Below are 55316 nucleotides of genomic sequence, written 5' to 3' on the forward strand. Positions count from 1 at the left end.
ATGCGCGGGGACGCAAAACTGCAACTGGGCGGACGCCTCAACGACGGCAAGCGCACCCTCACTCTCAGGCTGGACGTCCCTTACCGGCTGGACGACCGGCACCTGCGCGCCAAGGCGCTGACACTCGATGCGCAACTCGCCAACCGGCGCCAGGATGCCGGCCTGCTCTCCGTGCATGGCGACCTCGACGTCGACCTCAGACAGGGCGTCGTCAGCGCCGACAGGGTACGTCTGGGCTACCGGCTCGACCAACCCCAACTGAAGGTGGACGCGAGCATCCCGCACGCGACGCTGAGCCTTGCCCGGATGGAGATGCCGACCCTTTCCGTCGAAGGATCGCTGCAACTGGCGCAGGCCGAACACCGCTTCAAGGGCCGTCTCGAAACGCTCAAGCTGACCGAAGCCGGCCTGTACGCCGACCATAGCCGGGTGGAACTCGTCACCCGCCGCGGCGAACACACCGTCACGGCGACACTCAGCGCACCCGTACAACTGGTCGCACTGGAACGACTGATGATGGCGCCGCTGACGCTGGAAACCCGGCTGACGACGCCGGTCCTGCCGCGCGGCCAGCTGGCCGCCCGCCTGGAAGGCGCGCTCGACGGCTCGGTCAGCGAGGGACGCTTCAACCTGCGCACGGCCGGCCGTCTGGACGGCACGCCGCTGACGCTGACGGTCGAGCAGACCGGCCTGTTCCCGCCGCAGCACAAGGCGACGCTGGCGCTCGACAAGCTCGACCTCAACCGCTACCTGCCGGAACCCAAGCCCGAGCAGGCAGTCGCCCTGCTGCAGGACAAGACGCCGCTCAAGCTCGACTGGATGGACTTCCTGCACTTGCGCAGCAAGGTCGACATCGGCGAGCTCAATATGGGCCGCTTCCGGGTGCGCGACGTGCACGCCGACGTCAGCGCCGACGGCAAGCGCTTCGCGGTCGACAACCTGTCTGCCAGGATCTATCAGGGCACGCTCAGCGGCAGCGCCGAACTGGTCCGCGACAAAGACGTGCGGCTGACGGTGCGCCAGAAGCTCGACGGCATGCATATCCGGCCGCTGTTGACCGATCTATTCAGCTTCAGCCGCATCGACGGTCAGGGCAGCGCCGAAGTCGACATCGTGGCACGCGGCAGTTCGCTGGCCGCCCTGCGCGAGTCGCTGACCGGGCACAGCCGCGTCCGCCTCTCTCAAGGCGCGCTGACCGGCATCGACCTGGTCGCCGCGCTGAAGAACCTGCCGGCCGAATTGAAGGACTGGGGACAGACCCCTCTTGCAGGCGACGGCCAGCAAAAGACGACCTTCCAGTCGCTGTCGGCCAGCTTCGACCTCGAAGAAGGCGTCGCGCGCAACCAGGACCTCAGGCTGCACTCGCAACTGGTGAACGTCGCCGGCAGCGGCAAAGTCGACCTCAAGGAGAGCATCATCGACTACGCGCTGAACGTGAAGGCGAACCCGCGCTCGTTCGAGCGCCTCTCCAAGGTCAACGTCCCGCTGAAGATCACCGGGCAAATCAACGCGCCGACCTACGCGCTGGACTTCAACGAGATGGTCAAGGGTAAGACGACGCAGGGCGAGAAGCAGCAGGCCCTCAAGCAGGAACTGACCCGGCAGATCACCACCATCCTGCCGTAAGCCAGGCTCAGTCGCCCTGCAGCAAGCGCTGTTCGGCCAGCGCCAGTTGCTCGTTCCGCCCCAGCAGCACGATCACGTCGTTCTCCTCGAGCACGAAGTGTTCGCTGAGGTCGTGCCGCTTGAACTGACGCCGGCGCACGGTCTTGACCTCGACCCCCAACTCGGCCAGCCCGGTTTCGCCGATGCGCTTGCCCACCGCGTACGCGTCCGCTGCCAGGCGCACGCTCTCCAGCCGCATGCCCTCCTCGCCGGCCGCCTCGTCGCCCAGGCCGCGGAAGAACCCGCGGAACAGGCTGTAGCGCGCCTCGCGCGCGGTGCGGATGCGGCGCAGCACGCGGCTCATCGGCAGGCCCATCACCATCAGCGCCTGCGAGGCCAGCATCAGGCTGCCCTCCATCACCTCGGACACCACCTCGTCAGCGCCCGCCTCGCGCAGGCGCTCGATATCGCTATCGTCCGAAGTGCGCACGATCACCGGCAGGTTGGGCTTGAGCTGCTGCACGGTCTCGATGATGCGCTCGGCGACATGGGTGTCGGCGAAGGTGATCACCACCACCCGCGCGCGCTGGATGCCCGCCGCGTTCAGCACTTCCTTCTTCGACGCGTCGCCGAACACCACCGGGTCGCCGGCCTCGCTCGCCTCGCGTACCCGCTCGGGGTCGAGGTCGAGCGCGAAGAACGGCACCTCCTCGGCGTCGAACAGGCGGGCCAGCGCCTGCCCGCTACGCCCGTAGCCGCACACCAGCACATGCTCGCTCTTGCTCATGCTCTGCACCAGGATCTGGTGCAAGTCGAGCGACGCCATCATCCAGTCGTTGCGGATCAGGCGGCGGGTGATCGCGTCGGCGTGCTGGATCAGGAAGGGCGCGAGCAGCATGGAGAGGATGATCGCCGCCAGCGCTGCCTGTACCGACGCGAGCGAAACCAGCGCGAGGTTGGCGGCCAGCGTCAGCAGAACGAAGCCGAATTCGCCGCCCTGCGCCAGCGCGAGCGCACCCTTCAGCGAATCGCCCGGGCGGTGGCCGAACGCGCGCGCGATGCCGAACACCACCGCAAGCTTCAGGGGCACCAAGAGGGCGAGCATCGCCAGCACGTCGCCCCAGCGCTCGGTGAGCACGCTGATCTCGAGCTTCATGCCGACGGTGACGAAGAAGAAGCCGAGCAGGATGTCGCGGAACGGGCGGATGTCCTCCTCGACCTGGAAGCGGTACTCGGTCTCGGAGATCAGCATGCCCGCGACAAACGCGCCCAGCGCCAGCGACAGGCCGGAGAGTTCGGTCAGCCACGCTATGCCCAGCGTCACCAGGAGCACGTTGATCATGAAGAGTTCGCTCGAGCGCTGCCGTGCGACCAGGTGGAACCACGGGCGCACCAGGCGCTGGCCGACGAAGAACAGCACCGTCATCACCACCACCACCTTGACCGCCGCGAGCGAGAGATCGGTCACCAGCGACGCCGAGTCGCCGGCGAACGCCGGCAGCAGGATCAGGAGCGGCACCACCGCCAGGTCCTGGAACAGCAGCACGCCGATCGCCAGCTGGCCGTGCGGCTTGGCCAGCTCCAGGCGCTCGGTCAGCAGCTTGCTGACGATCGCGGTCGACGAGAGCGCCAGCGCGCCGCCGATCGCGAAACCGGCCAGCGCGTTGCCGGACAACGCCCAGACGCCGGCCATGATGAGCAGCAGGGTCAGCGCGACCTGTGCGAAGCCGATGCCGAACACCAGGCTGCGCATCGCCCTCAGCTTGGGCAGGGAGAATTCGAGGCCGATCGAGAACATCATGAACACGATGCCGATCTCGCCGAGGAAATGCGTCTGCTCGCCTTCGGGCACCAGCGAGAGCACGCTGGGGCCGGCGATGAAGCCGACCACCAGGTAGCCCAGCATCGGCGGCACACGCAAGGTGCGGCACAGGGTGACGGAGAGGACGGCGCACAACAGGACGAGGACGATAGGAGCCAGCGAATGCACGGTTGTCGGAATTCCCACGTTGTAGGTCGATAAGGCGGCAGCCGGCGTCACGCATGCGACGGACAGCCGTCCTCCGCGTGCACCGTATGCTAGAGAGCAGGATTTTAACTGATATACTCGCCCACCATGGAACAACAGATCGCCCAACACCGGCTTGACCTCGCCCGCGAAGTGCTGAAGGTCGAAGCCGACGCCATCGGACGCCTAGCCTCCCGCCTGGGCACGGCCTTCGTCGCCGTCATCGATACCCTGCTTGCATGCCGCGGCCGCGTCGTGGTCACCGGCATCGGCAAGAGCGGCCATATCGCGCGCAAGATCGCCGCGACCATGGCCAGCACCGGCACGCCCGCCTTCTTCGTCCACCCCGCCGAAGCCGCCCACGGCGACCTCGGCATGATCGCCGAGAGCGACGTGCTGATCGCGCTATCGAATTCCGGCGAGAGCGACGAGGTGATCGCGCTGTTGCCCGCGCTCAAGCGCAAGGGCATCCGCCTGATCGCGATGACCGGCCGCGTGGACTCGACGCTCGCGCGCGAGGCCGACATCCACCTGGACGCCAGCGTCGAGCGAGAGGCCTGCCCGCTGGGTCTGGCCCCGACGGCGAGCACCACCACGGCGCTAGCGCTGGGCGACGCGCTGGCGGTCACCCTGCTCGACGCGCGCGGCTTCGGCAAGGAGGACTTCGCGCTGTCCCATCCCGGCGGCAGCCTGGGCCGCCGCCTCCTGGTGCACGTGCGGGACGTGATGCACACCGGCGAGGCGTTGCCGCAGGTCACCTGCGGCACCCCGCTCAAGGGCGCGCTGCTCGAGATCTCGCAAAAGGGGCTGGGCATGACCGCGGTGGTCGGGGCAGACGGCCGCCTGGCCGGCCTCTATACCGACGGGGATCTCAGGCGCACGCTGGACACGACCGACTCGCTCGCCGGCCTCGTCATCGACGACGTGATGACCCGCGCGCCGCGCACCATCACGGCCGACAAGCTGGCCGCCGAGGCCGTCCAGCTGATGCAAAGGCACAAGATCAACGGGCTGATCGTCGTGGATACGGACGGCCGAGCGCAAGGCGCGCTCAATATGCACGACCTGATGCGCGCAGGCGTGGTGTAAGGGAGGCGACGATGCAAACCATCCACGAACTGGCCCGCCAGGTCCGCATGCTGGTGATGGACGTCGACGGCGTGCTCACCGATGGCAAGCTCTACTACAACGCCCACGGCGAGGAAAGCAAGGCTTTCTACGTGCAGGACGGCCTCGGCCTCAAGCTGCTGCAGGGCACCGGCGTCAAGCTCGCGATCATCTCCGGCCGCGCCGACCGCTGCGTCGAGCACCGCGCGCGCGCGCTCGGCATCGATTACTACTTCGCCGGGATCAAGGACAAGGCCGAGGCGCTCGCCGCACTCACCGAACAAAGCGGCATCGCGGCCTCGGCGTGCGCCTTCGTCGGCGACGACCTGATCGACCTGCCCGCGCTCAGACGAGTCGGCCTGCCGATCGCGGTGCCGGCGGCAAGCCCGCTCGTCCAGCAGCATGTGCGCTACGTCACCGGGGCGCCCGGCGGCGCCGGCGCCTTGCGCGAAGTGTGCGAGCTGATCATGCAGGCGCAGGGTAGCTGGGATGGCGCTATCGGGAAGTACCTCGCATGAAGCGCTTTCCCCGCCTGTTCCCTTTGTTGCTAGTGCTACTGCTCTCGCTGCTGACCATCGTGCTCGACCGCGTCACCCGCGAAAAGAGCAGCGCATTCGAAGTCGACGCGAGCCAGCCCGAATACACGGTGGAGAACTTTACCGCGACCCGCTTCAACGAAGCAGGCCTGCTGCAGGACAGGCTGACCGCGAAGAAGATGTGGCAGTACCCGAAGTCGAAGGAGATCGACTTCGACGCGCCCAGGCTCACCAGCTACAAGAACGGGCAGGTCAACTACACCGTCGACGGCGAGGTCGGCCGCTACAACAGCGCCAGCCGCAAGGTCTGGTTCGACCGCCGCGTCGAAATGAACGACCCGGGCCGCGCAGGGGCGCAACCGGTCCGGCTGGAGACCCGTGCGATGACGGTCGACCTGGCTACCTCGGTCGCGCGCGGGCCGGCACCGGTCACCGTCTGGCAGGGCGACTCCGTGCTGCGCGCAACCGGCTTTGTGTACGAACAGCCCAAGGGCGTAGTCTCCCTGCTGTCGAACGTCAGGATCCACTATGTGCAACCTTAAATCCATCGCCGCCACCGCCTTGCTCGTCGCGCTCGCGGGCGCCGTCCACGCCGAGAAGGCGGACAGCAGCAAGCCGATCGAACTGTCGGCCGACCGCGGCACGCTCGACCAGAACAGCGGCGTCACCACCTGGGACGGCAACGTCGTCGTCAATCAGGGAACCTTGCAGCTGAAGGCCGACCATGTGGTCGTCACCCGCAACGCGGCCGGCGAGCAGACGCTGCTCGCCACCGGCAAGCCGGCGACCTTCCGCCAGAAGGTCGAGGGCAAGAACGAATACATCAAGGGCCGCGGCAACCGCATCGACTACGACAGCAAGACCGGCGTCGCCGTGCTCACCGGCAACGCCTTCGTCGAGCGCGGCCAAGACTCGGTCGCTGGCGCGGTGATCACCTACAACACCGAGACCGAGCTCTACCAGGTCTCCGGCGGCAACCCCAAGGTCACCGGCGGCGCCGGCGGCCGGGTGACGGTCATCCTGCAGCCCAAGACCGAGGACAAGAAATGAGCGACAGCCGCCTGACCGTCCGCAGCCTGAAGAAGACCTTCAAGAAGCGCACCGTCGTCAAGGACGTGTCGCTCGAGATCGCCAGCGGCGAGGTGATCGGCCTGCTCGGCCCCAACGGCGCGGGCAAGACGACCAGCTTCTACATGATCGTCGGCCTGATCGCCGCCGAGGCCGGCCGCATCGAACTGGACGGCACCGAAATCACCCACCTGCCCATCCACAAGCGCGCGCGCATGGGGCTGGGCTACCTGCCGCAGGAAGCGTCGATCTTCCGCAAGATGACGGTCGCCGAGAACATCCGTGCCGTGCTCGAGATCTCCGGCCTCAAGAGCGAGGAAATGGAGGGCGAACTCGCGCTCTTGATGGACGACCTCAATATCGCGCACCTGGCCGACACCAACGCGATGGCGCTCTCCGGCGGCGAACGGCGCCGCGCCGAGATCGCGCGCGCGCTGGCCAGCCGGCCGCGCTTCGTGCTGCTGGACGAGCCATTCGCCGGCGTCGATCCGATCGCGGTGATCGACATCCAGAAGATCATCGCCTTCCTCAAGGAACGCGGCATCGGCGTGCTGATCACCGACCACAACGTGCGCGAGACGCTGCGCATCTGCGACCGCGCCTACATCATCAGCGACGGCAAGGTGCTCGCGTCCGGCCTGCCGGACGAACTGGTCGGCAACGAACAGGTCCGCCGCGTCTACCTGGGCGAACACTTCCACCTCTAAAGAGCAGGGCCGCGATGAAACAGTCCCTGCAACTGAAGGTCAGCCAGCAGCTGACGCTGACCCCGCAACTGCAGCAGTCGATCAAGCTCTTGCAGATGTCTACGCTCGAGTTGGGCACCGAGATCGAGCGCTACCTCGCCGACAACCCCCTGCTCGAGCGCCAGGACGACGCCGAGCCCTTCGAGGCACCGCAGGAAAGTGCCGCGCGCGAAGAGGAAGGCGCTTCCCGCGCCGACGAGGGGGCGCACGCACAGGAGGCCGCCGAGAGCTGGGGCAGCGGCAGCGCGCGCGGCGACGGCGACGAATTCGACCCGCTGCTCAATATCGCCGAGAAGCCGTCGCTACGCGCCCACCTCGCCGCGCAACTGGGCGAGCTCTCGCTGAGCGCGCGCGAGCGCGCGCTGCTGATCGTGCTGATCGAGGAGACCGACGACGACGGCTACCTGGCGGACGACAACGAGGCGATCGCCGCCTCGCTGCCCGCCGAACTCGAGGTCGACGCCGACGAGATCGGCTACCTGCGCCGTCTGCTGCAACAACTGGAGCCGGCCGGCATCGGCTGCCGCTCGCTGGAGGACTTCCTGCAGCTGCAGCTCTCGGCGCTGCCCGTCTCCGCCGCCGCCACGCTCGCCGCGCGCATCGTCGACGGCCACCTCGCCCTCCTGGGCAACCGCGATTACGGCAAGCTCAAGCGGCTGCTTGCCGTCGACGAAGCGCAGATCCGCGACGCGCAGGCGCTGATTAGCCGGCTGCGTCCGCGCCCGGCCGGCGGCTTCGACGACGACGATACCCGCTATGTCGCGCCCGACGTGCTGGTGAGCAAGGTGCGCGGCCGCTGGCTCGCGCGGCTGAACGCGCAAGTGCAGCCTAAACTGCGCGTAAACAGCGTCTACGCGAATCTCCTGCAGCAACAAAGGGATAGCGCGGGCGCGCTCGGCGGCCAATTGCAGGAGGCACGCTGGCTGGTCAAAAACCTCCAGCAGAGGTTTGACACCATCCTGAAAGTGTCAGAAGCTATCGTCGACAGGCAACAAAAGTTCTTTGAACACGGTGAAGTAGCGATGCGGCCCCTGATCCTCAGGGATATCGCCGACGAGCTCGGACTGCACGAGTCGACCATCTCGCGGGTGACCACGCAGAAATACCTGCTGTGTAGCCGCGGGCTGTTCGAGCTGAAGTACTTCTTCGGCAGTTCGCTGGAAACCGGCGACGGCGGCGAATGCTCGGCCACCTCGATCAAGGCGCACATGAAACGCCTGATCGACGGTGAAGACCCGAAAAAACCGCTGTCCGACAGCGCGCTGGCCGAGGCGCTATCCGGACTCGGCATCCAGGTCGCCCGCCGCACCGTCGCCAAGTACCGCGAAGCGATGCAGGTCGCGCCGGCAAGCCAGCGCAAGACGCTGTAGCCGGATTGCCACACGAATTTTTACCGGTCGGGCCAGCGCCCGGTCAACCACAGAAGGAGTTGGGTTATGAACCTCAAGATCACCGGTCTCCACCTCGAAGTCACCCCTGCCCTGCGCGACTACGTCGAAGAGAAACTCGACCGCGTGGTACGCCATGTGGATAACGTGATTGACACTTCTGTCACCCTGTCCGTGGACAAGCTGGTCCAGAAAGCCGAAGTCAACGTCCACCTCGCCGGCAAGGACATCCATGTCGAAGCGACCGACTCCGACATGTACGCCGCGATCGACGCGCTGATCGACAAACTCGACCGCCAGGTGATCAAGCACAAGGAAAAGCTGTCCGAGCACCGCGTCGCCGCACCGCAGCCGGCTGCCGAAGAATAAGCGCTAGGCGCACCAGGACAACGGGAACCCGCGGGTTCCCGTTTTTCATGCACGCGAATGGACTATTGATAAAGCCGGTGCCAGCGTAGAATACGCGTGCACAACAACCAGCCCGAATACCTATGTCCCTGATCGGCAAGATTCTGACCCGTGAGCATGTACTGGTCGACCTCGACGTCGCCAGCAAGAAACGGATCTTCGAGCAGGTCGGCCTGATCGCCGAGAACACCTGCAACGTCGCCCGCAGCGAAGTTTTCGACAGCCTGTTCGCCCGCGAGAAACTGGGCTCGACCGGGCTCGGTCAGGGCGTCGCCATCCCGCACGGACGCGCGCGCGGCCTGAAGGAGGCGATGGGCGTCTTCATCCGCCTCAAGCAGGCCATCCCGTTCGACGCGCCCGACGGCAAGCCGGTGCGCCTCTTGTTCGCGCTGCTGGTGCCCGAACAGGCGACCGACCTGCACCTGCAGGTGCTCTCCGAGCTCGCGCAGCTGTTCTCCAGCCGCGCGCTGCGCGACGCGCTGGAGGGCGCCGCCGACGCCGACGCGATCTACCGGCTCTTGACCGAGCGGTGCGAGCATGCCTAGCGTCAGCGTCCGCAAGCTCTACCAGGACAACCAGCAGAAGCTCAGCCTGACTTGGATCGCCGGCCGCGGCGGCTCGGACAACCTGATCGGCAACGACGACCAGCGCCCGACGCTGTCGCTGGTCGGCCACCTGAACTTCATCCACCCCAACCGCGTGCAGGTGCTGGGCCTCGCCGAGGTCGACTACCTGAACCGGCTCGAGCGTTCGGCCGCGCGCACCGCGCTCGACCAGCTGTTTCACAAGACCATGTCGGTGGTCATTGTCGCCAACGACCAGGCGGTGCCCGCGCTGCTGCGCGACTACTGCCACACCCACAACGTCCCGCTGATGACCACGCCGCTGGAGAGCCCGTACCTGATGGACGTGCTGCGCATCTACCTGGCGCGCGCGCTCGCGGTGTCGACGGTGCTGCACGGCGTGTTCCTCGACGTGCTCGAGATCGGCGTGCTGATCATGGGCGACTCGGCGATGGGCAAGAGCGAACTCGCGCTCGAACTGATCTCGCGCGGACACGGCCTGGTCGCTGACGACGCGGTCGAACTCTACCGCATCGGCCCGGACACGCTGGAGGGGCGCTGCCCGCCGCTGTTGCGCGACTTCCTCGAGGTGCGCGGCCTAGGCATCCTCAACGTGCGCACGGTGTTCGGCGAGACCGCGGTGCGCCCGAAGAAGGTGCTCAAGCTGATCATTCATCTCATCAAGGCAAACGACCAGGCGATGCAGGCGCTAGACCGGCTGAACATCCAGTCCGAGACGCAGGACATCCTCGGCGTCACCGTGCGCAAGGTGATCCTGCCGGTGGCTGCCGGCCGCAACCTGGCGGTGCTGGTCGAGGCCGCGGTGCGCAACTACATCCTGCAGCTGCGCGGCATCGACAGCACGCGCGAGTTCGTCGAACGGCACACCAACTTCCTGCGGGAACAGGAAAATGCAGCTGATCTTGATTAGCGGGCTGTCCGGCTCGGGCAAGTCGGTCGCGCTCAGGAGTCTGGAAGACGCCGGCTTCTTCTGCGTCGACAACCTGCCGGCGACCATGCTCGCCGACGCGCTGACCATCTACCAGGCCGACGGCTACCAGAAGGTCGCCATCAGCGTCGACACCCGCAGCCGCGCGACGCTGGACCGGCTGCCCGCCGAGATCGGCCGCCTGCGCGAAGCCGGGCTCGACGTCAGGCTGTTCTTCTTCGAGGCCAAACAGGAGACGCTGGTCAAGCGCTTCTCGGAGACCCGCCGCGCACACCCACTGGCCGGACTGGGCCTGACGCTCGCCGAGTGCATCGAGCTCGAACGCGAACTGTTAGCCGCCGTCGGCGAACTGGGGCTGCGCGTCGACACTTCCGACATGGCCGCGAACAACCTCAGGCAATGGGTGCGCCAGCTTGCCGGCTGTGACGGCGGACGGCTCACGCTGATGTTCGAGTCGTTCGGCTTCAAGCACGGCGTGCCGCTGGACGCCGACTTCGTGTTCGACGTGCGCTGCCTGCCCAACCCGCACTACGTGGCGGAACTCAAGCCGCTGACCGGGCGCGACCAGCCGGTGATCGACTTCTTCGCTCATGAAGCGCAGGTCGCCGCGATGATCGCCGACATCCGCGCCTTTATCGAGAAGTGGCTGCCGGAATTCGTCCGCGAGAACCGCAGCTACCTGAGCGTCGCCATCGGCTGCACCGGCGGCCAGCACCGTTCGGTCTATATCGCCGAGCATCTGGCACGGGCATTCGGCAAGGAAGAGCAGGTGCTGCTGCGCCACCGCCAACTGCAAAGGGCGGCATGCGACTGATCCGGCCGGGGGATGTCGCCGTCTTCACGCTGGCCGCACTGACGTGCGGCCTTGTCGTGTGGGCGTGCTGGACGCAATCGCCGGCGCGCTCGCTGTCGATCCGCCAGGGCGGGACGCTGTGGCGCGAGGTCAGCCTGCTGCACAACGCCCGCTATACCGTCCCCGGCCCGCTGGGCGACACCGTGGTACGCGTCAAGGACGGCCGCGCCCGCATCGAGTCCGACCCCAGCCCGCGCCAGTACTGCGTGGGCCAGGGCTGGCTTACGCACGCCGGACAAAGCGCCATCTGCCTGCCCAACGCGACCAGCATCACGCTGGAGGGCGCGCGCGCGTATGACAGTCTCAGTTTCTGAGCGCCTGACGCTGGCGGCCCGTCCGCTGGACAGGCAGGTCGCATCGCTGTCTGCGCTGGCCATCGTGCTCGTGCTTATCGACGCCGCGCTACCCACCCCGCTGCCCGGTGTCAAACCCGGGCTCGCCAATATCGTCACCCTGCTCGCGCTGTACCGGCTGGGCTTTGCTGCCGCGGTCTGGGTCAGCCTGCTCAGGGTGCTCGGCGCCGCCTTGCTGATGGGCAGCATGCTGACGCCGGGCTTCTTCCTGAGCCTCGCCGGCGCGCTGGCGAGCCTCATGCTCCTCGCACCGGCGAGCCGCCTGCCGCGTCGGCTGTTCGGCCCCGTCAGCCTCAGCCTGATCGCCGCCTACGGCCATATCGGCGGCCAGTTGCTGCTGGCCCGGCTGTGGCTGATCCCGTCCGATGGCATACTCTACTTCGTGCCGGCGTTCGCGCTCGCCGCGCTCATCACCGGCACCGTCAACGGACTCCTGGCCGCCCGCCTGCTGTGGCGCTGGCCGTCCACCCCGCACTGAGGTCTTGCTATGCCCACCCCACACACCGTGACTGTCGCGCTGACCGGCGCCTCCGGCCTGCCGTATGGCCTCGCGCTGATCCGCGCGCTCGTCGCCGCACGGGTCCGCGTCTGGGTGCTCGCCTCGCAGGCCGCGCAGGTGGTTGCCCGCGAGGAGACGGACTTTGCGCTGCCCGCCGCGCCCGACGCGCTGACCCGCTTCCTTACCGAGATGAGCGGCGCCGAAGAAAGCCAGCTGCGCGCGTTCGGGCGCGAGGCCTGGCACGCGCCGGTCGCCTCCGGCTCCAACCCCGCCGACGCGATGGTGGTCTGCCCGTGCTCGATGGGGACGCTCGCCGCGATCGCGCAGGGCATGAGCGACAACCTGATCGAGCGCGCCGCCGACGTCGCGATCAAGGAACAGAAGAAGCTGGTGCTGGTGCCGCGCGAGACGCCGCTCTCGGCCATCCATCTTGAAAACATGCTCAAGCTCGCCCGCCTGGGCGTGGTGATCCTGCCGCCCGCACCCGGCTTTTACACGCGCCCGCAAAGCGTGGACGACATGGTCGACTTCGTCGTCGCGCGCATCCTCGACCAGATCGGCGTGCCGAACACGCTGGTGCCGCGCTGGGGCGAGACGCGATGAACCCGGCGATCCAGTCCCTTGCCGCGCAGCGCGCGCTGGAAGCGGCCGCAGCCGCACAAAACATGGGCCTGATGCGCCGCGCCGCCTGCGCGGCGGCCGACAAGGTGCGCACCCTGCTCCCTGAACCTGCCCCCGTCACCGTGCTTGCCGGCCCCGGCAACAACGGCGGCGACGCGCTGCACCTGGCGTGCGAGCTTGCCGAAGCGGGCTACCCGGTCACCGTGGTCAGCCCCGCGCCGCAAAAGGGCGACGAGGCCGTCGCCGCACGCGCGCGCTGGGACGCGGTCTCCGGCCACACCGTCCGCGAATTCCCTGCAGACGCAGGCGCGCTTATCGTCGACGGGCTGTTCGGCATCGGCCTCTCGCGCGCGCCCGCCGCGCCGTGGGATGCGCTGATCCGCGCGGTCAACGCCAGTGGCGTACCGGTGCTCGCGCTCGACACCCCGAGCGGGCTCGACGCGACGCGCGGCACCGCGCCGGGCGAGGCGATCCGCGCCAGACATACGCTCACCTTCCTGTGCCTCAAGGCGGGCCTTCTCACCGGCGACGGGCCGGGCCTCTGTGGCGCACTGGAGGTCGCACCGCTGGGCGTCCCCCCGGCGCTGTGGCCGCCGGCAGAGGGAGGACTCAACCGCCCGCTGCTCGCGCCGCTCGCGCGCAAGGCCAACAGCCACAAGGGCAGCTACGGCACCGTCTGCGTGGTCGGCGGATCGCCAGGCATGCTGGGCGCGGCGCTGCTCGCCGGACGTGCCGCGCTCGCGCTCGGCGCGGGCAAGGTGCATCTCTCGACGCTGGACGCCCGCCTCGCCGTCGACCCGGGCCACCCCGAGCTGATGATCGCGCCGCACGCGCCCAGGCTGCCCGCCCACCAGGTGTGCGCCATCGGGCCGGGGCTGGGCCAGAGCGGGGACGCGCGCGCCGCGCTCGCCGCTGCGCTCGCGCTCGACGCCTCGCTCGTCGTCGACGCCGACGCGCTGAACCTGGTCGCCGCCGACCCCGCGCTTGCCGAACGGCTGGCCACGCGGCAGGCGCCGGCGGTGCTGACCCCTCACCCGGCCGAGGCCGCCCGCCTGCTGGGCCGCCCCACGGCCGAGGTGCAGGCCGACCGCGTCGCAGCCGCGCGCACACTCGCCCGCCGCTTCGGGCAAACCGTGGTCCTCAAGGGAGCCGGTACGCTGATCGCGCGCGCCGACGGCTTTTACCGCGTCAATGCCAGCGGCAACGCCGCGCTCGCCGCCGCCGGCCAGGGCGACGTGCTGTCCGGCGCGATCGCCGCGCTCATCGCGCAGCACCTGCCGCCCTTTGACGCCGCCTGCCTCGCCGTCTACCTGCACGGGCTGACCGGCGACCTCTACCGCGCCCGCCAGGGCTATATGCTGGGGCTCGCCGCCTCGCAAAGCGCCGCGGACCTTGCCGACATCGCCAACGCCCTGCTCTTGATCCACGAAAGGAATACCATTTGACCCGCCAGAGCCGTGCCACCTTACTCGGGCTTTGCGCCGTCCTCGCCTGGTCGACCGTCGCCTCCGCCTTCAAGCTCAGCCTCGAACACCTGAGCCCGGCGCAACTCGTGCTGTACGCCAGCGCCGCCAGCCTTGCCTCGCTGATGGCCATCCTCGCCTGGCAAAAAAGGCTGACAGAATTCCTGCCGGCGCTGCGTCTGCAATGGCGGCGCTCGCTATTGCTGGGTGCAGTCAACCCCTTCGCCTACTACCTGATCCTGTTCCAGGCGTACGCGCTGTTGCCGGCGCAGGAAGCGCAGGCGATCAACTACACCTGGGCGCTGACGATGACGCTGCTGTCGGTGCCGCTATTGGGGCAGACGCTGAGACGACAGGACCTGGCCGCCGCGCTGACCTGCTACCTGGGCGTGCTGGTGATCGGTACCCGGGGCGAGTTGCTGTCGCTGTCGTTCTCCAACGCGGAGGGCGTGCTGTGGGCGCTGGCGTCGACGCTGTTGTGGGCGAGCTACTGGATTTTCAGCACGCGCGACGCGCGCGAGCCGGTGCTGGGGCTCGCGCTGAACTTCACGCTCGCGCTGCCGCTCGCGATTTTGTGGTGCGCGCTGCAAGGCGAGCTGACCCCGGTCGCCTGGCAGGGGCTCGCCGGCGCGGCCTACGTCGGCGCGGTCGAGATGGGCTTCACCTTCGTGCTGTGGCTCAGCGCGATGAAGCTGACCGCCAGCACCGCGCGCATCGCCAACCTGATCTTCCTGTCGCCCATCGTGTCGCTATGGCTGATCCACCTGATCGTCGGCGAGCCCATCCTCGCCTCGACGCTGGCCGGCCTCGGGCTGATCCTGGGCGGCCTTTTGCTGCAGAAACTCTTTCCCGGCCGCGCCTGAGCGGCTAGCTACGGCGGCGGCACGGGAACGATGGCCGCCCGTGGGGCGGCCATCGCCGTGCGCGATCAGAAGCTGGTCTTCTCCTGCTCGGCCGCGGCAAGTTCGGCGGCCATCTTCTCGCGAAGCGTGCGGAAGAAGTCGTGCAGGCGAGAGACCGCCGGCGAGAGCTGGCCGAGCAATTCTTCCCTTTGCGCGTCGCTGACGGTGGTACGCAGCGCCGGGTCGGCCTCGCGCTCCATCGCCAGTGTCATGATGGGCGCGAGCGCGGCACCCGCGTCCGCGTCATCGAAGGCCAGTTGCCAGTCGGCCGGCTGCAAGGCCATCCCTTGCTCGAAGCCCTCGGCCCAGTCGTTGCCGGACACGCGACCCGCGTCGTCCGCGTCCAGCCACGGGTAGTAATCGTCGCCGGCGAGCAGGGTCGCCGACACTTCGTGCCAGTGCCCATTGACCAGACGCATGAATTCGTCAAAGGCCTTGGGGCCGGGGAAGGCGGCGTCGTCGTCCCAGGCCCGCCCCAGGATCTGCGGCAGGCACTCCGCCGCGCGGATCACCTCGGGGCCGGCCACCAGCGCGGCAAAAAAGCCGTCCAGCATCTCCAGCTTCATCGCCCCCTGCCCCGCCAAGCCCGCCAGCGTCTGGCCCAGCTTCTGGTAATCGGCGTCGCTCATCGCGGTTTCGTTCATCGCACACTCCATCGGTCGGTATCCAGCGCATTATCCGGCAGCCGGGTCGGCACGCCCAGTGCCCCCACAAAAACCACTATCATTGACATGGGCATAACTATAAAATCCAAGCCATACACAATAGCTTTACATGACACAGCACCCGACATGAAACCCCGCCTTACGCCTACCGGCCAGGAAGTCAGCTTCCCTCCCGACGAACTGATCGTCAGCAAGACCGACCTCTCCGGCCGCATCACCTACGTCAACCGAGTGTTCATGAAGGTCTGCAATTACCCTGAAGAGGCCTTGCTCGGCGTGCAGCACAATATCGTCCGCCACCCTGACATGCCGCGCGGTGCGTTCCGCCTGATGTGGGACACCCTGAAAGGCGGCCACGAGTTCTTCGGCATCGTCAAGAACATGACCGCCGATGGCCACCACTACTGGGTGTTCGCCAACGTCACCATCGACCGCAGGCAGGGCCATCCGGTCGGCTATTTCTCGGTGCGCCGGCAGGCGCCGGCGCAGGCGATCGCGGTTGTCGAGCCGCTCTACCGGCAGATGATGGACATCGAGCGCGCCACATCCGCCGCCGACGCGCCCGCCGCGTCGCTGGCGTGGCTCGAAGGACAGCTCGCCGGGCTTGGTGTCAGCTATGAGCGCTTTGTGCTCGACCTCTACAACCGCCATAGCAGCCCGCAAGGAAGCCGCCCATGAGCCGCCCGCACACCGAACAACTGCTGCGTTCGACCAGCCGGGTAAGCCGGCGCACACCCTTTCTCGAGCATAAGTTCGCGGCGGCCTGCCTGGTCTTCGTGGCGATGGTGCTGGTGCTGGCCGTACACAGCATCATTCAGCGCGGCGTAGGCTTCCCCAACACCGTGGTGCCATTGCTGGCAATCGTCTTCGCCGTTTATGCCTGGCGTCAGCAGCAGCGCCCGCTCGCGGTGCTCGCCGAAATCGACCGCGTACTGAAACTCGCGGCACATGGCGAGACCCACGTCCGCATCACGAATACCAAGGGTCTTGGCGAAATAGGCAAGGTAGCATGGAGCCTGAACGAGCTGCTCGACGTGATCGAAGCGCACTCGAAGGAGATTGCCACCTGTTTCGAACGGGCAAGCCAGGGCGACTACAGCCGGCGCGCGCTCACCGACGGCATGCCCGGCGAATTCGCGCTGTCGATGCGCAACGTCAACGTCGCGATGAAGGCGATGCAGGAGGCGGCCGAATTCGACGCGAAGAACCGCCTGTCCAGCCAGTTGCACGCGCTCAATACCGGCAACCTGCTGCGCAACCTCAAGGGTAACCAGCAGGACCTGTTGCGTGCGGGCGCCGAGATGAACAGCGTGCTGTCGGTCGCCGAAGGCAACCGCGACGGTGCGCAGGCGAGCCGGCAGACCGTCGAGGAACTGGACGGCGAGTTCGAGGAGATCAACCGCCGGATGCAGCAGCTTTCGCAAAGCGCGCGCGAACTGGGTGAAGCCAGCGGCAGCATCGTCGGCGCGGTGCGCCTGATCACCGAAATCACCGAACAGACCAACCTGCTCGCGCTGAACGCCGCGATCGAGGCCGCGCGCGCCGGCGAAGTCGGCCGCGGCTTCGCGGTAGTGGCCGATGAGGTCCGCAAGCTGGCCGACCGCACGCACAGCGCGACCCGCGAAATCGGCGCCATCGTCGAACGCCTGAGCCAGCGCGTAGAGACGATGGTCGAACAGACGCAGGCTACAGTCAGCCAGAGCGCATCTGCCAGCCAGCGGGTCGCCGGTTTCAGGGCAGAATTCGACGAGGTGGCCTCAGCCGCGCAATCGACCATCGACAGTCTGTCGCGCGCGAAGGACACCGCATTCTCGTCGCTGGTCAAGCTCGACCATATCATCTACATGCAGAACAGTTATATCGGGCTCGAGCAGGGCGGCTCCGGAGCGCAGGCGGACGAGACCGACGTCCCGCACGACCAATGCAGGCTCGGACGCTGGTACCACGGCGGGGAAGGACGCGCCCTCTACGCGCAGCGGCCGGGCTTTGCCGAGTTGGAGAAACCGCATGCACGGGTGCACGACCATGTGCGCGCGGCGATGCGGGCGGTCAAGGGAGACTGGCTGCGCGACAGGGAGGTGCTGGACGAGGTGGTCGACCACATGCGCGAGGCGGAGCGTGCGAGCGCCGACGTGACCGCTGCGATCGGACTCGTCTTCGAGCCGGTGCCCGTGCCCGCCCAGCCCACCCGCGCGACCGCCTGACCGACTATTCGTGCGAGAGCACCTCGGCACCGACCCCGTGCCTGCGCAGTACCCGGCGCAGCAGGTCTAGGGATTCGAGCTGGATCTGTCTGACCCGCTCGCGGGTCAGGCCCAGTTCGCCGGCCAGGTCTTCCAGCGTGCGTACCTCGCGGTCGTTCAGGCCGTAGCGGTGCTCGATGATCAGCCGCTGCTTGGGCGATAACTCGGACAGCCAGCCCTCCAGATGGATCTCCATCCGCTTCAGGTGCAGCGCTGTTTCGGGCATCACCTGCCGCTCGTCGGCGATCGCGTCGCCGACCGTCAGCATCGGGTCTTCCGCCAGCGGCGCGTCGAGTGACGCCGCCCGCTCGTTCAGTTGCAAAAGTTCGCGCACCTCGGCCACCGGCGCCCCCGCCTCGGCGGCGATCTCGTCGGCCGTAGGCTCGCAGCCATGCTGGGCCTCAAGCCGGCGGCGGATCCGCAGGTAGACGTTCAATTGCTTGATCACATGCACCGGCAGGCGGATGGTGCGCGACTGGTTCATGATCGCACGCTCGATGTTCTGGCGGATCCACCAGGTCGCGTAGGTCGAGAAGCGGAAGCCGCGGGACGGGTCGAACTTGTCGAGCGCGTGCATCAGCCCCAGGTTGCCCTCCTCGATCAGGTCCAGCATCGGCAGGCCGCGGTTGACGTAGCGCTTGGCGATATTGACGACCAGCCTCAGGTTGCGCGACACCATTTCCTGACGGGCATCGAAGTCGCCGGCCACCGCACGCTCCGCCAGCGCCCGCTCCTCGGCCGGCTTGAGCAGGCTCTGCCGGCCGATATCGTTCAGATAGACCTGGGTGATGTCGGTCGACTCCTCCGGCGGCTCGGCCATTTCTGCCGCGGCAGCCTCGGCGCCCTCCTCCTCGCGCAGCGCCTCGGCCGCCTCGAGCTCGTAGCCGTCGTCAGACTGGGTGTCTGGTGTCAGGTCGGAAAGACTCATTCTTCCTCCTTGCGAAAGCGGCTGGCCTGCCTGGGCAAGCGGGTGGCATGTCCTCAATTGATAGGAGAAAACCTCCGGATATTCAAAAAAACTAATGACTAGAACATAAGAACTGACCGGCAAGCAGAAAAAAAAACCCGGCTCGAGAGCCGGGCGTGCACAAGGAAAGCGGGCCTTACGACACCGGGTCCAGCACCCGACTCCCCGAGCGCAGCAGCCGCGCGCAGTCCCCAGCCGGCACCGGTTTCGAGCAGAAATAGCCCTGCACCGTGTCGCAGCCTTCGGCGGCCAGCAGCGCCCATTGCGCGCGCGTCTCCACGCCCTCGGCGACGACCCGCATATTGAGGCTGGCCGCCATGCTGATGACGGTGCGGGTGATCGCCGCGTCGTCGGCGTCGTGCGGCAGGTCCTTGACGAAGGAGCGGTCGATCTTCAGGGTGCCGGCTTTCAGCCGCTTGAGGTAAGCGAGGCTGGAGTAACCGGTGCCGAAGTCGTCGATCGACAGGCTCACGCCCAGCGCGTGCATGGCCTCGAGCAGCGCCGTCGTCTGCGGCAAGTCTTCCATGACCAGGCTCTCGGTCACCTCGAGGTCCAGCCACTCGGCGTCCAGTCCGTAACGCTCCAGCACGTCGGCGATGTTGTCGACCAGGTCGGGCTGCCTGAACTGCAGCGCGGACAGGTTGACGCCGACCCGCACCGGCGGCAGGCCCTCATCGCGCCAGCGCGCCAGTTGCGCACACGCCTCCTCCAGCACCCAGCGGCCGATCCCGACGATCAGCCCGCTGTCCTCGGCGACGTCGATGAACTGCAGCGGGCCGAGCAGGCCGCGCTGCGGGTGCTGCCAGCGCAAGAGCGCCTCGACACCGACGATGCGGCCGCTCTTCATGTCGACCTGCGGCTGATAGTGCAGCACGAACTCGCCGGCCTCAAGCGCCTGCCGCAGCTGTGCCTCCACCTGCAGCCTCTCGCGCGCACGCGCGTTCAGGTCGGCAGTGTAGAAACGGACCTGGCCGCGGCCGCTGCCCTTGGCATGGTACATGGCCGCGTCGGCGTTGCGTACCAGCGTGTCGAAATCCTGCCCGTCCTGCGGAAACAGGCTGATGCCGATGCTGGCCGACGCCTGCACCGGATGGCCGTCGATCTCGACCGGAGACGCCAGTGCCTGCTGGATCCGGCTGGCGGCCCCCAGCGCCTCGTCGGCCGAGGCGAGCCTGGGCAGCAGCACGATGAATTCGTCGCCGCCCTGCCGTCCGACAATCTGGCCGGCGTCGAGCACGCCGGCCAGGCGGTCGGCGGCGACGCGCAGCAGCATGTCGCCCGCCTGATGCCCCAGCGACTCGTTGACCGTCTTGAAGCGGTCTAGGTCGAGCAGCAGCAGCGCGGCGCAGGCCTCGTCGCCCTGCTGGAAGACGACGGCGGAACGCTCCTGCAACTGGGTCCGGTTGGGTAGGCCGGTCAGCGCGTCGAAATGCGCGAGGTAATCGATGCGCTCGTCGGCGGCGCGCCGCTCGCTCTCGTCGCTGCACACCGCGACAAAGTGGCTGAGCTCGCCGCCCGCGTCGTGCACGGCGTTGATCACCAGCCATTGCGGGTAGAGCTCGCCGCTGCGCCGGCGGTTGGTCAGCTCGCCCTGCCACTGCCCCTCGCTCAGCAACTGCTGCCACATCTGCTGGTAGAAGGCAGCGTCCTGCTGGCCGGAGGCGAACATCGCCGGCGTGCGGCCGACCATTTCCTGCTCGCTGTAGCCGCTGATGCGGGTGAGCGCCCGGTTGGCACTGCGGATCACCCCGGATGCGTCGGTAATCAGGATGCCTTCGGCGGTATTGTCGAACACCTTGCCCGCCAGCTGCAGGCGGGCCTTCGCCTCGCGCTGGCTGGTAATGTCGCGCACCATCCGCCATACGCCGGCCGCACCGCTGCTGTCGTCCCGTGTCGCGACCGCCTTCACGCTGACCGGGAAGTGCCGCCCCAGGCGGTCGACATACTCGGTCTCGTATTCGTCGCAGAAGCCGCGCACCCACACTTCTTCGTGCAGCCGCCGCGCTTCGCCTTGCTCGGCACACTCGGCCAGCAGCGGCCAGAACCCGAGCCGGCGCAGCTGCTCGGCCGAATAGCCGGTCATTGCGAGGAACGCCGGGTTGGCGTCGATGACCTGCCCCTCCGCGTCGCAGATCAGGATGCCGTCGAGGCTGGAATGGAACAGCTCGCGGTATTTGCCCTCGGAGCGGCGCAAGGCCTCCTCGACCTCGCGCCGGTGGCGGATATCTTCCTGCAAGGCGCGGGTCTTCTCGCCAAGCTCGCCCAAGAGCCTGCGCAATTCGATGCGCGCCCACTCCAGATGGCGGCCGACCGCCCCCAGTTCGTCCTGCCTGCGCCACTCGAAGGCCTGCTCCAGACGCAGCGCGGCCAGTTCGCCCGCCTGCGCCGAGAGCTGCTGCATCGGCCGCAAGAAACGGGAATTGAGGATGGCCATGATCAGCAAGATGGACACCACCAGCTGCGCAAGCACGATCATCAGCAGCGACACCAGCTGCCGCTCGAGCATCTCGTCCAGGTGGCGGGTGTCGAAGGCGATGCGCACTACGCCTATGGTCTCGCCGCGGTGCACGACGGGCCGCTCGAAGACCGCACCCGGGTGCGCCTGCGGGTTTTCACGCTGCGAGGACAGGAAAGGGGCACCGCTGAGCGTGTCGTAGACCTGCACCGACAGCACCCGCTTGTCGTCCATCACCGACTCGAGCAAGGGGGAGCCCGACTGGCGGTTCAGGTTCCACAGCGGCTCCTGCATGCCAAACGACACGATTTCCAGCATGCGCTGCTGCTCGTGGCCGAAGCGCTCGACCAGCTGGTCGCGCTGCACGCGGTAGCCGAACACGCTGGCGAGCAGCGCGGGGATCAGCAGGCCGACGACGACAGCCAGCAAAAACAGCTGGCGCAGGCTCAACCGCGACAGGATGGAATCCTCGGTGGACGGCATGGGAAGTGGCAAACGTTCAAGCCTCAACGGGTCAACAATGCGCGCGCGGCGCACGCGGCACCGCCGACGGGGAATCCGGCGCCTCGGGTTGCCGAAGCGCGCCCCCCCTCCTACAATCGCCCCAACTTTGCAAATTAGGTGAACATCATGGCTGACCACGGCTTCGACCTGCTGATCTCGGCCCGCTGGATGATCCCCGTCGAGAACGACGGGGAGATTCTGGAGGATTATTCCGTTGCCATCAACAGCGGAAAAATTATTTCCTTATTGAATCCCACCGAGGCAGCCGCGGTAAACGCTAAAAAAAGGGTCCGCCTGGACCACCATGTGCTGATGCCTGGCCTCGTCAACCTGCACGGCCACAGCGCGATGACGCTGCTGCGCGGCCTCGCCGACGACAAGGCGCTGATGGACTGGCTGCAGAACCATATCTGGCCGGCCGAGGCCGCGCATGTCGCCGACGATTTCGTGTTCGACGGTGCGCTGCTCGCCATGGCGGAGATGATCCGTGGCGGTACGACCACCATCAACGACATGTACTTCTACCACGGCGCGATGGCGCGCGCGGGCCTCGCCTCGGGCATGCGCACCTTCGTCGGCGCGACCGTCCTCGAGTTTCCGACCAACTACGCGCAGAACGCCGACGGCTACCTGAGCCGCGCACTGGAAGAGCGGCGCGAATTCCTCGGCGAGGAGCTGGTGACCTTCACGCTGGCGCCGCACGCCCCGTACACGGTGTCCGACGACACCTTCCGCAAGGTGGTGACGCTAGCCGAACAAGAGGACATGCTGATCCACTGCCATATCCACGAGACAGCCGGCGAAGTCGAAGACGCCCGGCGCGAGCAGCACCAGCGCCCGCTCGCCCGCCTCAAGGCGCTCGGCCTGCTCTCGCCCCGCCTGATCGCCGCGCACATGGTGCACCTGGATAAGGACGAGATCGAACTGGCCGCCCGCCACGGGGTGTCGGTCGCGCACAACCCGACCTCGAACATGAAGCTTGCCTCCGGCATCGCACCGGTGCCCGCCCTCTTGGCCGCCGGCGTCAACGTCGGCATCGGCACCGACGGCGCCGCGTCGAACAACAAGCTGGACATGCTCGCCGAACTGCGCCAGGCCGCGCTGCTGGCCAAGGTCGGCACGCTGGACCCGACTGCGGTGCCGGCGGCGACCGCGCTGAAGATGGCGACGCTGGGCGGCGCACGCGCGCTGGGCATCGGTGACAAGGCCGGCAGCATCCGTGCGGGCAAGGACGCCGACCTGATCGCGATCGACCTTGCTGAAGTCGAGACCTCGCCGATGTTCGACCCGATCTCGCACGTGGTCTACGCGGCCGGACGCGAACAGGTCAGCCATGTGTGGGTCAAGGGACGGCCGCTGATGCAGGAACGCGCCCTCACCACGCTGGATAGCAGCGCGCTGCTCGAAAACGCGGCACGCTGGCGCGAGCGGATTCTTGGCAAGGGGAAAACGGCATGACCGACAACGTCGACGTACAGGAACTGGAGAAATTCAGCCAGCTCGCGCACAAATGGTGGGACAAGGACAGCGAGTTCAAGCCGCTGCACGCGATCAACCCGGCCAGGCTCGCCTTCGTCGAACGGCTGTGCGGCGGGCTGGACGGCCAGCGCGTGCTCGACGTCGGCTGCGGCGGCGGCATCCTCGCCGAGAGCATGGCGGCGTCCGGTGCGAGCGTCACCGGCATTGACCTGGCCAAGAAGTCGCTGAAGGTCGCCCAGTTGCACAGCCTGGACAGCGGCGTCACCGTCGATTACCGCTGCGTCTCGGCCGAGGCGCTCGCCGCCGAAGCGCCTGCCTCGTTCGACGTGGTCACCTGCATGGAGATGCTCGAACATGTGCCGAGCCCGCACAGCATCGTGCAAAGCTGCGCGGCGCTGGTCAAACCCGGCGGCTTGGTGGTGTTCTCGACGCTCAACCGCAACCTCAAGTCCTACCTGCTCGCCGTGGTCGGCGCCGAGTATGTACTGGGGCTGCTCGGCCGCGGCACCCACGACTACGCACGCTTCCTGAAGCCGTCCGAGCTGTCGCGCATGGCGCGCGACTGCCGCCTGCAGACGCTGGAAGTGAAGGGGATGCAGTACAACCCGCTCTCCGGCGCCTGCACGCTGTCGGACGACACCGACGTCAACTACCTGATCGCCTGCCGCCGCGCCGGGTAAACGACGCCCGCCAGACGCAAAAAGACCGCGCCAGGCGCGGTCTTTTTTCATGGTGAGGACGGCCGGTCAATCCAGGGGCGCCGGGACGGGCACCTCGTACACCGGGTTGGCGGTATCCGCGCCCTTGCGCGCGATGCGCGCGAGTTCCTGGTGCAGAATGGTCTGCAGCCACTGCTCGCGCAGCGGCATCGGGTCGCTGCCGCCGGCACTGTTAGCCAGCGCGCCGTACAACGACATGCCGTGGTAGGTGGTCGACATGGTCAGCGTCATCGCGACGAATTCGCTGTTGCCCGCGTAAGCCGGGAAGTAGGTCCCCAGCAACGCGATGAAGCGGTCGCGCTGGTGGGTCGCGTCGCCCGCCAGCAAGATCGCGAGCTCGGGCTGGGTACGCGCGGCCATCATCAGCTCCATCAGCACCACGTAGTAGCGCTCGGCGACCATCGCCCGCAGCATGCACAGCAGCTTGTCCTCGTCGGGCGTCTGCGCGGGCAGTGCGGCGAGGTCGGCGGCGGCACGGTCGAACAACAGGTCGACCGTGCGGCTGTGCACCAGCTTCATCAGCTCGTTCTTGGTCGCGAAGTGGCGGAACAGCGCGCCCTGCGACATTTCTGCACGCTGGCAGATGATCTGCACGCTGGCGCCCTGGTAGCCCAGTTCGTTGATGCAGTCGATAGCCGACGCGACGAGCTTGCCGATGGTGCCCTCGCGGCGCATTTGTTGGGTTCTTCTGGTTTGGGTCATGGTCTTCACTCTGCGTGAGCGGGATCGCGGCGGCGATCATAGCAGAAAATTCCATTTAGGTATCAACAGGCAACGAGCACATGCTCTCGCTATCGGCTACCCAGTCGTTTTCCGCGTACTCAATGCACACCACAAAAATACAAAACTCAATTAAATCAACAGGCTGACAGCACATCCACTGCTACCCATCGCCGAGTGCCTGTTGCAAAAAGGCAAAGGCATTCTCTCTAATATGCGGCAGACGACCGCACGTCAAGCCCGCCTGCCGGCCCTGCCGAACCAACGCTCCGTCACATGCTTCAAGAGTACGCGGCACAAAAAAAACCCGCAAGCATTAGCTTGCGGGTGCTCGCTACAACTTAAATGCATGCCGCTTAGGCGTAACTATCCGTCGACGGGCAGCTGCACACCAGGTTGCGGTCACCGTACACGTCGTCGATACGGTTGACCGCCGGCCAGAACTTGTTGTCCAGCACGTAGGCCAGTGGGAAGAACGCCTGCTCGCGGCTGTACGGACGATCCCAGTCGGCTGCAATGTCCGCCTTGCCGTGCGGCGCGTTGACGAGCGGGTTGTTGTCCGCCGGCCAGACGCCATCCTGCACCGCCTGCACTTCGGCGCGGATGGCGATCATCGCGTCGATGAAGCGGTCGAGTTCGGCCTTGTTCTCGCTCTCGGTCGGCTCGATCATCAGCGTGCCCGCCACCGGGAAGCTCATCGTCGGCGCATGGAAGCCGTAGTCCATCAGGCGCTTGGCGATGTCAACCTCGGTCACGCCGGAGGCCGCCTTCAAGGGGCGCAGGTCGATGATGCACTCGTGCGCGACGCGGCCGTTCTTGCCGGTGTAGAGCACCGGGTAATGCGCCGAGAGGCGGTCGGCGACGTAGTTCGCGTTCAACAGCGCGTGTTCGGTCGCCAGACGCAGGCCGTGACCGCCCATCATCGTGATGTACATCCACGAGATCGGCAGGATGGACGCCGAGCCGAATGGCGCGGCCGACACCGCGCCCTGCCCTGGCACGGCGCCGGGTACGGCGCTGACCACATGGTTCGCCATGAAGGGCGCCAGGTGCGACTTCATGCCGATCGGCCCCATGCCCGGGCCGCCGCCGCCGTGCGGGATGCAGAAGGTCTTGTGCAGGTTCATGTGCAGCACGTCGGCGCCGATGTCGGCCGGACGCATCAGCCCGACCTGCGCGTTCATGTTGGCGCCGTCCATATAGACCTGGCCGCCGAAGCCGTGGATCAGCGCGCAGATCTCGATGATCGACTCCTCGTACACGCCGTGGGTCGACGGGTAGGTGATCATCAGCGCGCCAAGCTTGTCGGCGTGCTGCTCGGCCTTCGCTCGCAGGTCGGCCAGGTCGACGTTGCCCAGTTCGTCGCAACGCACGACGACCACCTGCATGCCGAGCATCTGCGCAGTCGCCGGGTTGGTGCCGTGCGCGGACTGCGGGATCAGGCACACGTCGCGGTGCATGTCGCCGCGGCTCGCGTGGTAGCGGCGGATCGCCAACAGGCCCGCGTACTCGCCGGACGCGCCGGAGTTCGGCTGCATCGAGATCGCGTCAAAGCCGGTGATCGCCTTGAGCTGGGTGGCCAGCCCCTCGATCATCTCGAGGTAACCCGTCGCCTGCTCGCGCGGGCAGAACGGGTGCAGTTCGGCGAACTCGGGCCAGGTCACCGGGATCATCTCGGCGACCGCGTTGAGCTTCATCGTGCAGCTGCCCAGCGAGATCATCGAGTGGTTGAGCGCGAGGTCGCGGTTTTCCAGGCGCTTCAAGTAGCGCAGCATGCCGTGCTCGGTGTGGTACTGGTTGAACACCGGGTGCGCGAGGATCGCCGACTCGCGCTTGAGGACCGCCGGCAGCGTGTCGACCGCCTCGGCGTCGAGCGCGGAAAGGTCGGGCCGCACGCCGGTGAAGCACTCGACGAGGAAAGCCAGGTCGTCCGCGCTCGCCTGCTCGTGGAAGGCCACCGACAGCGCGTCCTGTCCGATGCGGCGCAGGTTGTAGCCCGCCGCCAGCGCCCGCGCGTAGACCGCGTCGGCATTGCCGTCCAGCGCGACGTGGACGGTATCGAAGAAGCGCTCGTGCATGAGCTTGCCGCCCGCGGCCTTTACCGCGTGGGCGAACATCGCCGCCAGCCGGTGGATGCGGCGGGCGATGCGCGCAAGGCCCGCCGGTCCGTGGTAGACGGCGTACATGCCGGCGAGGTTGGCCAGCAGCACCTGCGAGGTGCAGATGTTCGAGTTCGCCTTCTCGCGGCGGATATGCTGCTCGCGGGTCTGCAGCGCCATGCGCAGCGCGGTCTTGCCGCGCGCGTCGACCGACACGCCGATGATGCGGCCCGGCGCCGCGCGCTTCATGTCTTCCTTGAACGCGAAGTAGGCCGCGTGCGGACCGCCGAAGCCCATCGGCACGCCAAAGCGCTGGGTCGAACCCACCGCGACGTCGGCGCCCAGCTCGCCCGGCGACTTGAGCAGCACCAGCGCCATGATGTCGGCGGCCACCGCGACGACCGCGCCCTTGGCCTTGGCCGCGGCGATCGGCTGCGCAAGGTCGATCAGGTCGCCCTCTTCGCCCGTGTACTGGAACAAGACGCCGAAGTGTTCGGCGACGCCTGCCTCCTCCGGCTGGCCGATGACCAGTTCGAAGCCGAAGTACTCGGCGCGGGTGCGCATCACGTCCAGCGTCTGCGGCAACACGCGGCAGTCGACGAAGAAGGTGTCCGACTTGGACTTCGACACCCGGCGCGCCATCGCCATCGCCTCGGCGGCAGCGGTCGCCTCGTCGAGCAAGGACGCGTTGGCCATCGGCAGCCCGGTCAGGTCGATCACCATCTGCTGGTAGTTGAGCAGCGCCTCGAGGCGGCCCTGCGCGATCTCGGCCTGGTAAGGCGTGTACGCGGTATACCAGCCCGGGTTTTCCAGCACGTTGCGCAGGATCACGTTGGGCAGCAGGGTCGGATGGTAGCCCAGGCCGATGAAGGACTTGGCGACGGTATTCTTGGCGGCCACCTTCTTGAGGGCGGCCAGCGCCTCGACCTCGGTCACCGCGGCGGGCAGCGCGAGCGGGCCGTTCAGGCGGATCGCGGCGGGGATGGTCTGGCTGATCAGCGTGTCGAGGCTGGCAACGCCCAGTTGCGCGCACATCGCGGCGCGGTCGGCGTCGTCCGGCCCGATATGGCGGCCGATGAATTCTTCGTGGTTATACAGTTGTTCGAGCGACATCAGGCGTGGCTCCGGCAGGAATCGGATGGGACGGCAAAAAAAATGCCCCGGACCGAAGGGTCCGGGGCTTGCGCGGATCAGGCGCCGATCTCGGCGGCGTAAGCCGCGGCGTCGAGCAGGCTGTTCAGGTCGGCCGCGTTGGCCGGGCGGATGCGGAAGAACCAGCCCTCGCCGTACGGCTCGCTGTTGGCTAGTTCCGGCGTGCCTTCGAGCGCCTCGTTCACCGCCAGCACTTCGCCCGCGATCGGCGCGTACACGTCGGAAGCGGCCTTGACCGACTCGACCACGCCAGCCTGCTCTTCGGCCGCCAGTTGGGCGCCGACTTTCGGCAGTTCGACAAACACGATGTCGCCCAGCAGTTCCTGCGCGTGCTCGGTGATGCCGACCGTCACGCTGCCGTCCTCTTCCAGGCGCAGCCACTCGTGGCTGATGACATACTTCAGTTCGGCGGGGATATTGCTCATTTCATTTCTCCAGGTAGACAGATTGAAGCCGCGGGCCTCCAGGCCCGTGCCCTTACTCGAATACTTTTTTGCCGCCGCGCACAAACGGCAGCTTGACGACGCGCACCGGCGTCAACGTGCCGCGCAGGTCGACCGCGGCGCTCTCGCCGGTCGCAAAGGGCACGCGCGCGATCGCGATCGAATGGCCGAGCGTCGGCGAGAAGGTGCCGCTGGTGATCACGCCTTCGCCGACACCCTCGACCACCACGCGCTGCCCTTCGCGCAGCACGCCGCGCCCCTCCAGCACCAACCCGACCTGACGCATGGCGACGCCGGCAGAGAGCTTGGTCTCCAGCGCCTCACGGCCGATGAAATCGCGCGCGTCCTTCATCGCCAGCGTCCAGCCCATGCCGGCCTCGAGCGGGCTGACCGTCTCGTCCATGTCGTGGCCGTACAAATTCATCCCTGCCTCGAGGCGCAGCGTGTCGCGCGCGCCTAGGCCGATAGGCTCGACGCCCAGCGCCAGCAATTCGCGGAAGAAGGCCGCGGCGTCCCCTGCCGGCAGCATGATCTCGACGCCGTCTTCGCCGGTGTAACCGGTGCGCGCGACAAACCAGGCGTCGAACGGCAGGCCCTGGAACACCTTGAGCGAACGGATGGCGTCGGCCCACTGCGGGCGCGCGGCGCACACGCGCTCGACGGCGGCCGGCCCCTGCACGGCGAGCATTGCCAGGTCCTTGCGCGGAGTCAGCGTCACGGCGAAGCCTTCGGCCTGCCTGGCCATCCATGCGAGGTCCTTGTCGGTGGTGCCGGCGTTGACGACCATGCGGTAGCCGTCGTCCGCCAGATAGACGATCAGGTCGTCGACCACGCCGCCGGCTTCGTTGAGCATGCCGGAGTACAGCGCCTTGCCGGTAAAGCCGAGCTTGGCGACGTCGTTGGCAATCAGCTTCTGCAGCCAGGCCTTGGCGTCGGCACCGGTGATGTCGACCACGGTCATGTGCGAGACGTCGAACACGCCGGCGCCGCTGCGCACGGTGTTGTGTTCCTTGAGCTGGGAGCCGTAATGGATGGGCATCTCCCAACCGGCGAAATCGACCATCTTCGCGCCGGCGGCCAGATGTTCTTCGTAGAGGGGGGTACGGCGGGCTGCACTCATGAGGCGTCCTTGCAAAGGGGAAATAGCGTCCATAGACACCCCTCTGTCCGGTCACCTGAGATTTTCCGGCGAAACGAGTCTCGCCGTTAGCCCCTTCGGTGGGTGCCGCGTACGGGCACCGCTCTCCAGAGTTGGCGGGCCGTTGCCGGCCCGATGATGCAGTCCTTTTGCCTGAGCGATTGTGCGGGTGCGCTTGCGCCTTCGGCGGCGGCGCCTGGCGCCGCTCTCTCCTGCATGATGCGCGGATTATCGTTGCAGATCGGGTAAAAAGGCAAGGACGCCCGCGCAGGCCGTACAAGACCCGCGCGGGTGTCCACTCTAAAGGCTCAGTACCACTCGATGCCGTTGACCTCGGTGGTCACCACCGTGCCGGCCTCGCCCTTGACGATCTTCTCGATGTCCTCGAGCGCGCCGATCACCGCGCGCTTGCCGGTCATGCGCGCGAACTCGCACGCGGCCTCGACTTTCGGCCCCATCGACCCAGCCGCGAAGCCCAGCTTGTCCATCTCGTCCGGGTGCGCGCGCTTGATCGCTTTGGCGTCCGGCGTGCCCCAGCCGACGAACACGGTCGGCACGTCCGTCGCGATCACGAAGTAGTCGGCGTCGATCTCGCGGGCAAGCAGGCAGGAGGCCAGGTCCTTGTCGATCACCGCCTCGACGCCGACCAGTGTCTTGCCGCTCTCGTCGTACATGGTCGGGATGCCGCCGCCGCCGGCGGCGATCACCACCACACCCTTCTCGATCAGCCACTTGATCGGGCGCATCTCGAAGATGCGCTTCGGTTTCGGGCTGGGCACCACGCGGCGGTAGTACTCGCCGTCGGCCTTGACCGTCCACCCCATCTGCTTGGCCATGCCCTCGGCTTCCTCCTTCGAGTACACCGGGCCGACAAACTTGGTCGGGTTGGCGAACGCCGGGTCTTTCGGGTCGACCTCGGTCTGGGTCAGGATGGTCGCGATCGGCACCTCGAACGGCAACTCGTTGCCCAGCTCCTGCTCGACCATATAGCCGATCATGCCTTCGGTCTGCGCACCCAGCACGTCGAGCGGGTAAGGCGTCACCGACTTGTCGACGTGGCGCGCGTACGCGTCGTTCTGCAGGCCCAACAGGCCAACCTGCGGGCCGTTGCCGTGACACATCACCAGGTTGTGCCCGAGGCGGGTCACCGCCGCCAGCTGCTTGGCGGCGATCTTCACGTTGTTGCGCTGGTTTTCCGCGGTCATGGCTTCGCCACGACGTTGCAGGGCGTTGCCGCCCAAAGCGACGACTACTCGCATGATGCATCCTTTCCTTGCGCCGCCGGCGGCGGCGTCCATGGAACAAAGCCGGCCCGTCCACGGGCCGGCTCCACAGCTTTACACGGGATTGAACAAACGCCCGCTCAGTCGCCGACCGTAGCCACCATGATGGCCTTGATCGTGTGCATGCGGTTTTCCGCCTGTTCGAAGGCGAGACACGCCGTTCCCTCGAACACCTCGTCGGTCACCTCGATGCCGTCGGCAAACTGCGGGTACTGCGCGGCGATCTGCTTGCCAACCTTGGTTTTCGCGTTGTGGAACGCCGGCAGGCAGTGCATGAACTTCACGTTCGGGTTGCCGGACGCGGCCATCAGCTTGGCATCTACACGGAACGGGGTCAGCAGCTTGATGCGTTCGCCCCAGCTTTCGATCGGCTCGCCCATCGACACCCACACGTCGGTATGGATGAAGTCGACGCCCTTGACTGCGACGGCCGGGTCTTCCGTCACCGTCAGGCGCGCGCCGGTGCTCTTGCAGATTTCCTGGCAACGCTTGACCAGATCGGGATCCGGCGACAAGCCAGCCGGCCCGCCGATGCGTACGTCCATGCCCAGCAGACAGCCGATCACCATCAGCGAGTGGCCCATATTGTTGCGGGCGTCGCCGACGTAGGCGTAGGCGATCTGGCTCATCGGCTTGTCGCAGTTCTCGGTCATGGTCAGCACGTCGCACAGCATCTGTGTCGGGTGCCAGGCGTCGGTCAGGCCGTTGAAGACCGGCACGCTCGAGTACTTGGCCAGTTCCTCGACGTCTTCCTGCGCGAAGCCGCGGAACTCGATGCCGTCGTAGAAACGGCTGAGCACGCGCGCGGTGTCGGCGATGCTCTCCTTGTGGCCCAGTTGCGAGCTGGACGGGTCGATATAGGTGACGTGCGCGCCCTGGTCGTGAGAGGCCACTTCGAACGAGCAGCGGGTACGCGTCGAGGTTTTCTCGAAGATCAGCGCGATGTTCTTGCCCTTCATCCGCTGCACCTCGTTGCCGGCGTACTTGGCACGCTTGAGGTCGCGCGACAGGTCGAGCAGGTATTTCAGCTCGCGCGGGGTGAAGTCGAGTTCTTTCAGGAAGTGACGACCTTTGAGATTGAAAGCCATGTTGTTTGCTCCATCGGTAAGGGTACAACCACATGCCCTGCCCGCGGCCGCGGGCAGGGCTTCCATGCAGGGGAAAGGACTGGCGCTTACGGATTGATCGGGTCGCGGATGATCGGGCAGGTCATGCAGTGGCCGCCGCCGCGTCCGCGACCGAGCTCGCTGGCCGGGATCTCGATGACATCGACGCCGGCGTCGCGCATCAGCTTGTTGGTGTAGGTGTTGCGGTCGTAAGCCACGACCACGCTGCGGTCGAGCGCGACGACGTTGTTGCCGTCGTCCCACTGCTCGCGCTCGCGCTGGAAGGCGTCGCCGCCGGTTTCCAGCACGCGCAGCTTGGGCAGACCGAGCGCGTGCGCGACCACCTGCAGGAAGGGCTGGTCGTGGCGCTCGAAACGCAGCTTGCCGTCGTCGCCCTTGGTGATCGTCGTGCATACGATCTCGTCGACCACGTCGGGGAAGACGGAGACGAAGTCGTGGTCGAGGAAGGAGAACACGGTGTCGAGGTGCATCGCGCCGCGGCTCTTCGCCATCTGGCAGGCGATGACGCTGGTCGGGCCGTCCGGCTCGTTCAGCGCGTGCAGGGCCACCTGTACCACCGATTGCGGCGTGGTGCGCTCGCCCATGCCGATCAGCACGGCGCCGTTGCCAATCGGCATCACGTCGCCGCCTTCCAGCGTCGCGGGGCCGTGGTCGACGTCGCTGTTGCCCCACCACGAACGCACCTTGCCGGCGAAGAACGGGTGGTAGCTGTAGATGGCCTCCATCAGCAGGGTTTCCTGCCGGCGCGCCGGCCAGTACATCGGGTTATAGGTGACGCCGCCGTAGATCCAGCACGACGGGTCGCGCTGGAACAGGATGTTCGGCACCGGCAGGGTCACGAAGTCGGAGGTGTCGAGGTAGCCGCCGAACAGGCCCTTGGCGTCGAACGGCAACTCGAACTTGGCGATCCCGCCCAACAGGTGCTCGGCCAGTTGCTTGGACGGCATTTCGTCGAGCCAGGCACGCAGGTCGGTGAGCATGCCGACGCCGACCGTGTTCGGACGGATCTTGCGGTCAAGGATCCACTCGCGGCCCAGCTTGTCGTCCAGCACCGTCGCCAGCAGATCATGGACCTCGAGCACTTCGACGCCACGACCGCGCATCTGCGCGGTGAAATAGTCGTGATCCTGCTGGGCACGCTCGACCCAGATCACGTCGTCAAACAACAGGTCGTGGCAGTTGCCGGGAGTGAGACGCTTGTGGGCCAAGCCGGGGCGGCAAACCATCACGGTCCGCAGTTTGCCGCACTCGGAGTGAACACCGAATTGGGTCATGATCTTCCCTTTCATCAAGATGGATGGAGACCGGAAAGATCGACCGTCTTTGCCGGCTACCGCCTTGGTTATAGCAAAGCGGTTGCCGTTGCCAGTTGAATTTACTAGGCCGTTTCGGTGCGCTCCTTGAGCTGCCAGATGTAGACCGGCAGACCCAGCAACAACAGCACCATGCCCCACATCACGACCTCGGCGCCGGCGCCGTAGATCGCCCACAGCGAGTACACGAAGCCGACCGTCACCATCGCGATCGGTGCGACCCAGTCCTTGCGGGTGAACTCGCTCCGTCGTTGCAGCATCACCGCGAGCAGCGCCATCGCGCAGAACGCGTAGGGCAGCACCGTGGTGGCCGACGCGAGCAGGATGATGAATTCGAAGATCTTCACGCCGCCTTCGCCGCCGGCGTACTTGAACACCAGCAGGATGGTCACCAGCAGGCTGGAGAGGATCAGCGCGAAGCTGGGCACGCCCTTCTTGTTGTGCTGGGCAAAGCGGCGCGGGAACAACCCGTCGCCTGCGGCGGCCGCCGGGATATGGCCCTGCATCAGGCACCAGCCGTTGAGCGCGCCGAACGAAGCGACCATCGCGCCCAGGCCGACCGCGTAGTACGCCCACTCGCCCCACATCATGCGCGCGGCGTCGGCGAACGGCGCCGGCGAAGCGGCAAGTTCAGAGGCCGGCATCAGCCCGAGCAGCGAGATGGTCGAGAGCACGTAGAGCGCCGACGCGATCAGCGTGCCGGCGACCGTCGCGCGAGCGATCGTCTTTTCCGGGTTAATCACGTCGCCGGCCGGTACCGACGCCGACTCCAGGCCGAGGAAGGCCCACAGCGTCAACGCCATGGTCGCCGCGACCGAGTCCATTACCGGACGGTTCTCGGGGTTGAACACGAGGTTGTCCGGGTTGACGTGGAAGAAGCCGATGAAGGTGACCGCCGCCAGCGGCAGCAGCTTGATGATGGTGGTGACCACGGCGACCACGCCGGTGCTCTTGGCGCCGGAGTTGTTGATCATCGTCACCAGCCACACCAGGCTGATCGCCACGGCGCCGGCAAACACGTTGTTGCCACCCAACGCGGGCAGGAACACTTCCATGTAGCTGGCGAACGCGACGGCGAGCGCCGCGTTGCCGCACCACAGCGCGATCCAGTAGCCCCAGGCGATCCAGAAGCCGGCAAAGTCGCCGAAGCCCGCGTGGATGTACGCGTAGGGGCCGCCTTCCTTCGGGATCATCCTGGAGAGACGGGCAAAGATCAACGCCAGCGCGATCGCGCCGATCGACGTCAGCACCCAGCCGATCAGCGAGAGCCCGCCATAAGGGGCGAGCGAGGCCGGTAGCAGGAACACGCCGGAGCCGATCATGTTGCCGACGACCAGCGCCGTGCACATCCATACGCCGAGGGCGCGCTTGGGTGGGTTATTGGCCATCGGGTACGCTCCCTGTGCGAGTCGGATGAAAGAATGCAGCCATCAAGATCCCCTAAAGGAATAGTAATCGGGTTGTCAGGGCACCGCGCCGATGTTGACCGGGCCGGCGGGCACCCCGGACAGCGACCAGTGCTCGTGCGCCCAGCGCCAGAGTTCGGCCAAGGGCAGCCGCGGCGGCGGGGCAAACCCCAGCCGGGACAGCGCGAGCGCAAGCTCGGCGGCGGCACCGTCCGGATCAAGTTCGGGCGCGAGCGTCTGTTTGGAGAGTTTTTCGCCTTGCGCGTTGACCAGCACCGGCAAATGGCAATACGCCGGTGCGACCAGACCCAGCCTTTCGATCAGCTTGATCTGGCGCGGCGTCGACACCAGGAGGTCCGCGCCGCGCACGACGTCGGTGACGCCCTGTTCAGCGTCGTCGACGACGACCGCCAACTGGTACGCCCATACGCCGTCGGCACGCAGCAGCACGAAATCGCCGACGTCCCGCTGCAGGTCCTGGGCGTATTCGCCTTGCAGGCGGTCGACAAAGCCGATAGTGCCGTCGCCGACACGCAAGCGCCAAGCGCGTGCGCTCGCACCTGCAGGCAGGCCCTGCGCGCAGGTGCCGGGGTAGACGTAGCCGTCGACGCCCCGGCGCGCGTGCGCGGCGACCTGCGCGCGCGTACACGCACAAGGATAGGCAGCCCCCCGCGCGAGGAGCGCATCCAGCGCTGTGCGATACAGGCCGAGGCGCCGGCTCTGGTAGACGACTTCGCCGTCCCACTCGAAGCCGTACGCCTCCAATGTCCGCAGGATCGCGTCGGCCGCGCCCGGCACCATGCGCGGCGCATCGAGGTCCTCGATCCGGAGCAGCCACTGGCCGCCGTGTGCACGTGCGTCGAGATAGCTGCCCAGCGCCGTCATCAGCGAGCCGGCGTGCAAACGCCCGGTCGGGCTGGGCGCGAAACGGCCGCGGTAAGGCGTGCCGGCCGCTCCTTGCGGGTGGCTATCCGTGCTTCGGTTCAAGGCGCTGGCTCCGGACAAAAGGGCACGTTTTAACCGATTGCCCCCCCGGCGTAAACTGTGCGCCGCCGATTTACCCCATCGTCAAGTCGCGGCGAGCACCGGCAACGCCATCACGAACGCGGCGCCCCCAAGCTTGGTGCTGCGCCCGACCCGGATCCCGCCTCCCGCGCGCTCGGCCTGCTTCTTGGCGATCGCAAGGCCCAGCCCGGTACCGCCGACCCGCCCGGAAAAGAAAGGCTCGAAGATGCGCGCCTGTAGCGCCGGCTCGACCCCCGGCCCGTCATCCTCGACCAAGAATTCGAGGCATCCCCCTTCCTCTGTCACCTGCAGCTTCACCTGCCCGCCGCGCGGGGCAAACGAGAGTGCATTCTCAGCCAGGGCCACCCAGGCCGATAGCAGCGCCTTGCGTTCGCCGCGTACAGACACCCCGGCACTCAGGGCCATGTGGGTCGACAGCGCGATCCCTGCCCGCTCGCATTGCGGCTGGAGCATCGCGACCAGTTCCTCGAACAGCGGCTGCGCGGCCACCACGCCGCCCTCGTCCTCACTGCGCACGAAGCCGAGCATGTTCTGCACCAGGCTCTCGAGCGCCCGCACCCGGTCGACGACCTTGCCGGCAAAGCGGGTACGCTCGGCCGACGGCAAGTCGTCCCTTTGCAGGTTCGCCGCGTAGAGCAGCGCCGTCGACAAGGGCGTGCGCAACTGGTGCGCGAGCGACGCGGCCATCTGCCCCATCGACGCGAGCCTTTGCTGCTGGGCGAGTTGCTCGTGCAGGCGATTCAGCGGCGTGACGTCGTGCAGCAGCACCAACGCCGCACCGTCCTCGCGCAAGGGACAGGTCTGCACCTGCAAAAAGCGGGTCTGCCCGTCATCCGCAGGCAGGCGCAGCAGCGGCGCGTCATCGCCAGGCACAAAAGGCAACACTTCCTGCGGCCAGCGCTTGCCCGGCACAAGCGTCGGCAACAGCGCCTGCGCGGCGGGGTTGGCCGAAACGACATACCCCGCACGGTCAAGCTCGAGCACCCCGGCGGGCAGCGCCTCCAGCAACAAGGACAGACGGGTGGCCAGCGCCTCGTTGCGGGCGGCCTCGGCACGCAAGGCCTCGTTGGCAGCAGCAAGCTTCCCGCCCAGCACGGCGACCTGTTCTTCGAGCTGCTGGTAGGCGCCGATCAGGCGGGAAGAGAGCTCGTTGAACTGCTCGAAAGCCTGTTCGAGACGCACCGAGTCCGACTCTGTTGCAGTTTTGGACTGAGGGTTCACTTGGGTTGTAATTTTTCCTATCACAATTGACTACGCCGTTTGTAAATTGCAGTTAATCCGTATGATAATATCGCTGGTATTTATAGATAGCCGCTCCAGCACGATACGCGTTCGACGCTGGCGCATCTGCGCTGTTTGCCGCATGGCTATCCGGACCTGATTGTGACGGAGGTTGTTGTGTCTGAGCTGCTCAAGAAAATCGATGCCCGCACCAAGCTGGCAGGCACCAACAAGCTGGAAATCCTGCTGTTCTCGCTGGGCGTCGACCAACGCACCGGCCGTAAGGAAACCTTCGGCATCAACGTTTTCAAGGTCCGCGAAGTGATGCGCACCCCGGAGATCACCACCGCGCCGGAAATGCCGGCGTCGGTCGAGGGCATGGTCAGCCTGCGCGGCACGCTGGTCCCGGTGATTGATCTGGCCAAATACACCGGCGTCGTCAGCGAAAAGAAGCCGGACATCATGATCGTGACCGAGTACAACGGCCACACCCAAGGCTTCCTGGTCGAGGCGGTCGACACCATCCTGCGCCTTGACTGGTCGGCGATGCGCGTGCCGCCGGACATGATCACCAACCGCATGGGCGGCCTGGTCACCGCCGTTACCGAGCTGGACACCGGCACGCTGGTGATGATGATGGACGTCGAGAAAGTGCTGGCCGAAACAGCGATGTCGGAAGACAACGACGCCCACTACTTCCTGAGTATCGAGCCGTTACATGAAGAGCGCATGGTCTTCTTCGCCGACGATTCGGCCGTCGCCCGCCGCCAGATCGAACGCACGCTCGGCGCGATGAACGTCCGCTACAGCATGGCACCGAACGGCATGCAGGCGTGGGAATCGCTGCAAAAGATAGCGACCCAGGCCGAACTGGCCGGCCAGAAAACTTCCGAGCTATTACACCTAGTACTGACCGACGTCGAGATGCCGGCGATGGACGGCTATATGCTGACCCGGATGGTCAAGTCTGACCCGCGCTTTGCCGGCATTCCTGTTCTGATGCACTCGTCCCTGTCCGGCAACTCGAACCAGAAGCTTGGCGAGTCGGTCGGCGTGGACGCTTACGTCTCGAAGTTCGAGCCGCAGAAGCTGTCGATGAAGATCCGGGAAATGCTCAAGCTCTGAGCGTGCCGTCACCCGACTAGATTAAGGAAAAAATCGTGCCACTGTCCGCATCTGATGCGTCCTTGCTCGCGACGGTCGACGCCCGTACCAAACTGGCCGGCTCCAACAAGATGGAGATCCTGCTGTTCTCGCTGGGCTCGCGCGAAACCTTCGGCATCAACGTGTTCAAGGTGAGGGAGGTCTCGCAGACCCCGCACATCACGCGCACGCCGAACATGCCGCAAGGCGTCGAAGGCGTGATCTCGCTGCGCGGCAACATCATCCCGGTGATTACGCTGGCCCGTTTCGTCGGCGACTGCGACCCCAAGCGCCGCTTCGAAACGATGATTGTCACCGAGTTCAACCGTAGCACGCAGGCGTTCTTGGTCGACTCGGTCGACCGCATCATCCGCGTCGACTGGGACAAGGTACGCGCCCCCGAGAACATGTTCAGCGCCAACACCCAGACGCTGATCACCGCCGTCACCGAGTTGGAGGATGGCAAGCTCGTCTCTATCCTCGACGTCGAGCAGATCCTGGCCAGCACGCTGGGCGAGACACGGGTACCGGACCTGCCACAGGCGCAACTGGGCAACGAGCAGTTCGTCTTCTTCGTCGACGACTCGATGGTCGCGCGCAAAGAAATCACCGGCGTGCTCGACAAGATGCGCGCCAAATACCATCAGGCGACCAACGGCCGCGAGGCCTGGGACCGGCTGCAGACTTTCGCGTCTCGCCGCTTCGGCGAGGACGAATCGCTCGCCGACACACTCAAGCTGATCCTGGTCGACGCAGAAATGCCGGAGATGGACGGTTACGTGCTGACCCGCCTGATCAAGAGCGACCGCCGTTTCGACGGCATCCCGGTCGTCATGCATTCTTCACTGTCGTCCAACGCGAACCGGGCAATGGGCGCCAGCGTGGGGGTGGACGCCTACGTCGCCAAGTTCGACCCCAAGGTCCTGGCCGATACCCTGCTTCCCTATCTGCAGGCTTCGTAGAATAATCGCCGCATCGACATCATAGGATTTGGCATAAGACATGGCAGACAAGAACACGCGCTTCCTCATCGTGGATGACTTTTCCACGATGCGCCGCATCGTCCGCAACCTGCTCAAGGAGCTCGGCTTTACCAACGTGGACGAGGCTGAAGACGGGCAGGTCGCCCTGCACAAACTGAAGAACCAGCCGTTCGACTTCATCGTCTCGGACTGGAACATGCCCAACATGACGGGCATCGAGCTCTTGAAGGCCGTGCGCGCCGACCCGCAACTGCGTCACTTGCCCTTCCTGATGATTACCGCTGAAGCCAGGCGTGAGAACATCATCGAAGCGGCGACCTCCGGGGCCAGCGGCTACATCGTCAAGCCGTTCACCGCGGTGACCCTGGAGGAGAAGCTCAACAAGATTTTCCAGGTGATGGGTAAATAAGCCCTGTGTTCACGAGGAGTCAGTAAAGTGTCGGATAATTTCCTGGAAAGCGGCGACTCGCCGGAACTTGAGGCGCTGTTCGACAGCATCGCCCTGCAAAACCCCAGCTGGGGCCCCGAAGAAGCCGCAGCAGCCGAGACAGCCGTCGCTAGCGTCGCCGCCTCCCTGTCCGGCCAGATGGAGCTTTACGCCCAAATCGGCCAGATCACCCGCAAGATGCACGACTCCCTGCGCGAACTGGGCTTCGACAAGTCGCTGAGCAAGGTCGCCGAGGCCATTCCGGACGCCAAGGGCCGCCTGAACTACATCGCCGACCTTACGGAGAATGCCGCCGAACGCGTACTCAACGCGACCGACATTGCCCGCCCGATCCAGGACCGACTCGAGCGTGACGCCAGTGCGTTGTCTACCCGCTGGAACAAGCTGTACGCGAACGAGCTGTCGGTCGAAGAATTCAAGCAACTGGCCGACGCGACCCGCAGCTACCTCGCCGGTGTCCCCGGCCATACTGGCCAGACCAACGCGCAGTTGCTCGAGATCGTGATGGCGCAGGACTTCCAAGACCTAACCGGACAGGTGATCAAGAAGGTCATGGAAATGGTCGCCATCCTAGAGAATGAGCTGCTCTCCGTACTGATCGCGCACTCGCCCGTCGAGAAAAAGGTCGACCTCGAGACTTCCTTGCTCAACGGTCCGGTGGTCAATCCCACCGGCCGCGCCGATGTGGTCACCAACCAGCAGCAGGTCGACGACCTGCTCGAGAGCCTCGGCTTTTAAGCTAGCCCGGCCCAGAATAACGCCGCACAGAACGCCGCACAGGAAGAGAAGCCATGAGCGAATTTGCTGGAATGGAAGAACTGCTGCAGGATTTCCTGCTTGAGTCGTCCGAGTTGCTCTCCGACGTCGACAACAAACTCGTCGAACTGGAAAAGCGCCCCAACGACAAGGCGCTCCTGAACGATATTTTCCGTGGCTTCCATACCATCAAGGGCGGCGCAGGCTTCCTGAACGCCGCGCCCATGGTCACGCTGTGCCACCGCACCGAAAATCTGTTCGACAAACTGCGCAATGGCGAACTGCCGCTGAACCCGGGCCTGATGGACACCATCCTCGACGCGACCGGCCAAGTCCGCGAGATGTTCGGCCGCATGGGCCAGGGCCTGATGCCGGCCAGCGCGCCGCAAGCGCTGCTCTCCGCCCTCGACAATGCACTGGCAGGCGGCGCGGCAGCGCCGGTAGCGCCGACCGCAGCCCCCACCGCCCCCGCCGTGACGACGCCCACTCCGGCCCCAGCTCCGGCCGCAGCCACGTCAGGTGCCCAAGATCCGGACTGGCAGCAACTGTATGGCGCCGTCACCGGCCAGACCCCGCCGGCCGCGCCCGCTCCGGCCGCACAAGCGGTCCAAGTAGCGCAGGCTGTGGCCATCACCCAACCCGTGCCCCCCTCCCCCGCACAACCTGCTGCCCAGCGCTCGGCGCCGGCCAAGCAAGCCGCGGCCAGCGCGCCGGCACCTGTCGAAAACACGATCCGCATCGACACGCACCGCCTGGACCAAGTCCTCAACCTGTCGGGCGAGATCGGCCTGACCAAGAACCGGCTGACCACGCTCAGAACCGAGATCCTGCAGGGCAACGCAGAGGCGCACACGCTGCGCTCGCTGGACGAGGCGATCAGCCAGCTCGACCTGTTGGTCGGCGACCTGCAGAACGCGGTAATGAAGACCCGCATGCAGCCGATCGGTCGCCTGTTCCAGAAGTACCCGCGCTTGGCACGTGACCTTGCCCGCCAGTTGGGCAAGGAAGTCGAGCTGGTGATCACCGGTGAAGAAACCGAACTCGACAAGACCATGATCGAGGACCTGAACGACCCGCTGGTCCATCTGGTCCGCAACGCGGTCGACCACGGCGTCGAGCCAACCGAAGAGAGGATCGCCGCCGGCAAGGAAGCGCAATCGCAGGTTCTCCTGTCGGCAGAGCAGGTCGGCGACCACATCGTGATCTCGATCACCGACGACGGCCGCGGCATGAGCGCCGAAGCGCTGCGCCGCAAAGCCATCGAGAAGGGCCTGATCGACGCCGAGACTGCCAACTCGCTCGACGAGAAGCAATCGCTGCAGCTGATCTTCCTGCCCGGCTTCTCGACCAAGGACCAGATCTCCAGCGTGTCCGGCCGCGGCGTCGGCATGGACGTGGTGCGCACCAATATCCAGAAGCTGAACGGCCGCATCGACATCAACTCGATCCCGGGCGAGGGAACCCGCATCAGCATCTCGCTGCCACTCACCCTGGCGATCCTGCCGGTACTGGTAGTACGCGTCTGCAACCAGCCATTCGCCGTACCGCTGGCCATGGTCCGCGAGATCATCCCGATCGAGCAGGCCTCGATGCAGGAAGTCTCCGGCAAGCCGACCATCGTCGTGCGCGACGAGATACTGCCCTTGAGGACGCTGTCCGGCCTGCTGGGCTGGGAGCCGACGCAAAAACCCTCGTTCGGCGTGCTGATGCAGTCGGCCGAGAAGTCGTTCATCCTCGCCGTCGACTCCTTCGTCGGCCGTGACGATGTGGTGATCAAGCCGCTGGAAAACATCCGTCCGCGCGGCGTGGCCGGCGCGACACTATCCGGCGACGGCGCGGTGGTGCTGGTGCTCGACATGGAAGATTTGCTCAAACCGCAGGAAGCCAACGCGCAAGCTTCGCGCAGCCTCGAACTGCTTGCACTGTAAACACAAACCTTGAAACCAGCCCGACATTACCTCGCCCGCCAGCCCATCACCGACGACCGACAGCAACTCGTCGGTTACGAGCTGCTGTACCGCAATAGCCAGGACAGCCTGCACAACGCCTTGGGCGGCACACTCGAAGCGGATACGGCCCTGCTGACCAACCTGCTGGGCAGCGTCCAGCAGACCAACGGCCTGCTTGAGGACAAGCTGGTCTACCTCAATGTCGGCGAAGCGATGCTGATGAGCGAGATGGTCGAATTGCTGCCGGCTAACCGTGTCCGGCTGGAAGTCTCTGCCCGGCTCGCCTCGTCCCGCGAGCTACTGGCCCGCATGCGCTCCTTGCGGCAGCAGGGTTTCACCTTTTCGCTCGACCACTTCGAACTGACCCCGTCTGTCGAGCCCTTCCTCGACCAAGTCAGCGCAGTGAAACTCGACGTTCAACGCCTCACTCCAGCCATCCTATCCAGTGCAGCGGACCGGTTGCGCCACTATCCGCTGCTGCGCATCGCTGAACGGGTGGAGGCTCCATCGCAGTTCCGGCTATGCCAGGAGCTCGGACTTGAGGCCTTTCAGGGCTACCACTTTGCCCACCCCGAGACACTGACAGGGCAGAGCCTGCCGCCTGGATTGTACAATGTCCTGCGCCTGCTCAGTCTGGTTCGCGCGGACGCACCGATCGCAGAAATCGAGACGATCCTTAAGACCGACCTCGCGCTTTCACTGAAACTGTTGCGCTTCGTCAACTCGGCCGCGGCCGGACAACCCGTACGCATCCAATCGTTTGCCCACGCGGTAACCGTGCTCGGCTACCGTCGGCTGTACCGCTGGTTGACCTTGCTGCTGATCACCAGTGAAACCGCCGCACGACCACATTCGGTACTGGTGCGCACCGCCACCGTCCGTGCGCGCACCCTGGAAAACCTGGCTGAACGACTGGGCCTTCCGCAGACGCAGCGTGACATCCTGTTCATCTGCGGCCTGTTCTCGCTACTCGACGTCACCCTCGACGTCCCGATGCAGACCATCCTGCGTCAAGTCGCGCTCCCCGCCGAGGTTTCGGCGACGCTTGAACACCGAACCGGCCGCGCAGGTGACCTCCTGGCACTAGTGTGCAGTCTTGAACGAATGGATACAGGCGCCGCCACCACCCGCCTCGCACAGGATCAGGACCTCGACGCACAGACTGTGAACGACTGCCACTGCGAAGCCATCGGCTGGGCCGAGACACTGGGGTTATAATCGGCGCTTTGCCGCCCGTGTCTTGCCCCACATGAACCTGCTTGCCATCGACACCACGACCGACTACCTGTCGCTTGCCCTGAACTGCGGGGACGCTGTCGTCGAACACCACGAACGTGTCGGCCAGAAGCACGCCGAACTGCTGCTGCCGACCCTCTCCACCCTGCTGCGACAAGCCGGCTGCGAGTTGTCGGCCATCGGCGGCATCACCTTTTCGTGCGGGCCGGGCTCGTTCACCGGTGTGCGCATCGCCTGTTCCGCCGCGCAAGGGCTGGGCTATGCGCTCGCCGTCCCGCTCTACCCGATCCCGACGCTGGACGTCCTCGCCTGGCAGTGCCGCGGCAGCCGCACCCTCGCCTGTCTCGACGCGCGCATGAACCAGGTCTACTACGCCTGCTACGACGAACAGGCACGCCCGCTGACCGCCATCCGTGTGGCGGACCCGCAGGCCATCGCGCCCGCGGAAGGCGACTGGCTGGTCGCCGGCGACGGCTTTGCCCGCTACCAGGACGCGCTGCGTGCTGCGCTCGGCACGCAGCTAGCCGCGAGCAACGACACCGTGCAGCCGCACGCACGCGCCCTGCTCGAGATGGCAGGCTCGGGCGCCTACCCTGCGGTCGATGCCCGCGACGCCGAAATCCTCTACGTGCGCAACAAGGTCGCGCTGACCGTCAGCGAGCAGCAGGCGCGCCGCGCATGAACATCCGCAACGCCCTGCCCGAAGACTGCCCGCAACTCGCCCGCCTGGAAGCCGAAGTCACGCAGCTCCCGTGGAGCGCCGCACAGTACGCGGGCTCGCTCTCGGCGGGCCACCGCTTCTGGGTCTGCGAAGATGAGGGGGGAATTGTCGCGTGGGCGGTCACCCTCAGCGTGCTGGACGAAGCAGAACTCCTGAATATCGCCACCGCCGCGCCCCGGCAGGGCCGCGGGCTTGCCCGCGCCCTGCTCGACGCGCTGTGCGCCGGGCTCGCTGCGCAAGGTTGCACGCTTTTAAGGCTGGAAGTGCGCGAGAGCAACACCCGCGCCCGCCGGCTGTATACATCCGCCTGCTTTACCGAGAGCGGCGTACGTAAGCACTACTACCGCAGCGCCAACGGCCGCGAACACGCGATCCTGATGGAGAAGGCACTATGAGCCGCCGGCTGACCCTCGTCGACGCGATGGGCCTGGGCCCGGCCTGGCATCCGCGCGGCGTCTACCCGCAGGCGGAGGCAGAGGTCCCCGTCGCCGCGGCCGCCACCCAACCCGCCCATGCCACGCCAGCCCCTCTGCCTGAAAGCCCGCCGGCCGCACACGCGCTGCAGCTCCCCGCACAGCAAGAAGCGGCGCCGCCCGCCCCGGCCATCGCCACACCGTCCGCCCCGGCACTGGGCTGGGACACGCTCGCCCAGACGGTCGCCGCCTGTCAGGCCTGCCCGCTGGCTGCGACCCGGCGGCAGACGGTGTTCGGCCGTGGCAACCCCGAGGCACGCTGGATGCTGGTTGGCGAGGCGCCCGGGGAGCAGGAAGACCGCCAGGGCGAACCCTTTGTCGGCCGCGCCGGCCAACTGCTCGACAATATGCTCGCCGCACTGGGGCTGGACCGCGACCGCGACGTCTATATCGCCAACGTGGTCAAGTGCCGCCCGCCCGGCAACCGCAACCCGGAGCCGGCCGAGATCGCCGCCTGCCGCGGCTATCTGGACGCGCAGATCGCGCACGTGAAGCCAGACATCATCCTCGCGCTCGGCCGCTTTGCCGCGCAGACGCTGCTGGGCAGCGACGAGACGATCGGCCGCCTGCGCGGCAGGGAGCACCGGTTCGGCACCATCCCGCTCATCGCCACCTTCCACCCGGCCTACCTGCTACGCAGCCCGGCCGAAAAGGCCCGCGCCTGGCAGGACCTGCTGCTGGCCCGCCGCCTGCTCGGCTGAGTACCCGGAACGCAGGCAACAAAAAACCCTTCGCGAAATCCGCGAAGGGTTTTTATCCAGCCAAGGGAAAACAGCTTACTTGAGCTTGGTTTCCTTGTACGCCACATGCTTGCGAGCGACGGGATCGTACTTCTTGATCTCCATCTTTTCGGGCATGGTGCGCTTGTTCTTGGTCGTGGTGTAGAAGTGGCCGGTGCCAGCGGTCGATTCGAGTTTGATCTTGTCGCGCATGATATTCCTTCGCTATTCGGCTTGATCAGATTTCGCCACGAGCACGCAGGTCGGCGAGGACGGACTCGATGCCGTTCTTGTCGATGGTGCGCAGGGCTGCGTTGGAGACGCGCAGGCGCACCCAACGGTTCTCGCTCTCTACCCAGAACTTGCGGTATTGCAGGTTCGGCAGGAAACGGCGTTTCGTTTTGTTATTGGCGTGGGAAACATTGTTCCCGGTCATCGGACGCTTGCCGGTGACTTTGCATACACGCGCCATGGTTAATCACTCCCAAAACCGGTAAAAACCGGCTTTATATCACAAAAACAGGCAGATAAACAAGCCATCAGGCGCGCACGGAAACAAAGGCTTCGGCACGCGCAAACCGGTGTGCATTGTAACGGATTTACCGGCATGCGCCAGCGTTTTTTCCGTAAAAAACAGGTGCTTCGACGACAAGGCCGTCACCGGGCCGGCCGGGCGCAGGCTGCGCCGTCGGCTTCATTTGTCCGGGAAATCGGGTTAGAATCCCGGATTCCCACAGAGTCGCATTCCCATGACCAAGTACATCTTCGTGACCGGTGGCGTCGTATCCTCCCTGGGCAAGGGCATTGCCGCCGCGTCCATCGCCGCTATCCTCGAATCCCGCGGGCTGAAAGTCACCATGCTGAAGCTCGACCCGTACATCAACGTCGACCCGGGCACCATGAGCCCGTTCCAGCACGGCGAAGTCTTCGTAACCGAAGACGGCGCCGAGACCGACCTTGACCTCGGCCACTACGAGCGCTTCATCCGCGCGAAGATGAAGAAGAGCAACAACTTCACCACCGGCCAGGTCTACGAATCGGTCATCGCCAAGGAGCGCCGCGGCGACTACCTGGGCGGCACCGTGCAGGTGATCCCGCACATCACCGACGAGATCAAGCTGAAGGTGCGTGAAGGCGCCGGCGACGTCGACGTCGCCATCGTCGAGATCGGCGGTACCGTCGGCGACATCGAATCGCTGCCCTTCCTGGAAGCGATCCGCCAGATGCGCTCCAACCTCGGCCGCAAGAACACGCTGTACGTGCACCTCTCCTACGTGCCGTTCATCGCCACCGCCGGCGAGATCAAGACCAAGCCGACCCAGCACTCGGTGAAGGAGCTGCGCGAGATCGGCATCCAGCCGGACATCCTCTTGTGCCGGATGGACCGCGAGCTGCCGGAAGACGAGAAGCGCAAGATCGCCCTCTTCTGCAACGTCGAAGAGAACGCGGTGATCGGCTGCTACGACGCCGACTCCATCTACAAGGTGCCGGGCATGCTGCACGCGCAGAGCATCGACGACATCATCTGCGAACACCTGCAGCTTGACCTGCCAAAGGCCGACCTCGCCGCGTGGAACGACATTATCGACTCGATCGAGCACCCCGAGCACGAGATCAAGATCGCGATGGTCGGCAAGTACGTCGACCTGACCGAGTCGTACAAGTCGCTGTCCGAGGCACTCAAGCACGCCGGCATCCATAACCGCACCAAGGTCGACATCGTCTACGTCGACTCCGAAGAGATCGAGCGCGAAGGTGCCGGCTCGCTCGCCGGCATGGACGCGATCCTAGTGCCGGGCGGCTTCGGCAAGCGCGGCGTCGAAGGCAAGATCAAGGCTGTCAAGTTCGCCCGCGAGAACAACATCCCCTACCTCGGCATTTGCCTGGGCATGCAGATCGCGCTGATCGAATACGCGCGTGACGTGGCCGGCATGGCCGGCGCCAACTCGACCGAGTTCGACGGCGACACCGAATACCCGGTGGTCGCGCTGATCGACGAGTGGGTGAACCACGACGGCAAGGTCGAGACCCGCGACGAGAACTCCAACCTGGGCGGCACCATGCGCCTGGGCGGCCAGGCATGCGAACTCGCACCGGGCTCGCTGGCTGCACGCGTGTACGGCGCCGAGACCATCACCGAGCGCCACCGCCACCGCTACGAAGTCAACAATCACTACGTGCCGCGCCTGCAGGACGCGGGCCTCGTTTTCTCCGGCCGCTCGGCCGGCCACGAGAAGCTGGTCGAGACCATCGAGCTGCCGGAACACCGCTGGTTCTTCGCCTGCCAGTTCCACCCGGAGTTCACCTCCACCCCGCGCGACGGCCACCCGCTGTTCTCGGCTTACGTGAAAGCCGCGCTCGCCTACCAGGCCGACCGCAAGGCCTGAGTGTGAACCGCCGGGCGGCGTGCCGCCCGGCTGCACAGGAGACAACAGATGAAACTCACCGGATTTGATGTCGGCCTCGACAAGCCGCTGTTCCTGATCGCAGGCCCCTGCGTGATCGAAAGCCTGCAGATGGCGCTCGACACCGCCGGCGCGCTCAAGGAAATCACCGACGAGCTCGGCATCCCGTTCATCTACAAGTCGAGCTTCGACAAGGCCAACCGCTCGTCGGGCAAGTCCTTCCGCGGCTTCGGCATTGAAGAAGGCCTGAAGATCCTTGCCGAGGTGCGCAGCCAGATCGGCGTGCCGGTGCTGACCGACGTGCATACCGAAGAACAGGTCCCGCACGTGGCCGCCGTCGTCGACGTCCTGCAGACACCGGCCTTCCTCGCCCGCCAGACAGACTTCATCCGCGCCGTCGCCGTGTGCGGCAAGCCGGTCAACATCAAGAAGGGCCAGTTCATGGCGCCGGGCGACATGAAGAACGTGATCGACAAGGCGCGCGACGCGGCCATCGAAGCCGGGCTCGACCCGGGCCGCTTCATGGCCTGCGAGCGCGGTGCCTCGTTCGGCTACAACAATCTGGTCTCCGACATGCGCTCGCTGGCGATCATGCGCGAAACCGGCTGCCCGGTCGTCTACGACGCGACCCATTCGGTCCAGTTGCCTGGCGGCCAGGGCACCGCGTCCGGTGGCCAGCGCGAGTTCGTACCGGTACTCGCCCGTGCAGCTGTCGCTGCCGGCATCGCCGGCATCTTCATGGAAACGCACCCGAACCCGTGCGAGGCGCTGTCCGACGGCCCGAACGCATGGCCCTTGGGGCGCATGAAGGAACTGCTCGCGACGCTGTCCGAGATCGACCGGTTGGTCAAGTCGGCACCGCTGGCCGAGTCCACGCTCTGACACGCAACCTGATTGACGGTCAGGCCCATCGCCTGGCCGAAGCTTTGCACACCAACCAAGCTTGAAATAGGGGAAAACAATGAGTTCGATCATCGACGTCGTCGCCCGCGAAATCCTGGATTCGCGCGGCAACCCGACCGTTGAATGCGATGTGCTGCTCGAATCGGGCGTGATGGGCCGCGCGGCAGTGCCGTCCGGTGCGTCGACCGGCGAGAAGGAAGCGCTCGAGCTGCGCGACGGCGACAAGTCGCGCTACCTGGGCAAGGGCGTGCTCAAGGCGGTCGAGCATATCAACACCGAGATCTGCGAAGCGATCATCGGCCTGGACGCCGCCGACCAGGCGTTCATCGACAAGACGCTGATCGAACTGGACGGCACCGACAACAAGGGCCGTCTGGGCGCCAACGCGCTGCTCGCCGTGTCGATGGCCGTCGCCCGCGCCGCCGCCGAAGACTCCGGCTTGCCGCTGTACCGCTACCTGGGCGGCGCTGGCCCGATGGCGCTGCCGGTACCGATGATGAACGTGATCAACGGCGGCGCGCATGCCAACAACACGCTCGACATCCAGGAATTCATGGTCATGCCGGTCGGCGCACCAACCTTCCGCGAGGCGCTGCGCTGCGGCGCGGAGATCTTCCACGCGCTGAAGAAGATCTGTGACGGCAAAGGCTACGCGACCACCGTCGGTGACGAAGGCGGCTTCGCGCCGAACCTGGAAAGCCACGAAGACGCGATCCGCCTGATCCTCGAGGCTATCGACGCCGCCGGCTACGTCGCAGGCCAGGACGTGCTGCTCGCGCTCGACTGCGCGTCCAGCGAGTTCTACCGCGACGGCAAGTACCACCTGACCGCGGAAAACCTCTCGCTCTCCTCGGCCGAGTTCGCCGACTACCTGGCGACCCTGGTCGACAAGTACCCGATCATCTCGATCGAGGACGGCATGAGCGAGCACGACTGGGACGGCTGGAAGATCCTGACCGAGCGGCTGGGCGAGCGCGTGCAACTGGTCGGCGACGACCTGTTCGTCACCAACCCGCAGATCCTCGCCGAAGGCATCCAGGGCGGCCTCGCCAACGCGCTCCTGGTCAAGGTCAACCAGATCGGCACCCTGTCCGAGACCCTGAAGGCAGTCGACCTGGCCAAGCGCTCGCGCTACACCAGCGTGATGAGCCACCGCTCGGGTGAGACCGAGGACAGCACCATCGCCGACCTCGCCGTCGCGACCAACTGCATGCAGATCAAGACCGGTTCGCTGTCCCGCTCCGACCGCATGGCCAAGTACAACCAGCTCCTGCGCATCGAGGAAGAACTCGGTGATGCAGCCTGGTACCCGGGCCGTGCCGCGTTCTACCACCTGAAGTAAGCTGCCATGCGAGCGCTGACCCTGGTGCTGGTTGCCCTGATCCTTGCCTTGCAGTGGCCGTTATGGTTCGGCAAAGGCAGCTGGCTCAGGGTCTGGCAGCTCGACAAGCAGGTGACGGAACAGCAGGCGGTCAACCTCAAGTTGGCCGCCCGCAACGCCGCCCTCGACGCTGAAGTGCGCGACCTCAAGCAGGGCACCGCGGCGATCGAGGAGCGTGCACGCAACGAACTTGGCATGATCCGCCCCGGCGAGGTGTTTTTCCAGCTGCTGGAGCATGCCGCCGTACCGGCCAAGCCCTGAGCCTTGGCGCCCGACCACCGGCCTGCCCCTCCTACCATCCGAGCCTGGCGATGCCATCGAACAATCCGACCGACCTTGCCCGAGAAACGCTGAGACAGCTGAGCCTGCGCCAGTTGCTGCCCACGCCGGAAAACTACAGCCGCATTTACGCGCAAGTGGCCGGCCTCGAGGGGGACTGCCCGGCAAGACCCCACCGCCTGGTAGAACTGATCGGGCAGGCCTACGGCACGCTGACTCCGCAGACGCAGAGCTACCGGATCAACCTCGCCCGCCTACTGCGCGCGCTGGAAGAGGAAAACTGGGAGCAGGCGCCTCAGCAGCTGATCGACCTCGCCGTACTGCACTACCGCGAGCGCACGCTGACCGACAGCTGGGGCAACCTGATCCTCGGCCTGCTCAAGCTGTGGGACCTGCGCCTGCCCGACCTGTCGCAGTCATACAAGCAGGCCGCGCTCGAGCGGCTGATGATCACCTTCGGCAGCCAGCCCGAACTGCTCAACGAAAAACTCTCCCGCCTGATTGCCGACTGGGGGCGCGGCGTGCGCGACGACAGCGTCAACGAGGCGCTGCCCGCCGCGCTGCCCGCCGCAACCGGCAACGGCAGCCATGCCCGTTGGTGCACCCTGCTCTCGCTGGTGCTGCACCACGGCATCGAACCCCGCCTGCTGCACGCGCCGGCGCTGGTCGAGCCCTACCAGGCGCTGCTTGCGAACCTGTCGCAACTGGCCGACGACGCCGAAGCCATCGCCAGCTGGCACGACGCCCTGCGTGCCTTCCTGATCCAGCTCGAGCTTCACCGCCAGCAGGACGAGCGCGTCGCCAGCGGCCTGACCAACCTGCTGCAGCTGCTGCTATCCAATATCGCCGAGCTCAACCGTTCGGACGCCTACCTGCTTGGGCAGATCGAGAGCCTGCAGGCCATCCTCGCCTCGCCCGAACTGTCGATGCAGCAGGTGTACCAGCTGGAAGTCAGCCTCAAGGAGGTCATCTGCAAGCAGGGCGAACTGAAGAGCTCGCTCGACGAGGCCGCCAGCTCGCTGCGCGGCCTGCTCGACACCTTCCTCGCGCAGCTGGCGAAGATGAGCGATGACACCGAGCAGTTCCACCACAAGGTTTCCGAATACCAGGACGCGCTGCGCCAGAGCGACGCACCGACCGAGATCCGCCGCATTGCCGACGCCCTGCTGGGCGACACCGAAACCATGCAGCAGGTGCTCAGCAACTCGCGCGACGGGCTGCGTCTGGCGCAGGACAAGGTCGAGGCCGCCCAGCAGCGCATTTCGGAGCTGGAGCGCGCGCTGGAAAGCGCCAGCGCCAAGGTGCAGGAAGACCAGCTGACCGGCACCTACAACCGGCGCGGGCTGGACGAGCACTTCGCGCGCGAGCTGTGCCGTGCCGAACGCACCGGCTCGCCGCTGTCGATCGCGCTGATCGACGTCGACAACTTCAAGCAACTGAACGACCGCTTCGGCCACCTGGCCGGCGACCGCGCGCTGCGCTTCCTGGCGGACGCGATCCGCCACAACCTGCGCCCTTCGGACATCTGCGCGCGCTTTGGCGGGGAGGAGTTCGTGGTGCTGCTGCCTGACACGCCGGTTGCCGAGGCAAAGAATGTGATGCACAGGCTGCAGCGCGAGCTGACCCGCACCTTCTTCCTGACCAACAACGACAAGCTGGTGATCACCTTCAGCGCGGGTGTCGCGCAATGGCATCTGGGCGAGAAGGAGGCCGACGTGATCGACCGCGCCGACCGTGCGATGTACCAGGCCAAGCTCGCCGGCAAGAACCGGACCTGCTCGGCCGAGCCTGACACACAGGTTCCCTGCTGAACCTCGGGCGGCTTAGCCGCCCTTTTTCATGGCCTTGCCCGCTTCGGCGCGCTGGCGGCGCACCGCCTTGGGGTCGGCAATCAGCGGGCGGTAGATCTCGACGCGGTCCTTCTCGCGCAGCACCGTCTCGGCGCGCACCGCCTTGCCGAAGATGCCGAGCTTGAGCGCGTCGACGTCGGCGAGCTCATCCGGAAACTCGGCTTGCAGACCCGAGCGCACCACCGCGTCGCGTGCGCCGGTACCCGCCGGCACCCTCAGGCGCACCAGCTTCTGGCGGGAGGGCAGCGCGAACACCACTTCGACTTCGATCATCGGCTCAGTCATCACCGTATTTCCTGTCGGCTTCGCGGATGAAGGCGTCGACCAGCGAGCCCGAGATATGGCCGAACACCGGGCCGATCACCTTTTCCAGCAGGTGGCTGGAGAATTCGTAGCTAAGCCTGAACTCGACCCGGCAGCCGAAGTCGCCCAGCGGCGTGAACTGCCAGCCACCCTCGAGCGAGCGGAATGGCCCGTCGACCAGCTGCATCGAGATCGACTCGGGCGGACGGTTGACGTTGCGCGTGGTGAAATGCTGGCGCACCTTCAGGTAGTCGATATGCAGGCTGGCGACCAGGGCCTGGTCGTCCTGCTCGACCACCTCGGCGTGGCTGCACCACGGCAAAAAACGGGGGTAATGGGCAAAATCAGATACCAGCGCGTACATCTGCTCGGGCGTGTGCGCGACCAGGACTTTCTTCTCGACGACCTGCATGCAAACGGAGGGAAAAGGCGAAAGCGTCACGATACACGAAGCGCCGACCCGGCGACAAGGCACCGCGGGGCGCACGCTTTGGCAGGCGGCGCCCTTCTGTTAGAATGTCGGATTACTTGAGGCGGACAAGCATGAGCATCATCCAGAATCGGAAAGCCTTCCACGATTACTTCATCGAGGAGCAGGTCGAGGCCGGGCTGGTGCTGGAAGGCTGGGAAGTCAAGGCCATCCGCGCCGGCCGCGTGCAGTTGAAGGAAAGCTATGTCGTATGGCAAAGGGGCGCCTTCTGGCTGATCGGCTGCCACATCACCGCGCTGCAGTCCGCGTCGACCCATGTGCGGCCGGACCCGGTGCGCTCCCGCAAGCTGCTGTTGTCGCAGGCCGAGATCAACCGCTTCATCGGCAAGGTCGAACGCGCAGGCTACACCATGGTCGCGCTCGACCTGCACTACACCAAGGGCCGCATCAAGGTCCAGGTCGGCCTTGCCAAGGGCAAGAAGCAGCACGACAAGCGCGAGAGCGAGAAAGAGCGCGAGTGGCAGCGCGAGAAACAGCGCATCATGAAGGACAACCGCTAAATGCGGCCTAGCGCGACCTTCCCGCTGCTGCTGATCGTGCTGGGCACGCTGTGGTTCCTGCACTCGACCGCGCTCCTGCCCGACACCACCACCTTGCTCGCCATCCTGCTGGCGGGCGCCGGCGTCGCACTGCTCGCCATCGACGGCGTCAACAAGTCGACGCTGGTCGCCTCCCCGCTGATGGTCTACGCCGGTGCCGCCGTCTGGCTATACCGGCACTGGGCGCTGCAGCTCTCGCACGTGCTGTCGCTGGGCATGGTGCTCGCCGGCTTGCTGATGCTCATCGCCCGCAGCGACCGTATTCCCGACAAAGGCCGAGGCGCGGACGCCCCCGAGCGCTGAGCCTCCCATCTACCAAGGACTGACATGGACAAGATCCTCATTCTCGACTTCGGCTCCCAAGTCGCCCAGCTGATCGCCCGCCGCGTGCGCGAAGCTCACGTCTACTGCGAACTGCACCCGTACGACATGCCGATCGACGAGATCCGCGCGTTCGCGCCGAAGGCGATCATCCTCTCCGGCGGCCCGAACTCGGTCTACGAATCCGACTACCAGGCCGACCCGGCCATCTTCGAGATGGGCATCCCCGTACTCGGCATCTGCTACGGCATGCAGTGGATGGCGCAGACCCTCGGCGGCAAGGTCGAGCCGGGCGCCACCCGCGAATTCGGCTACGCCGAAATCAAGGCACGCCACCACTCGAAGATCTTCGAAGGCCTGCAAGACCGTATCGACGACGCCGGCAGCGGCTACCTCGACGTGTGGATGAGCCACGGCGACAAGGTGTCGCAACTGCCGCAAGGCTTCCACATGATCGCCGAGACCCCGGCCTGCCCGATCGCGGCGATGGCCGACGAGGACCGCGGCTTCTACGGCGTGCAGTTCCACCCGGAAGTGACCCACACCAAGCGCGGCACCGAGATGATCCACCGCTTCGTGCTGATGGTCGCAGGCGCCAAGCCCTCGTGGACCATGCCCAACTACATCGAAGAGGCGGTACAGAAGATCCGCGAACAGGTCGGCGACGAGGAAGTGATCCTCGGCCTGTCCGGCGGCGTCGACTCCTCGGTGGCGGCCGCGCTGATCCACCGCGCGATCGGCGACCAGCTCACCTGCGTGTTCGTCGACCACGGCCTGCTGCGCCTGAACGAAGGCAAGATGGTGATGGAGATGTTCGCGCAGAACCTCGGCGTGAAGGTCGTCCACGTCGACGCGGCCGAACAGTTCATGGGCAAGCTCGCCGGCGAATCCGACCCGGAGAAGAAGCGCAAGATCATCGGTGCCGAGTTCGTCGAGGTGTTCCAGCGCGAGTCGGGCAAGCTCGTCAACGCCAAGTGGCTGGCGCAGGGCACCATCTACCCGGACGTGATCGAGTCGGCCGGCGCCAAGACCAAGAAGGCGCACAGCATCAAGAGCCACCACAACGTCGGCGGCCTGCCCGAAGACATGCACCTCAAGCTGCTGGAGCCGCTGCGCGACCTGTTCAAGGACGAAGTGCGCCAGCTGGGCGTCGCGCTCGGCCTGCCGCACGACATGGTGTACCGCCACCCGTTCCCGGGCCCGGGCCTGGGCGTGCGCATCCTCGGCGAAGTGAAGATGGAATTCGCCGACCTGCTGCGCCGCGCCGACGCGATCTTCATCGAAGAGCTGCGTAACACCGTCGACGAGAAGACCGGCAAGAACTGGTACGAGCTGACCAGCCAGGCCTTCGCCGTGTTCCTGCCGGTGAAATCGGTCGGCGTGATGGG

55 protein-coding genes and 2 riboswitches (1 of these 57 running past the window's edge) are annotated in these 55316 nt (G+C 66.1%); of the genes, 37 read left to right on the forward strand and 18 right to left on the reverse strand.

Translation table 11 applies throughout. The annotated features are described in order from the left end of the window. Positions 1-1626, forward strand: a 1626-nt coding sequence (locus E5K04_RS05305) for an AsmA family protein (RefSeq protein WP_136551862.1), incomplete at its 5' end; no start/stop codon positions are given. A gap of 7 nt (positions 1627-1633) precedes the next feature. Here E5K04_RS05305 and E5K04_RS05310 read toward each other — a convergent pair. Then, positions 1634-3613 carry a monovalent cation:proton antiporter-2 (CPA2) family protein gene (locus E5K04_RS05310; RefSeq protein WP_456236619.1) on the reverse strand — a complete coding sequence of 660 codons (1980 nt, stop codon included), beginning with the start codon at positions 3611-3613 and terminating at the stop codon, positions 1634-1636. A 108-nt stretch (positions 3614-3721) separates the two neighbouring features. Between E5K04_RS05310 and E5K04_RS05315 the strand changes: the two genes are divergently transcribed. The 15 genes from E5K04_RS05315 (at position 3722) to E5K04_RS05385 (ending at position 15030) form a co-directional block, all read left to right on the forward strand. Next, positions 3722-4702, forward strand: a complete 981-nt coding sequence (locus E5K04_RS05315) for a KpsF/GutQ family sugar-phosphate isomerase (RefSeq protein WP_136551863.1) — start codon at positions 3722-3724, stop codon at positions 4700-4702. Between the two features lie 11 nt (positions 4703-4713). Continuing rightward, positions 4714-5238, forward strand: a complete 525-nt coding sequence (locus E5K04_RS05320; RefSeq protein WP_136551864.1) for a KdsC family phosphatase — start codon at positions 4714-4716, stop codon at positions 5236-5238. Continuing rightward, the gene (gene lptC / locus E5K04_RS05325) at positions 5235-5798 is read left to right on the forward strand and encodes an LPS export ABC transporter periplasmic protein LptC (RefSeq protein ID WP_136551865.1); all 564 of its coding nucleotides are present in this window, start codon (positions 5235-5237) and stop codon (positions 5796-5798) included. Before E5K04_RS05320 ends, lptC begins: the two co-directional genes overlap by 4 nt. Next, positions 5785-6306, forward strand: coding sequence for a lipopolysaccharide transport periplasmic protein LptA (lptA, locus tag E5K04_RS05330; RefSeq protein ID WP_136551866.1), 522 nt, complete (start codon positions 5785-5787; stop codon positions 6304-6306). The genes lptC and lptA overlap by 14 nt, the downstream gene beginning before the upstream one ends. Next, positions 6303-7031 carry an LPS export ABC transporter ATP-binding protein gene (gene lptB / locus E5K04_RS05335; protein ID WP_136551867.1) on the forward strand — a complete coding sequence of 243 codons (729 nt, stop codon included), beginning with the start codon at positions 6303-6305 and terminating at the stop codon, positions 7029-7031. Before lptA ends, lptB begins: the two co-directional genes overlap by 4 nt. A gap of 14 nt (positions 7032-7045) precedes the next feature. Continuing rightward, positions 7046-8440 carry an RNA polymerase factor sigma-54 gene (locus E5K04_RS05340; RefSeq protein ID WP_136551868.1) on the forward strand — a complete coding sequence of 465 codons (1395 nt, stop codon included), beginning with the start codon at positions 7046-7048 and terminating at the stop codon, positions 8438-8440. 66 nt (positions 8441-8506) lie between these two features. Then, positions 8507-8827: a ribosome hibernation-promoting factor, HPF/YfiA family gene (hpf, locus tag E5K04_RS05345; protein WP_136551869.1), complete on the forward strand. Its 321-nt coding sequence runs from the start codon at positions 8507-8509 to the stop codon at positions 8825-8827. Between the two features lie 122 nt (positions 8828-8949). Next, positions 8950-9411 (forward strand): PTS IIA-like nitrogen regulatory protein PtsN, encoded by a 462-nt coding sequence (gene ptsN, locus E5K04_RS05350; protein WP_136551870.1) that lies wholly within the window; start codon positions 8950-8952, stop codon positions 9409-9411. Next, positions 9404-10360, forward strand: coding sequence for an HPr(Ser) kinase/phosphatase (gene hprK / locus E5K04_RS05355; RefSeq protein WP_136551871.1), 957 nt, complete (start codon positions 9404-9406; stop codon positions 10358-10360). The genes ptsN and hprK overlap by 8 nt, the downstream gene beginning before the upstream one ends. Next, entirely contained in the window at positions 10341-11192 is an 852-nt protein-coding gene (gene rapZ, locus E5K04_RS05360; protein ID WP_136551872.1) for an RNase adapter RapZ, read from the forward strand. The genes hprK and rapZ overlap by 20 nt, the downstream gene beginning before the upstream one ends. Continuing rightward, positions 11183-11545, forward strand: a complete 363-nt coding sequence (locus E5K04_RS05365; RefSeq protein WP_136551873.1) for a NusG domain II-containing protein — start codon at positions 11183-11185, stop codon at positions 11543-11545. The genes rapZ and E5K04_RS05365 overlap by 10 nt, the downstream gene beginning before the upstream one ends. After that, complete coding sequence (locus tag E5K04_RS05370; RefSeq protein WP_136551874.1) at positions 11526-12062, forward strand: Gx transporter family protein; 537 nt, start codon at positions 11526-11528, stop codon at positions 12060-12062. The genes E5K04_RS05365 and E5K04_RS05370 overlap by 20 nt, the downstream gene beginning before the upstream one ends. Before the next feature lie 9 nt (positions 12063-12071). Further along, complete coding sequence (locus E5K04_RS05375) at positions 12072-12686, forward strand: flavin prenyltransferase UbiX (RefSeq protein WP_136551875.1); 615 nt, start codon at positions 12072-12074, stop codon at positions 12684-12686. Continuing rightward, positions 12683-14149, forward strand: a complete 1467-nt coding sequence (locus tag E5K04_RS05380) for an NAD(P)H-hydrate dehydratase (protein ID WP_136551876.1) — start codon at positions 12683-12685, stop codon at positions 14147-14149. The genes E5K04_RS05375 and E5K04_RS05380 overlap by 4 nt, the downstream gene beginning before the upstream one ends. After that, complete coding sequence (locus E5K04_RS05385) at positions 14146-15030, forward strand: DMT family transporter (protein ID WP_136551877.1); 885 nt, start codon at positions 14146-14148, stop codon at positions 15028-15030. The genes E5K04_RS05380 and E5K04_RS05385 overlap by 4 nt, the downstream gene beginning before the upstream one ends. A 65-nt stretch (positions 15031-15095) precedes the next feature. On the opposite strand, the gene E5K04_RS05390 is transcribed toward E5K04_RS05385, so the two are convergent. After that, the gene (locus tag E5K04_RS05390) at positions 15096-15713 is read right to left on the reverse strand and encodes a UPF0149 family protein (RefSeq protein WP_136551878.1); all 618 of its coding nucleotides are present in this window, start codon (positions 15711-15713) and stop codon (positions 15096-15098) included. A 147-nt stretch (positions 15714-15860) separates the two neighbouring features. Between E5K04_RS05390 and E5K04_RS05395 the strand changes: the two genes are divergently transcribed. Continuing rightward, positions 15861-16412, forward strand: coding sequence for a PAS domain-containing protein (locus tag E5K04_RS05395; protein WP_136551879.1), 552 nt, complete (start codon positions 15861-15863; stop codon positions 16410-16412). Beyond that, on the forward strand, positions 16409-17938 hold the full coding sequence (locus E5K04_RS17040) for a methyl-accepting chemotaxis protein (protein WP_136551880.1): 1530 nt from the start codon (positions 16409-16411) through the stop codon (positions 17936-17938). The genes E5K04_RS05395 and E5K04_RS17040 overlap by 4 nt, the downstream gene beginning before the upstream one ends. Positions 17939-17942: 4 nt before the next feature. Here E5K04_RS17040 and rpoS read toward each other — a convergent pair whose 3' ends face one another. Continuing rightward, the gene (rpoS, locus tag E5K04_RS05405; RefSeq protein WP_136551881.1) at positions 17943-18905 is read right to left on the reverse strand and encodes an RNA polymerase sigma factor RpoS; all 963 of its coding nucleotides are present in this window, start codon (positions 18903-18905) and stop codon (positions 17943-17945) included. 175 nt (positions 18906-19080) lie between these two features. Further along, positions 19081-21882, reverse strand: coding sequence for an EAL domain-containing protein (locus E5K04_RS05410; RefSeq protein WP_136551882.1), 2802 nt, complete (start codon positions 21880-21882; stop codon positions 19081-19083). 147 nt (positions 21883-22029) lie between these two features. Between E5K04_RS05410 and E5K04_RS05415 the strand changes: the two genes are divergently transcribed. Then, a complete protein-coding gene (locus tag E5K04_RS05415) occupies positions 22030-23361 on the forward strand; it encodes a TRZ/ATZ family hydrolase (protein WP_136551883.1) in 1332 nt (443 codons plus the stop codon). Continuing rightward, positions 23358-24062, forward strand: coding sequence for a bifunctional 2-polyprenyl-6-hydroxyphenol methylase/3-demethylubiquinol 3-O-methyltransferase UbiG (gene ubiG, locus E5K04_RS05420; RefSeq protein WP_136551884.1), 705 nt, complete (start codon positions 23358-23360; stop codon positions 24060-24062). Before E5K04_RS05415 ends, ubiG begins: the two co-directional genes overlap by 4 nt. 66 nt (positions 24063-24128) lie before the next feature. On the opposite strand, the gene E5K04_RS05425 is transcribed toward ubiG, so the two are convergent. The 10 genes from E5K04_RS05425 to E5K04_RS05470 all read right to left on the reverse strand — a co-directional run bounded on the left by E5K04_RS05425 (position 24129) and on the right by E5K04_RS05470 (position 36990). Further along, positions 24129-24803 carry a TetR/AcrR family transcriptional regulator gene (locus E5K04_RS05425; RefSeq protein WP_136551885.1) on the reverse strand — a complete coding sequence of 225 codons (675 nt, stop codon included), beginning with the start codon at positions 24801-24803 and terminating at the stop codon, positions 24129-24131. Between the two features lie 374 nt (positions 24804-25177). After that, the gene (gene gcvP / locus E5K04_RS05430; RefSeq protein WP_136551886.1) at positions 25178-28033 is read right to left on the reverse strand and encodes an aminomethyl-transferring glycine dehydrogenase; all 2856 of its coding nucleotides are present in this window, start codon (positions 28031-28033) and stop codon (positions 25178-25180) included. Between the two features lie 77 nt (positions 28034-28110). Then, complete coding sequence (gene gcvH, locus E5K04_RS05435; protein WP_136551887.1) at positions 28111-28497, reverse strand: glycine cleavage system protein GcvH; 387 nt, start codon at positions 28495-28497, stop codon at positions 28111-28113. Between the two features lie 52 nt (positions 28498-28549). After that, positions 28550-29635, reverse strand: a complete 1086-nt coding sequence (gcvT, locus tag E5K04_RS05440; RefSeq protein WP_136551888.1) for a glycine cleavage system aminomethyltransferase GcvT — start codon at positions 29633-29635, stop codon at positions 28550-28552. Positions 29636-29668: 33 nt separating this feature from the next. Beyond that, a riboswitch (glycine riboswitch) is annotated at positions 29669-29774 on the reverse strand. Between the two features lie 10 nt (positions 29775-29784). Continuing rightward, positions 29785-29878, reverse strand: a riboswitch (glycine riboswitch). Between the two features lie 83 nt (positions 29879-29961). Beyond that, complete coding sequence (gene arcC, locus E5K04_RS05445; RefSeq protein WP_136551889.1) at positions 29962-30912, reverse strand: carbamate kinase; 951 nt, start codon at positions 30910-30912, stop codon at positions 29962-29964. A 104-nt stretch (positions 30913-31016) separates the two neighbouring features. Next, complete coding sequence (locus tag E5K04_RS05450) at positions 31017-32024, reverse strand: ornithine carbamoyltransferase (protein ID WP_136551890.1); 1008 nt, start codon at positions 32022-32024, stop codon at positions 31017-31019. Between the two features lie 86 nt (positions 32025-32110). Next, the gene (locus E5K04_RS05455) at positions 32111-33352 is read right to left on the reverse strand and encodes an arginine deiminase (protein ID WP_328591025.1); all 1242 of its coding nucleotides are present in this window, start codon (positions 33350-33352) and stop codon (positions 32111-32113) included. 89 nt (positions 33353-33441) lie between these two features. Beyond that, a complete protein-coding gene (locus E5K04_RS05460) occupies positions 33442-34764 on the reverse strand; it encodes an amino acid permease (RefSeq protein ID WP_136551892.1) in 1323 nt (440 codons plus the stop codon). 75 nt (positions 34765-34839) lie between these two features. After that, positions 34840-35769 (reverse strand): tRNA glutamyl-Q(34) synthetase GluQRS, encoded by a 930-nt coding sequence (gene gluQRS, locus E5K04_RS05465; RefSeq protein ID WP_136551893.1) that lies wholly within the window; start codon positions 35767-35769, stop codon positions 34840-34842. Positions 35770-35850: 81 nt separating this feature from the next. After that, positions 35851-36990 (reverse strand): sensor histidine kinase, encoded by a 1140-nt coding sequence (locus E5K04_RS05470; protein WP_136551894.1) that lies wholly within the window; start codon positions 36988-36990, stop codon positions 35851-35853. 216 nt (positions 36991-37206) lie between these two features. On the opposite strand from E5K04_RS05470, the gene E5K04_RS05475 reads away from it, so the two are divergent. The 9 genes from E5K04_RS05475 to E5K04_RS05515 are packed head-to-tail and all read left to right on the forward strand — an operon-like array spanning position 37207 to position 45439. Next, entirely contained in the window at positions 37207-38154 is a 948-nt protein-coding gene (locus E5K04_RS05475; protein ID WP_136551895.1) for a chemotaxis protein, read from the forward strand. 41 nt (positions 38155-38195) lie between these two features. Beyond that, the gene (locus tag E5K04_RS05480; RefSeq protein WP_136552085.1) at positions 38196-39134 is read left to right on the forward strand and encodes a chemotaxis protein; all 939 of its coding nucleotides are present in this window, start codon (positions 38196-38198) and stop codon (positions 39132-39134) included. Between the two features lie 40 nt (positions 39135-39174). After that, positions 39175-39564 carry a chemotaxis response regulator CheY gene (gene cheY, locus E5K04_RS05485; RefSeq protein ID WP_136551896.1) on the forward strand — a complete coding sequence of 130 codons (390 nt, stop codon included), beginning with the start codon at positions 39175-39177 and terminating at the stop codon, positions 39562-39564. A gap of 27 nt (positions 39565-39591) precedes the next feature. Next, positions 39592-40341 (forward strand): protein phosphatase CheZ, encoded by a 750-nt coding sequence (gene cheZ / locus E5K04_RS05490; RefSeq protein ID WP_136551897.1) that lies wholly within the window; start codon positions 39592-39594, stop codon positions 40339-40341. Between the two features lie 53 nt (positions 40342-40394). Continuing rightward, positions 40395-42287: a chemotaxis protein CheA gene (locus E5K04_RS05495; RefSeq protein WP_136551898.1), complete on the forward strand. Its 1893-nt coding sequence runs from the start codon at positions 40395-40397 to the stop codon at positions 42285-42287. Between the two features lie 9 nt (positions 42288-42296). Next, positions 42297-43526 carry an EAL and HDOD domain-containing protein gene (locus E5K04_RS05500; protein ID WP_136551899.1) on the forward strand — a complete coding sequence of 410 codons (1230 nt, stop codon included), beginning with the start codon at positions 42297-42299 and terminating at the stop codon, positions 43524-43526. 31 nt (positions 43527-43557) lie between these two features. After that, on the forward strand, positions 43558-44226 hold the full coding sequence (gene tsaB / locus E5K04_RS05505; protein ID WP_136551900.1) for a tRNA (adenosine(37)-N6)-threonylcarbamoyltransferase complex dimerization subunit type 1 TsaB: 669 nt from the start codon (positions 43558-43560) through the stop codon (positions 44224-44226). Next, positions 44223-44660 (forward strand): ribosomal protein S18-alanine N-acetyltransferase, encoded by a 438-nt coding sequence (gene rimI / locus E5K04_RS05510; RefSeq protein ID WP_136551901.1) that lies wholly within the window; start codon positions 44223-44225, stop codon positions 44658-44660. The genes tsaB and rimI overlap by 4 nt, the downstream gene beginning before the upstream one ends. Continuing rightward, on the forward strand, positions 44657-45439 hold the full coding sequence (locus E5K04_RS05515; protein ID WP_136551902.1) for a uracil-DNA glycosylase: 783 nt from the start codon (positions 44657-44659) through the stop codon (positions 45437-45439). Before rimI ends, E5K04_RS05515 begins: the two co-directional genes overlap by 4 nt. 75 nt (positions 45440-45514) lie before the next feature. Here E5K04_RS05515 and rpmG read toward each other — a convergent pair whose 3' ends face one another. Next, complete coding sequence (gene rpmG, locus E5K04_RS05520) at positions 45515-45670, reverse strand: 50S ribosomal protein L33 (RefSeq protein ID WP_115433592.1); 156 nt, start codon at positions 45668-45670, stop codon at positions 45515-45517. Positions 45671-45695: 25 nt separating this feature from the next. After that, positions 45696-45929, reverse strand: a complete 234-nt coding sequence (gene rpmB, locus E5K04_RS05525; protein ID WP_124734789.1) for a 50S ribosomal protein L28 — start codon at positions 45927-45929, stop codon at positions 45696-45698. 277 nt (positions 45930-46206) lie between these two features. Here rpmB and E5K04_RS05530 point away from each other — a divergent pair, with 277 nt between their 5' ends. The 5 genes from E5K04_RS05530 to E5K04_RS05550 all read left to right on the forward strand — a co-directional run bounded on the left by E5K04_RS05530 (position 46207) and on the right by E5K04_RS05550 (position 52236). Continuing rightward, on the forward strand, positions 46207-47844 hold the full coding sequence (locus tag E5K04_RS05530; protein WP_136551903.1) for a CTP synthase: 1638 nt from the start codon (positions 46207-46209) through the stop codon (positions 47842-47844). 48 nt (positions 47845-47892) lie between these two features. Continuing rightward, positions 47893-48744 carry a 3-deoxy-8-phosphooctulonate synthase gene (gene kdsA / locus E5K04_RS05535; protein WP_136551904.1) on the forward strand — a complete coding sequence of 284 codons (852 nt, stop codon included), beginning with the start codon at positions 47893-47895 and terminating at the stop codon, positions 48742-48744. Between the two features lie 79 nt (positions 48745-48823). Further along, entirely contained in the window at positions 48824-50107 is a 1284-nt protein-coding gene (gene eno / locus E5K04_RS05540) for a phosphopyruvate hydratase (RefSeq protein WP_136551905.1), read from the forward strand. A 6-nt stretch (positions 50108-50113) separates the two neighbouring features. Next, on the forward strand, positions 50114-50407 hold the full coding sequence (ftsB, locus tag E5K04_RS05545) for a cell division protein FtsB (RefSeq protein ID WP_136551906.1): 294 nt from the start codon (positions 50114-50116) through the stop codon (positions 50405-50407). Positions 50408-50457: 50 nt separating this feature from the next. Further along, entirely contained in the window at positions 50458-52236 is a 1779-nt protein-coding gene (locus E5K04_RS05550; protein ID WP_136551907.1) for a GGDEF domain-containing protein, read from the forward strand. Positions 52237-52248: 12 nt separating this feature from the next. Here E5K04_RS05550 and E5K04_RS05555 read toward each other — a convergent pair whose 3' ends face one another. Both E5K04_RS05555 and E5K04_RS05560 read right to left on the reverse strand, forming a co-directional pair. After that, positions 52249-52560, reverse strand: a complete 312-nt coding sequence (locus E5K04_RS05555; protein ID WP_136551908.1) for an RnfH family protein — start codon at positions 52558-52560, stop codon at positions 52249-52251. Continuing rightward, positions 52553-52990, reverse strand: coding sequence for a type II toxin-antitoxin system RatA family toxin (locus tag E5K04_RS05560; RefSeq protein WP_136551909.1), 438 nt, complete (start codon positions 52988-52990; stop codon positions 52553-52555). The genes E5K04_RS05555 and E5K04_RS05560 overlap by 8 nt, the downstream gene beginning before the upstream one ends. A 131-nt stretch (positions 52991-53121) precedes the next feature. On the opposite strand from E5K04_RS05560, the gene smpB reads away from it, so the two are divergent. The 3 genes in view from smpB to guaA are tightly spaced (at most 24 nt apart) and all read left to right on the forward strand, a layout consistent with a single transcriptional unit that may run on beyond the window. Beyond that, a complete protein-coding gene (smpB, locus tag E5K04_RS05565) occupies positions 53122-53568 on the forward strand; it encodes an SsrA-binding protein SmpB (protein WP_136551910.1) in 447 nt (148 codons plus the stop codon). Next, the gene (locus E5K04_RS05570; protein ID WP_136551911.1) at positions 53569-53910 is read left to right on the forward strand and encodes a hypothetical protein; all 342 of its coding nucleotides are present in this window, start codon (positions 53569-53571) and stop codon (positions 53908-53910) included. Positions 53911-53934: 24 nt separating this feature from the next. Further along, a protein-coding gene (gene guaA / locus E5K04_RS05575; protein WP_136551912.1) for a glutamine-hydrolyzing GMP synthase crosses the window boundary here: on the forward strand, positions 53935-55316 show its 5' portion. The gene runs 196 nt beyond the window's last position; 1382 of the gene's 1578 nt are visible here — the first part of the coding sequence; the start codon lies at positions 53935-53937; its stop codon lies off the right edge, out of view.

Origin of the sequence: Crenobacter intestini (genome assembly GCF_004919095.1) — a bacterium.
In the GTDB taxonomy this organism is placed as follows: Bacteria; Pseudomonadota; Gammaproteobacteria; order Burkholderiales; family Chromobacteriaceae; genus Craterilacuibacter; species Craterilacuibacter intestini.

Bases quoted from the DNA above. Each gene is read 5' to 3' on its own strand.
- E5K04_RS05315 (WP_136551863.1), top strand. From the start codon at position 3,722: ATGGAACAACAGATCGCCCAACACCGGCTTGACCTCGCCCGCGAAGTG.
- E5K04_RS05320 (WP_136551864.1), top strand. From the start codon at position 4,714: ATGCAAACCATCCACGAACTGGCCCGCCAGGTCCGCATGCTGGTGATG.
- lptC (WP_136551865.1), top strand. From the start codon at position 5,235: ATGAAGCGCTTTCCCCGCCTGTTCCCTTTGTTGCTAGTGCTACTGCTC.
- lptA (WP_136551866.1), top strand. From the start codon at position 5,785: ATGTGCAACCTTAAATCCATCGCCGCCACCGCCTTGCTCGTCGCGCTC.
- lptB (WP_136551867.1), top strand. From the start codon at position 6,303: ATGAGCGACAGCCGCCTGACCGTCCGCAGCCTGAAGAAGACCTTCAAG.
- E5K04_RS05340 (WP_136551868.1), top strand. From the start codon at position 7,046: ATGAAACAGTCCCTGCAACTGAAGGTCAGCCAGCAGCTGACGCTGACC.
- hpf (WP_136551869.1), top strand. From the start codon at position 8,507: ATGAACCTCAAGATCACCGGTCTCCACCTCGAAGTCACCCCTGCCCTG.
- ptsN (WP_136551870.1), top strand. From the start codon at position 8,950: ATGTCCCTGATCGGCAAGATTCTGACCCGTGAGCATGTACTGGTCGAC.
- hprK (WP_136551871.1), top strand. From the start codon at position 9,404: ATGCCTAGCGTCAGCGTCCGCAAGCTCTACCAGGACAACCAGCAGAAG.
- rapZ (WP_136551872.1), top strand. From the start codon at position 10,341: ATGCAGCTGATCTTGATTAGCGGGCTGTCCGGCTCGGGCAAGTCGGTC.
- E5K04_RS05365 (WP_136551873.1), top strand. From the start codon at position 11,183: ATGCGACTGATCCGGCCGGGGGATGTCGCCGTCTTCACGCTGGCCGCA.
- E5K04_RS05370 (WP_136551874.1), top strand. From the start codon at position 11,526: ATGACAGTCTCAGTTTCTGAGCGCCTGACGCTGGCGGCCCGTCCGCTG.
- E5K04_RS05375 (WP_136551875.1), top strand. From the start codon at position 12,072: ATGCCCACCCCACACACCGTGACTGTCGCGCTGACCGGCGCCTCCGGC.
- E5K04_RS05380 (WP_136551876.1), top strand. From the start codon at position 12,683: ATGAACCCGGCGATCCAGTCCCTTGCCGCGCAGCGCGCGCTGGAAGCG.
- E5K04_RS05390 (WP_136551878.1), bottom strand. From the start codon at position 15,713: ATGAACGAAACCGCGATGAGCGACGCCGATTACCAGAAGCTGGGCCAG.
- E5K04_RS05395 (WP_136551879.1), top strand. From the start codon at position 15,861: ATGAAACCCCGCCTTACGCCTACCGGCCAGGAAGTCAGCTTCCCTCCC.
- E5K04_RS17040 (WP_136551880.1), top strand. From the start codon at position 16,409: ATGAGCCGCCCGCACACCGAACAACTGCTGCGTTCGACCAGCCGGGTA.
- rpoS (WP_136551881.1), bottom strand. From the start codon at position 18,905: ATGAGTCTTTCCGACCTGACACCAGACACCCAGTCTGACGACGGCTAC.
- E5K04_RS05410 (WP_136551882.1), bottom strand. From the start codon at position 21,882: ATGCCGTCCACCGAGGATTCCATCCTGTCGCGGTTGAGCCTGCGCCAG.
- E5K04_RS05415 (WP_136551883.1), top strand. From the start codon at position 22,030: ATGGCTGACCACGGCTTCGACCTGCTGATCTCGGCCCGCTGGATGATC.
- ubiG (WP_136551884.1), top strand. From the start codon at position 23,358: ATGACCGACAACGTCGACGTACAGGAACTGGAGAAATTCAGCCAGCTC.
- E5K04_RS05425 (WP_136551885.1), bottom strand. From the start codon at position 24,803: ATGACCCAAACCAGAAGAACCCAACAAATGCGCCGCGAGGGCACCATC.
- gcvP (WP_136551886.1), bottom strand. From the start codon at position 28,033: ATGTCGCTCGAACAACTGTATAACCACGAAGAATTCATCGGCCGCCAT.
- gcvH (WP_136551887.1), bottom strand. From the start codon at position 28,497: ATGAGCAATATCCCCGCCGAACTGAAGTATGTCATCAGCCACGAGTGG.
- gcvT (WP_136551888.1), bottom strand. From the start codon at position 29,635: ATGAGTGCAGCCCGCCGTACCCCCCTCTACGAAGAACATCTGGCCGCC.
- arcC (WP_136551889.1), bottom strand. From the start codon at position 30,912: ATGCGAGTAGTCGTCGCTTTGGGCGGCAACGCCCTGCAACGTCGTGGC.
- E5K04_RS05450 (WP_136551890.1), bottom strand. From the start codon at position 32,024: ATGGCTTTCAATCTCAAAGGTCGTCACTTCCTGAAAGAACTCGACTTC.
- E5K04_RS05455 (WP_328591025.1), bottom strand. From the start codon at position 33,352: ATGAAAGGGAAGATCATGACCCAATTCGGTGTTCACTCCGAGTGCGGC.
- E5K04_RS05460 (WP_136551892.1), bottom strand. From the start codon at position 34,764: ATGGCCAATAACCCACCCAAGCGCGCCCTCGGCGTATGGATGTGCACG.
- cheY (WP_136551896.1), top strand. From the start codon at position 39,175: ATGGCAGACAAGAACACGCGCTTCCTCATCGTGGATGACTTTTCCACG.
- E5K04_RS05495 (WP_136551898.1), top strand. From the start codon at position 40,395: ATGAGCGAATTTGCTGGAATGGAAGAACTGCTGCAGGATTTCCTGCTT.
- tsaB (WP_136551900.1), top strand. From the start codon at position 43,558: ATGAACCTGCTTGCCATCGACACCACGACCGACTACCTGTCGCTTGCC.
- rimI (WP_136551901.1), top strand. From the start codon at position 44,223: ATGAACATCCGCAACGCCCTGCCCGAAGACTGCCCGCAACTCGCCCGC.
- E5K04_RS05515 (WP_136551902.1), top strand. From the start codon at position 44,657: ATGAGCCGCCGGCTGACCCTCGTCGACGCGATGGGCCTGGGCCCGGCC.
- rpmG (WP_115433592.1), bottom strand. From the start codon at position 45,670: ATGCGCGACAAGATCAAACTCGAATCGACCGCTGGCACCGGCCACTTC.
- rpmB (WP_124734789.1), bottom strand. From the start codon at position 45,929: ATGGCGCGTGTATGCAAAGTCACCGGCAAGCGTCCGATGACCGGGAAC.
- E5K04_RS05530 (WP_136551903.1), top strand. From the start codon at position 46,207: ATGACCAAGTACATCTTCGTGACCGGTGGCGTCGTATCCTCCCTGGGC.
- kdsA (WP_136551904.1), top strand. From the start codon at position 47,893: ATGAAACTCACCGGATTTGATGTCGGCCTCGACAAGCCGCTGTTCCTG.
- eno (WP_136551905.1), top strand. From the start codon at position 48,824: ATGAGTTCGATCATCGACGTCGTCGCCCGCGAAATCCTGGATTCGCGC.
- ftsB (WP_136551906.1), top strand. From the start codon at position 50,114: ATGCGAGCGCTGACCCTGGTGCTGGTTGCCCTGATCCTTGCCTTGCAG.
- E5K04_RS05550 (WP_136551907.1), top strand. From the start codon at position 50,458: ATGCCATCGAACAATCCGACCGACCTTGCCCGAGAAACGCTGAGACAG.
- E5K04_RS05555 (WP_136551908.1), bottom strand. From the start codon at position 52,560: ATGACTGAGCCGATGATCGAAGTCGAAGTGGTGTTCGCGCTGCCCTCC.
- E5K04_RS05560 (WP_136551909.1), bottom strand. From the start codon at position 52,990: ATGCAGGTCGTCGAGAAGAAAGTCCTGGTCGCGCACACGCCCGAGCAG.
- smpB (WP_136551910.1), top strand. From the start codon at position 53,122: ATGAGCATCATCCAGAATCGGAAAGCCTTCCACGATTACTTCATCGAG.
- E5K04_RS05570 (WP_136551911.1), top strand. From the start codon at position 53,569: ATGCGGCCTAGCGCGACCTTCCCGCTGCTGCTGATCGTGCTGGGCACG.